General features: G+C 66.4%; 59 protein-coding genes, 2 tRNA genes and 1 pseudogene. 12 read left to right on the top strand and 50 right to left on the bottom strand.

Translation table 11 applies throughout. The annotated features are described in order from the left end of the window. The first annotated feature begins 94 nt into the window (after window positions 1-94). Window positions 95-505 carry a hypothetical protein gene (locus H261_RS11560; protein ID WP_008617662.1) on the top strand — a complete coding sequence of 137 codons (411 nt, stop codon included), beginning with the start codon at window positions 95-97 and terminating at the stop codon, window positions 503-505. A 40-nt stretch (window positions 506-545) separates the two neighbouring features. Here the strand turns inward: H261_RS11560 and H261_RS11555 are convergent. From H261_RS11555 to gyrA, 5 genes are all read right to left on the bottom strand, one after another. Then, window positions 546-621, bottom strand: a tRNA-Lys gene (locus tag H261_RS11555). 60 nt (window positions 622-681) lie between these two features. After that, window positions 682-1,227: a peptidylprolyl isomerase gene (locus tag H261_RS11550; protein ID WP_008617661.1), complete on the bottom strand. Its 546-nt coding sequence runs from the start codon at window positions 1,225-1,227 to the stop codon at window positions 682-684. 4 nt (window positions 1,228-1,231) lie between these two features. Beyond that, window positions 1,232-1,708 carry a peptidylprolyl isomerase gene (locus tag H261_RS11545; RefSeq protein ID WP_008617652.1) on the bottom strand — a complete coding sequence of 159 codons (477 nt, stop codon included), beginning with the start codon at window positions 1,706-1,708 and terminating at the stop codon, window positions 1,232-1,234. Between the two features lie 11 nt (window positions 1,709-1,719). Continuing rightward, window positions 1,720-2,226 (bottom strand): pantetheine-phosphate adenylyltransferase, encoded by a 507-nt coding sequence (coaD, locus tag H261_RS11540; protein ID WP_008617651.1) that lies wholly within the window; start codon window positions 2,224-2,226, stop codon window positions 1,720-1,722. Next, window positions 2,219-4,897, bottom strand: coding sequence for a DNA gyrase subunit A (gene gyrA, locus H261_RS11535; RefSeq protein ID WP_008617641.1), 2,679 nt, complete (start codon window positions 4,895-4,897; stop codon window positions 2,219-2,221). Before gyrA ends, coaD begins: the two co-directional genes overlap by 8 nt. A gap of 173 nt (window positions 4,898-5,070) precedes the next feature. Between gyrA and H261_RS11530 the strand changes: the two genes are divergently transcribed. After that, a complete protein-coding gene (locus H261_RS11530) occupies window positions 5,071-5,481 on the top strand; it encodes a hypothetical protein (RefSeq protein ID WP_008617640.1) in 411 nt (136 codons plus the stop codon). A 68-nt stretch (window positions 5,482-5,549) separates the two neighbouring features. Continuing rightward, a complete protein-coding gene (gene ssb, locus H261_RS11525) occupies window positions 5,550-6,050 on the top strand; it encodes a single-stranded DNA-binding protein (RefSeq protein ID WP_008617639.1) in 501 nt (166 codons plus the stop codon). 118 nt (window positions 6,051-6,168) lie between these two features. On the opposite strand, the gene H261_RS11520 is transcribed toward ssb, so the two are convergent. Genes H261_RS11520 through H261_RS11510 form a run of 3 tightly spaced genes read right to left on the bottom strand, consistent with a single transcriptional unit; the run spans window position 6,169 to window position 11,490 of the window. Beyond that, complete coding sequence (locus H261_RS11520; protein ID WP_008617638.1) at window positions 6,169-7,575, bottom strand: HlyD family type I secretion periplasmic adaptor subunit; 1,407 nt, start codon at window positions 7,573-7,575, stop codon at window positions 6,169-6,171. Between the two features lies 1 nt (window position 7,576). After that, window positions 7,577-9,754, bottom strand: coding sequence for a peptidase domain-containing ABC transporter (locus H261_RS11515; protein ID WP_008617637.1), 2,178 nt, complete (start codon window positions 9,752-9,754; stop codon window positions 7,577-7,579). Then, window positions 9,751-11,490, bottom strand: a complete 1,740-nt coding sequence (locus tag H261_RS11510) for a peptidase domain-containing ABC transporter (protein WP_081608910.1) — start codon at window positions 11,488-11,490, stop codon at window positions 9,751-9,753. Before H261_RS11510 ends, H261_RS11515 begins: the two co-directional genes overlap by 4 nt. A gap of 154 nt (window positions 11,491-11,644) precedes the next feature. Between H261_RS11510 and H261_RS26510 the strand changes: the two are divergent. The 4 genes and pseudogenes from H261_RS26510 to H261_RS23875 form a co-directional block, all read left to right on the top strand. Continuing rightward, window positions 11,645-12,115, top strand: a pseudogene (locus tag H261_RS26510) (M20/M25/M40 family metallo-hydrolase); the annotation flags it as partial. 106 nt (window positions 12,116-12,221) lie between these two features. Continuing rightward, window positions 12,222-12,872, top strand: a complete 651-nt coding sequence (locus H261_RS26505) for a M20/M25/M40 family metallo-hydrolase (RefSeq protein WP_268743956.1) — start codon at window positions 12,222-12,224, stop codon at window positions 12,870-12,872. A 70-nt stretch (window positions 12,873-12,942) separates the two neighbouring features. Then, a complete protein-coding gene (locus tag H261_RS11500; RefSeq protein ID WP_008617635.1) occupies window positions 12,943-13,173 on the top strand; it encodes a ribbon-helix-helix domain-containing protein in 231 nt (76 codons plus the stop codon). Next, window positions 13,170-13,499, top strand: a complete 330-nt coding sequence (locus H261_RS23875; protein WP_008617633.1) for a type II toxin-antitoxin system RelE/ParE family toxin — start codon at window positions 13,170-13,172, stop codon at window positions 13,497-13,499. The genes H261_RS11500 and H261_RS23875 overlap by 4 nt, the downstream gene beginning before the upstream one ends. Window positions 13,500-13,543: 44 nt before the next feature. Here the strand turns inward: H261_RS23875 and H261_RS11495 are convergent, their stop codons facing one another. The 11 genes from H261_RS11495 to ccsA all read right to left on the bottom strand — a co-directional run bounded on the left by H261_RS11495 (window position 13,544) and on the right by ccsA (window position 26,231). Continuing rightward, the gene (locus H261_RS11495; protein ID WP_008617632.1) at window positions 13,544-14,302 is read right to left on the bottom strand and encodes an inositol monophosphatase family protein; all 759 of its coding nucleotides are present in this window, start codon (window positions 14,300-14,302) and stop codon (window positions 13,544-13,546) included. Next, window positions 14,302-15,609, bottom strand: coding sequence for a GTPase HflX (gene hflX, locus H261_RS11490; protein ID WP_008617631.1), 1,308 nt, complete (start codon window positions 15,607-15,609; stop codon window positions 14,302-14,304). The genes H261_RS11495 and hflX overlap by 1 nt, the downstream gene beginning before the upstream one ends. Further along, on the bottom strand, window positions 15,610-15,864 hold the full coding sequence (hfq, locus tag H261_RS11485; RefSeq protein WP_008617630.1) for an RNA chaperone Hfq: 255 nt from the start codon (window positions 15,862-15,864) through the stop codon (window positions 15,610-15,612). A 103-nt stretch (window positions 15,865-15,967) separates the two neighbouring features. Further along, complete coding sequence (locus H261_RS11480; RefSeq protein WP_008617629.1) at window positions 15,968-16,621, bottom strand: HAD family hydrolase; 654 nt, start codon at window positions 16,619-16,621, stop codon at window positions 15,968-15,970. Between the two features lie 141 nt (window positions 16,622-16,762). Then, window positions 16,763-18,139: a Trk system potassium transporter TrkA gene (gene trkA / locus H261_RS11475; RefSeq protein WP_008617628.1), complete on the bottom strand. Its 1,377-nt coding sequence runs from the start codon at window positions 18,137-18,139 to the stop codon at window positions 16,763-16,765. Then, window positions 18,136-19,527: a nitrogen assimilation response regulator NtrX gene (gene ntrX / locus H261_RS11470; RefSeq protein ID WP_008617627.1), complete on the bottom strand. Its 1,392-nt coding sequence runs from the start codon at window positions 19,525-19,527 to the stop codon at window positions 18,136-18,138. The genes trkA and ntrX overlap by 4 nt, the downstream gene beginning before the upstream one ends. Then, the gene (locus tag H261_RS11465) at window positions 19,517-21,751 is read right to left on the bottom strand and encodes a sensor histidine kinase NtrY-like (RefSeq protein WP_008617626.1); all 2,235 of its coding nucleotides are present in this window, start codon (window positions 21,749-21,751) and stop codon (window positions 19,517-19,519) included. Before H261_RS11465 ends, ntrX begins: the two co-directional genes overlap by 11 nt. Next, on the bottom strand, window positions 21,752-23,212 hold the full coding sequence (gene ntrC, locus H261_RS11460; RefSeq protein WP_040476294.1) for a nitrogen regulation protein NR(I): 1,461 nt from the start codon (window positions 23,210-23,212) through the stop codon (window positions 21,752-21,754). Window positions 23,213-23,217: 5 nt separating this feature from the next. Then, window positions 23,218-24,339 (bottom strand): two-component system sensor histidine kinase NtrB, encoded by a 1,122-nt coding sequence (locus H261_RS11455; RefSeq protein ID WP_008617623.1) that lies wholly within the window; start codon window positions 24,337-24,339, stop codon window positions 23,218-23,220. Then, window positions 24,339-25,346: a tRNA dihydrouridine synthase DusB gene (gene dusB / locus H261_RS11450; protein ID WP_008617622.1), complete on the bottom strand. Its 1,008-nt coding sequence runs from the start codon at window positions 25,344-25,346 to the stop codon at window positions 24,339-24,341. Before dusB ends, H261_RS11455 begins: the two co-directional genes overlap by 1 nt. Window positions 25,347-25,424: 78 nt before the next feature. Continuing rightward, window positions 25,425-26,231, bottom strand: a complete 807-nt coding sequence (gene ccsA, locus H261_RS11445; RefSeq protein WP_008617621.1) for a cytochrome c biogenesis protein CcsA — start codon at window positions 26,229-26,231, stop codon at window positions 25,425-25,427. A gap of 94 nt (window positions 26,232-26,325) precedes the next feature. Here ccsA and H261_RS11440 point away from each other — a divergent pair, with 94 nt between their 5' ends. Then, the gene (locus tag H261_RS11440; protein WP_008617620.1) at window positions 26,326-27,480 is read left to right on the top strand and encodes a bifunctional 2-C-methyl-D-erythritol 4-phosphate cytidylyltransferase/2-C-methyl-D-erythritol 2,4-cyclodiphosphate synthase; all 1,155 of its coding nucleotides are present in this window, start codon (window positions 26,326-26,328) and stop codon (window positions 27,478-27,480) included. Between the two features lie 149 nt (window positions 27,481-27,629). On the opposite strand, the gene cutA is transcribed toward H261_RS11440, so the two are convergent. Both cutA and H261_RS11430 read right to left on the bottom strand, forming a co-directional pair. After that, a complete protein-coding gene (gene cutA, locus H261_RS11435) occupies window positions 27,630-27,935 on the bottom strand; it encodes a divalent-cation tolerance protein CutA (RefSeq protein ID WP_008617612.1) in 306 nt (101 codons plus the stop codon). A 218-nt stretch (window positions 27,936-28,153) separates the two neighbouring features. After that, window positions 28,154-29,257, bottom strand: coding sequence for a hypothetical protein (locus tag H261_RS11430; protein ID WP_008617610.1), 1,104 nt, complete (start codon window positions 29,255-29,257; stop codon window positions 28,154-28,156). Window positions 29,258-29,412: 155 nt separating this feature from the next. Here H261_RS11430 and H261_RS11425 point away from each other — a divergent pair, with 155 nt between their 5' ends. Continuing rightward, window positions 29,413-30,402, top strand: coding sequence for a dihydroorotate dehydrogenase-like protein (locus tag H261_RS11425; protein WP_008617609.1), 990 nt, complete (start codon window positions 29,413-29,415; stop codon window positions 30,400-30,402). A 149-nt stretch (window positions 30,403-30,551) separates the two neighbouring features. Next, window positions 30,552-30,695: a hypothetical protein gene (locus H261_RS25785; RefSeq protein WP_008617608.1), complete on the top strand. Its 144-nt coding sequence runs from the start codon at window positions 30,552-30,554 to the stop codon at window positions 30,693-30,695. Here H261_RS25785 and H261_RS11420 read toward each other — a convergent pair whose 3' ends face one another. From H261_RS11420 to H261_RS11375, 10 genes are all read right to left on the bottom strand, one after another. After that, entirely contained in the window at window positions 30,696-33,080 is a 2,385-nt protein-coding gene (locus H261_RS11420; RefSeq protein ID WP_008617607.1) for a tetratricopeptide repeat protein, read from the bottom strand. Further along, window positions 33,077-33,946, bottom strand: a complete 870-nt coding sequence (locus tag H261_RS11415) for an FkbM family methyltransferase (RefSeq protein WP_008617606.1) — start codon at window positions 33,944-33,946, stop codon at window positions 33,077-33,079. Before H261_RS11415 ends, H261_RS11420 begins: the two co-directional genes overlap by 4 nt. 131 nt (window positions 33,947-34,077) lie before the next feature. Beyond that, window positions 34,078-34,154, bottom strand: a tRNA-Pro gene (locus H261_RS11410). A gap of 143 nt (window positions 34,155-34,297) precedes the next feature. Beyond that, complete coding sequence (locus H261_RS11405) at window positions 34,298-34,861, bottom strand: MerR family transcriptional regulator (protein ID WP_008617605.1); 564 nt, start codon at window positions 34,859-34,861, stop codon at window positions 34,298-34,300. Beyond that, window positions 34,858-35,178, bottom strand: a complete 321-nt coding sequence (locus H261_RS11400) for an integration host factor subunit alpha (protein ID WP_008617604.1) — start codon at window positions 35,176-35,178, stop codon at window positions 34,858-34,860. Before H261_RS11400 ends, H261_RS11405 begins: the two co-directional genes overlap by 4 nt. A gap of 115 nt (window positions 35,179-35,293) precedes the next feature. Beyond that, complete coding sequence (locus H261_RS11395; RefSeq protein ID WP_008617603.1) at window positions 35,294-36,268, bottom strand: beta-ketoacyl-ACP synthase III; 975 nt, start codon at window positions 36,266-36,268, stop codon at window positions 35,294-35,296. 13 nt (window positions 36,269-36,281) lie between these two features. Continuing rightward, a complete protein-coding gene (gene plsX, locus H261_RS11390) occupies window positions 36,282-37,337 on the bottom strand; it encodes a phosphate acyltransferase PlsX (protein ID WP_040476290.1) in 1,056 nt (351 codons plus the stop codon). Window positions 37,338-37,372: 35 nt separating this feature from the next. Further along, a complete protein-coding gene (rpmF, locus tag H261_RS11385) occupies window positions 37,373-37,555 on the bottom strand; it encodes a 50S ribosomal protein L32 (RefSeq protein WP_008617596.1) in 183 nt (60 codons plus the stop codon). Between the two features lie 85 nt (window positions 37,556-37,640). Continuing rightward, entirely contained in the window at window positions 37,641-38,186 is a 546-nt protein-coding gene (locus tag H261_RS11380; protein WP_008617595.1) for a YceD family protein, read from the bottom strand. Further along, entirely contained in the window at window positions 38,183-38,746 is a 564-nt protein-coding gene (locus H261_RS11375; protein WP_008617594.1) for a ubiquinol-cytochrome C chaperone family protein, read from the bottom strand. The genes H261_RS11380 and H261_RS11375 overlap by 4 nt, the downstream gene beginning before the upstream one ends. Window positions 38,747-38,884: 138 nt before the next feature. Between H261_RS11375 and H261_RS11370 the strand changes: the two genes are divergently transcribed. Then, a complete protein-coding gene (locus H261_RS11370; protein WP_008617593.1) occupies window positions 38,885-39,340 on the top strand; it encodes an outer membrane protein assembly factor BamE in 456 nt (151 codons plus the stop codon). Window positions 39,341-39,484: 144 nt separating this feature from the next. On the opposite strand, the gene H261_RS11365 is transcribed toward H261_RS11370, so the two are convergent. The 11 genes from H261_RS11365 to rpiB form a co-directional block, all read right to left on the bottom strand. Then, entirely contained in the window at window positions 39,485-41,566 is a 2,082-nt protein-coding gene (locus tag H261_RS11365; RefSeq protein ID WP_008617591.1) for a sodium-translocating pyrophosphatase, read from the bottom strand. Between the two features lie 279 nt (window positions 41,567-41,845). Beyond that, complete coding sequence (locus tag H261_RS11360; RefSeq protein WP_152426833.1) at window positions 41,846-42,307, bottom strand: flagellar basal body-associated protein FliL; 462 nt, start codon at window positions 42,305-42,307, stop codon at window positions 41,846-41,848. A 3-nt stretch (window positions 42,308-42,310) separates the two neighbouring features. Then, window positions 42,311-43,324 (bottom strand): thiamine-phosphate kinase, encoded by a 1,014-nt coding sequence (gene thiL, locus H261_RS11355; protein ID WP_008617588.1) that lies wholly within the window; start codon window positions 43,322-43,324, stop codon window positions 42,311-42,313. A gap of 63 nt (window positions 43,325-43,387) precedes the next feature. Further along, complete coding sequence (gene nusB / locus H261_RS11350) at window positions 43,388-43,855, bottom strand: transcription antitermination factor NusB (RefSeq protein WP_008617586.1); 468 nt, start codon at window positions 43,853-43,855, stop codon at window positions 43,388-43,390. After that, a complete protein-coding gene (gene ribH, locus H261_RS11345) occupies window positions 43,852-44,304 on the bottom strand; it encodes a 6,7-dimethyl-8-ribityllumazine synthase (RefSeq protein WP_008617585.1) in 453 nt (150 codons plus the stop codon). The genes nusB and ribH overlap by 4 nt, the downstream gene beginning before the upstream one ends. 134 nt (window positions 44,305-44,438) lie before the next feature. Beyond that, window positions 44,439-45,551, bottom strand: a complete 1,113-nt coding sequence (gene ribB, locus H261_RS11340; RefSeq protein WP_008617584.1) for a 3,4-dihydroxy-2-butanone-4-phosphate synthase — start codon at window positions 45,549-45,551, stop codon at window positions 44,439-44,441. A gap of 6 nt (window positions 45,552-45,557) precedes the next feature. Further along, window positions 45,558-46,151 carry a riboflavin synthase gene (locus tag H261_RS11335; protein WP_008617583.1) on the bottom strand — a complete coding sequence of 198 codons (594 nt, stop codon included), beginning with the start codon at window positions 46,149-46,151 and terminating at the stop codon, window positions 45,558-45,560. A gap of 17 nt (window positions 46,152-46,168) precedes the next feature. Further along, on the bottom strand, window positions 46,169-47,245 hold the full coding sequence (gene ribD / locus H261_RS11330) for a bifunctional diaminohydroxyphosphoribosylaminopyrimidine deaminase/5-amino-6-(5-phosphoribosylamino)uracil reductase RibD (RefSeq protein WP_008617582.1): 1,077 nt from the start codon (window positions 47,243-47,245) through the stop codon (window positions 46,169-46,171). Window positions 47,246-47,276: 31 nt separating this feature from the next. Beyond that, entirely contained in the window at window positions 47,277-47,738 is a 462-nt protein-coding gene (gene nrdR / locus H261_RS11325) for a transcriptional regulator NrdR (RefSeq protein ID WP_040476289.1), read from the bottom strand. A 69-nt stretch (window positions 47,739-47,807) separates the two neighbouring features. Further along, window positions 47,808-49,091: a serine hydroxymethyltransferase gene (gene glyA / locus H261_RS11320; RefSeq protein WP_008617580.1), complete on the bottom strand. Its 1,284-nt coding sequence runs from the start codon at window positions 49,089-49,091 to the stop codon at window positions 47,808-47,810. Window positions 49,092-49,137: 46 nt separating this feature from the next. Then, on the bottom strand, window positions 49,138-49,587 hold the full coding sequence (gene rpiB, locus H261_RS11315; protein ID WP_008617577.1) for a ribose 5-phosphate isomerase B: 450 nt from the start codon (window positions 49,585-49,587) through the stop codon (window positions 49,138-49,140). Window positions 49,588-49,927: 340 nt separating this feature from the next. On the opposite strand from rpiB, the gene H261_RS11310 reads away from it, so the two are divergent. After that, window positions 49,928-50,386 (top strand): MucR family transcriptional regulator, encoded by a 459-nt coding sequence (locus tag H261_RS11310; RefSeq protein ID WP_008617575.1) that lies wholly within the window; start codon window positions 49,928-49,930, stop codon window positions 50,384-50,386. Window positions 50,387-50,454: 68 nt separating this feature from the next. On the opposite strand, the gene H261_RS11305 is transcribed toward H261_RS11310, so the two are convergent. The 8 genes from H261_RS11305 to H261_RS23865 form a co-directional block, all read right to left on the bottom strand. Continuing rightward, a complete protein-coding gene (locus H261_RS11305) occupies window positions 50,455-50,886 on the bottom strand; it encodes a type II toxin-antitoxin system RatA family toxin (protein WP_008617566.1) in 432 nt (143 codons plus the stop codon). Between the two features lie 12 nt (window positions 50,887-50,898). Continuing rightward, entirely contained in the window at window positions 50,899-51,834 is a 936-nt protein-coding gene (gene lipA, locus H261_RS11300) for a lipoyl synthase (protein WP_008617563.1), read from the bottom strand. Between the two features lie 2 nt (window positions 51,835-51,836). Then, window positions 51,837-52,334, bottom strand: a complete 498-nt coding sequence (locus tag H261_RS11295; protein ID WP_081608909.1) for a pentapeptide repeat-containing protein — start codon at window positions 52,332-52,334, stop codon at window positions 51,837-51,839. Further along, complete coding sequence (locus H261_RS23870; RefSeq protein WP_200860252.1) at window positions 52,309-52,767, bottom strand: hypothetical protein; 459 nt, start codon at window positions 52,765-52,767, stop codon at window positions 52,309-52,311. Before H261_RS23870 ends, H261_RS11295 begins: the two co-directional genes overlap by 26 nt. Window positions 52,768-52,770: 3 nt before the next feature. Next, window positions 52,771-54,162, bottom strand: a complete 1,392-nt coding sequence (lpdA, locus tag H261_RS11290; protein ID WP_008617559.1) for a dihydrolipoyl dehydrogenase — start codon at window positions 54,160-54,162, stop codon at window positions 52,771-52,773. 13 nt (window positions 54,163-54,175) lie between these two features. After that, entirely contained in the window at window positions 54,176-54,643 is a 468-nt protein-coding gene (locus H261_RS11285; RefSeq protein ID WP_040476288.1) for a hypothetical protein, read from the bottom strand. A gap of 18 nt (window positions 54,644-54,661) precedes the next feature. Next, entirely contained in the window at window positions 54,662-55,240 is a 579-nt protein-coding gene (locus tag H261_RS11280; protein WP_008617556.1) for an apurinic/apyrimidinic endonuclease family protein, read from the bottom strand. 13 nt (window positions 55,241-55,253) lie between these two features. Further along, window positions 55,254-55,386, bottom strand: a 133-nt coding sequence (locus H261_RS23865; RefSeq protein WP_008617555.1) for a 2-oxo acid dehydrogenase subunit E2, incomplete at its 5' end; no start/stop codon positions are given.

The following is a 55,386-nucleotide window of genomic DNA, read 5'->3' as shown; positions in this document are numbered from 1 at the left end:
GGTTAATTCCCCTCCTCGCTTCTAAGCACTATCCACAATGCCGGATGCCGCCGAACCGGCGTACACTTGAGGTGAATATTCACGGGAGGACGAGGTGACCGACCTCAAGCCCATCTCGGCCGAAGCCCGGATGATCCTGGCCGAGTTGCACGCTCTCCGCGACGAGATGACCTCCATGCACCAGGAGGCCCGCGCCACCCTGGTGGCCATTCGCGAATTGTTCAACGAACTCCAGCGGGTGGAAACCGCCGAATCCAATATCGAGCATGAGCTGGAGGATGTGGCGCAAAGGCTGGGGGACGCCCTGGACGAACAGCGGATGTCGCTGACCTCCTGCTCCGTCTGCGGTTCGGACGTGGAGCGCCACACCGCCTTCGCCGACCGCCGCGCCATGGGCGAGCGCCGGACCGGCGCCGAGCGGCGCAACCTCGGCCACAGCGCCGCCGAGGGCCCGCCCGATCTGGGGCCGGCGAGCTTCGACTGGACGACCGGCCCCGAGACGTAGAAAAGCCCGCCGGCTGAAGGCCGGCGGGCTTTCGAGGTCTTGGTGGGTCCGCCGGGACTCGAACCCGGGACCTCTCGATTAAAAGTCGCTTGCTCTACCAACTGAGCTACGGACCCCGAAACGAAGGGCGCTCACCATAGGCAGATGAGCGCCGCGCGTCAACGCTGGGAAAATCTCTATTTCTTGACGTCGGCCAGCACCTGCATGCGGATCAGCTTGTCGGGCTTGGAGACCATGCCGTTATCCGACGGATCGCCGGCCTTGATGCGGTCGACGCTCTCCATGCCTTCGATCACCCGGCCGACGGCGGTGTAGCGGCCGTCCAGGCTGGGGGCCGAGCCGAACATGATGAAGAACTGGGAATCGGCGCTGTCGGGGCTGGCCGAACGGGCCATGCCGACCACGCCGCGCACGAAGGGCTCGCCGGTGAACTCGGCGCGCAGCTTGACGCCCGAGCCGCCGGTGCCGGTGCCGGTGGGATCACCGCCCTGGGCCATGAAGCCGGGAATGACGCGGTGGAACACCGTGCCGTCATAGAAGCCCTTGCGGACCAGTTCCTTGATGCGGGCCACATGCTTGGGAGCCAGGTCGGGGCGCAGTTCGATGACCACCTTGCCGGTGGGAACCTCCAGCACCAGGGTGTTCTCGGGGTCGGCGGCCAGGACCGGCTGGGCCACGGCCAGCACCAGGGCGGCAGCGGCGAAAAGCAGACGCTTCAGCATGGGTTCAATCCTCGGAATCGGCGGCGACGCGAAGGGTGACGATGCAATCGGGGTCGGTGACCGCGCCGGAGCGCGGCGCACCCTTCTTGATCTTGTCCACGAACTCCATGCCCTCGACCACCTGGCCCCAGATGGTGTACTGGCGGTCCAGGTAGGACTGGGTGTCGAAGCAGATGAAGAACTGGGAATCGGCGCTGTCGGGCGACTGGGCGCGGGCCATGGAGCAGGTGCCGCGCACATGCTTTCCGTCGTTGAATTCCGCCTTCAGCTTGGTGCCGGAACCGCCGGTGCCGGTGCCCTGCGGACAGCCGGTCTGGGCCATGAAGCCGTCGATCACCCGGTGGAACTTGACGCCGTCGTAGAACTTGGCGCGAACCAGCTCCTTGATGCGGGCCACATGGTTGGGGGCGAGGTCGGGGCGCAGTTCGATGACGACGCGACCGTCCTTCAGGTCGAGATAAAGGGTGTTCTCAAGGTCCACTTTGGTCTTCCTTAAGCCGGGAATCCGAATTTTTCGTCCAGCCGCGCCTTGACGCGGGGGCTGACGAACTGGGAGATATCGCCGCCCAGGCGGCCGATCTCCTTGACGAAGCGCGACGAGATGAATTGGCAGCGTTCCGAGGCCATCAGGAAGATGGTCTCGATATCGGCCGTCAGGCGGGCGTTCATGCCGGCCATCTGGAATTCGTACTCGAAGTCCGAGACGGCGCGCAGGCCGCGCACGATCAGGTTGGCGCCGCACTTGGCGGTGAAATCCACCAGCAGGGTGTCGAAGGGCCGCACCTCGATGCTGACCCCCACCGCCTGGGACAGCTCAGCCATTTCGGCCTCGGCCATCTCCACCCGTTCCGCCAGGGTGAACAGCGGCCCCTTGCCGGCGTTGACCGCCACCGCGACGATCAGGTGATCGACCATGCGGGTGGCGCGGGCCACGATATCCATGTGGCCGTTGGTGATCGGATCGAAGGTTCCGGGATAGAGACCGACGCGCTTAGGCATCCTCGCCTCCCGCCATATCCTCGGCTGCATCCCCGGCTCCCTCTTCGGCGTCGTCGCCATTGCTTCCGATATCGCACAGTCTGGCCGCCGACACCACCCGCTCGTTCTCGGCGGTGCGCAACAGGGTCACGCCCTGGGTCTTGCGGCCGGCGATGCGGATGTCGTCCACCGGCATGCGGATCAGCTTGCCGCCGTCGCTGACCAGCATGATGTCATCCTCGTGGTTGACGGGGAACGACGCCACCACGGTGCCGGTCTTGGCCGTCATGTCGAGATTGGCGATGCCGGAGCCGCCGCGCCCGGTGATGCGGTATTCGAAGGCCGAGGTGCGCTTGCCGAAGCCGTTTTCGGTGACGGTGAGCACGAACTGCTGCTCCGCGGCCATCCTGTCGGACAGTTCAGCCGGCAGATCGCCCTTGAGGAAGGCGTCGCGGGTCTCGGAATCGTAGTCGGTATGGCGCAGGATCGACATGGAGATGACCTCGTCGTCCCCGTCCAGCCGGATGCCGCGCACGCCGGTGGAATCACGGCTCTTGAACTCGCGCACGTCCTGCACCGGGAAACGGATGGCCTTGCCCAGATGGGTGGCCAGCAGCACGTCGTCGCTTTCGGCGGCGCAGGTCTGCACCGAGATCAGCCGCTCGCCCTCGCCCAGCTTCATGGCGATCTTGCCGTTGGCCCGCACCTCGGTGAAGGCGGACAGCGGATTGCGCCGCACGTCGCCCTTGGAGGTGACGAACATCACGTGCAAATCACCCCAGGTGCCCTCGTCCTCGGGCAGCGGCATGATGGTCGAGATGGTCTCGCCGTCGTCGAGCGGCAGCAGGTTGACCATGGCCTTGCCGCGCGCCTGGGGATTGCCCAGCGGCAGGCGGTAGACCTTCAGCTTGTAGGCGATGCCGGTGGACGAGAAGAACAGCACCGGCGTGTGGGTGTTGACCACGAAGACCTGGGAGAGGAAGTCCTCGTCCTTGATGTTCATGCCGGACCGGCCCTTGCCGCCGCGCTTCTGGGCGCGGTAGGCCGACAGCGGCACCCGCTTGATGTAGCCGGTGTTGGTCACCGTCACCACCATGTCCTCGCGGGCGATGAGGTCCTCGATATCGGCCTCGAACTCGTTTTCCTCGATGGTGGTACGTCGGGCCGTGGCGAACTGCTCGCGGATTTCCATCAGTTCGCCGCGCATCACCTCGAACAGGCGGGGACGCGACGACAGGATCAGCAGGAAGGCCTCGATCTGATGACCGATCTCGCGCAACTCGTCGCCGATCTTGTCGCGCTCCAACCCGGTCAGGCGGTGCAGGCGCAGATCCAGGATGGCCTTGGCCTGAACCTCGGACAGGCGGTAGCAGCCGTCCTCGATGGCGCGGCCGGGCTCGTCGATCAGCTGGATCAGCGGCGCCACGTCGCCCACCGGCCAGGCTCGCGTCATCAGCTTCTCGCGCGCCTCGCCCGGATCGGGAGCGGCGCGGATCAGGCGGATGACCTCGTCGATATTGGCCACGGCAATGGCCAGGCCGGCCAAGACGTGGGCGCGGTCGCGGGCCTTGCCCAACTCGAAGATGGTGCGGCGGGTGATCACCTCCTCGCGGAAGGCAATGAAGGCGACGATGATGTCGCGCAGGGTCATCATCTCGGGCCGGCCGCCGTTCAGCGCCAGCGAGTTGACGCCGAAGCTGGTCTGCAGCGGCGTGAAGCGGTAGAGCTGCGCCAGCACCACGTCGGCGATGGCGTCGCGCTTGATCTCGATCACCACCCGCACGCCATCGCGGTCGGATTCGTCGCGCAGGTCGGAGATACCCTCGAGCTTCTTGTCGCGCACCAGCTCGGCGATCTGCTCGAGCATGCGGGCCTTGTTCACCTGATAGGGAATCTCGGTGACGACGATGGCTTCGCGGTCCTTGCGCACTTCCTCGATATGGACGCGGCCGCGCATCACCACCGAGCCGCGCCCCGTGAGCTGGGCGGCGCGGATGCCCGAACGGCCGAGAATGGTGCCGCCCGTCGGGAAGTCGGGGCCGGGCACCAGTTCCATCAGCCGCTCGACCGTCACCTCGGGGTCGTCGATATAGGCGCAGCAGGCGTCGATCACCTCGCCCAGATTGTGGGGCGGGATGTTGGTGGCCATGCCCACCGCGATACCGCCGGCGCCGTTGACCAGCAGGTTGGGATAGCGGGCCGGCAACACCATGGGTTCATGGGTGGATTCGTCGTAATTGGCCTGGAAATTGACGGTTTCCTTGTCGATGTCCTCGAGCAGGGAATGGGCCGAACGGGCCAGGCGGGCCTCGGTATAGCGCATGGCCGCCGGCGGGTCGCCGTCCATGGAACCGAAATTGCCCTGCCCGTCCACCAGCGGCAGACGCATGGAGAAGGTCTGCGCCATGCGGACCATGGCGTCGTAAATGGCCGAATCGCCATGGGGGTGATACTTACCCATGACGTCGCCGACGATGCGGGCCGATTTGCGGAAGGGCTTGTTGAAGTGGTACCCCGCCTCGTGCATGGCGAACAGGATGCGGCGGTGGACCGGCTTCAGCCCGTCGCGGACGTCGGGAAGCGCGCGGCTCACGATCACGCTCATGGCGTAATCGAGATAGGAGCGCTTCATCTCGTCTTCGATGGTGACCGGGGTAATGTCGAATTGCGGCGACGCAGGAGGCGTGGTCAACGAAATATTCCCATCGGTTTCAAAAGAGAACCAGAATTTGGGGTGGACGCAGGTCCACGCGGGCGCACGCTACCAGATATCGTGAGTCCCGACAACCCGAGGGTATTGAAGTGAAGTCCGGGCCGGGCTCTGGCATACTGGCCGGTGGCGCTGCTTGCCTTCGGATGGAGAGCATGAAGCACGAAATCTCAGCGGCCCAGGTGGTTTCGGCCCGGGCCTCCGACACCGGCGACGCGGTCCGCTTGGTGCTGGCCGACGAATCGGGCGAGGAGCATGTGGTGATCCTGCCGCTGGATCAGCTGGCCCTGCTGTCGGCCTGGCTGGAACAGGCCGGACGGGTTCCCGCCGAGGAAGCCCCCCAACCGGTGGATGGCGCCTCCTCCTCCCTGCCCGCCCAGTCGGTGGAACGCTGGACCATCCAGCCCGAGGCCGACGACGAGCACATCCTGCTGGGCTTCAAGCTGGCCAAGGGAGCGGAAATGAGTCTGCGCATGCACCGCAGCGGCGTCGCCGCCTATGCCAAGGCGCTGACCTCCATGCTGGGCCGCCTGCTGCCCGCCCCGCCGAGCAAGGCCAAGCATTAGCCCTTTCTCGCACCGGCTCCATGCAATATGATCCGCGCCAACTTTTTCCTAAGGGAGCCACGAACGCCATGGCTGGCAGCGTCAACAAGGTCATTCTCGTCGGCAATCTGGGCCGCGACCCCGAGGTCCGGACCTCGCAGGACGGCTCGAAGATCGTCAACCTGAACATCGCCACCTCCGAGACCTGGAAGGATCGCGGCACCGGCGAGCGCAAGGAAAAGACCGAGTGGCACCGGGTGGTGATCTTTAATCCCAACCTCGCCGACGTGGCCGAGCGCTACCTGAAGAAGGGCTCCAGCGTCTATATCGAGGGCGCCCTGCAGACCCGCAAGTGGACCGACCAGTCCGGCCAGGAGAAGTACACCACCGAAATCGTCATCGGCCGCTTCAAGGGCGAACTGACCCTGCTGGGCGGCCGTGACGGCGGTGGTGGTGGCGGCGGCGGCGGTGGCGGCTATGACGACGGCGGCCCGCGTCAGGGCGGCGGCGGCGGCTCGCGCCAGGGCGGCGGCGGCGGCGGCCAGTCCTGGGAACCCCCGGCCGACCTGGACGACGAAATCCCCTTCTGAGACCCGAATCGTTCAAATGGAAACGGCACCGCCCACCAGCGGTGCCGTTTTTCGTTGGGCGGGCAGGATGCCCGCGCTCCGAAGGGTATCTTCCTTGGAGCGGGCCGTCCCGGCCGCATCAGCGCTCGTGGAACGATTGCTGGATCTGGGTGAAGATGGGCTTCAGCAGGTATTGCAGCAGGGTCTTGTCACCGGTGATGATTTCCGCCGTCACCGACATGCCGGGCTGGATGACGTAGCGTCCCGGCATGGCGCCGACGTAATTGTGCTTCAGGTCGATCACCCCCTTGAAGAACGGGTTACCCTTCTCGTCGGCGAAGCTCGACGCCGAGATCTTGGTCAGGGTGCCCTCGACCGCGCCGTAACGGGCGAAGTCGTAGGTGGTGACCTTGACCCGGACCGGCTGCCCGATCTTCAGATGGCCGACATCCTTGGTGGTGATCTTGGCGTCCACCTTCATCTCGGTTTCGACCGGCACCACCTCGCAGACATTGCCGCCGGCCTGGATGACCGCGCCGCGGTTCTTGACGGCCAGCCCCTTGACCAGCCCGCGCACCGGAGCGATCACCTCGAGCCGGGTCACCCTATCCTCCAGGCGGCCGATGCTTTCCTGCACCTGGGCCAGTTCGTTGACGGTGGTCCCCAGGTCGTCCATGGTGACCTTCTGCAGCGAGGATTTGTTGTCCATCAGGCGGTTCTCCACCTCGGACAGGGCCTCGCGCGCCGTCACCTCCTGGCCGATCAGGCGGGCCAGTTCGCCCTGGACCCGCGACAGTTCGCGCTTGGTGTCGAGATAGACCACCCGCGACACCAGGCCCTTGGCCACCAGTTCCTGGCGCATGTTCATTTCTTCCTGCAGCGGCACCAACTGCTCACGCAGGGATCTTTCCTGGGCTTCCAGCAGGCGCAGGTCGGAGCGCTTCTGCTCCATCTGCGACAGGATCACCGAGCGCGAGGTGTCGCGGGCCTGGGACTGGCTGTTGAAGATGGCCAGATTGTCGGAGATCAGCCGGTCGTAGCCCTGGGGCATGTGGGAGAAATCGGGCTGGCGCTCCTCGGCCAGGGCACGCAGGCGTTCGGCCTTGATCAGCAGGGTGGCCTCGCGCGCCCTGGTCTGCTCCAGATCGGAAATGGCCTGGGCCGGGTTGAGACGGATGATCGGAGCCCCCGCCTCCACCAGATCGCCGTCGCGGGCCAGGATATCCTGGACGATGCCACCTTCCAGGTGCTGTACCGCCTGGACCTGCCCCGAGGGGATGATCTGCCCCTCGGACGTGGCGATTTCCGGGATGTCGGTCAGCGCCGCCCAGATGACGAAGGCCGCCGTGGTGCTGCTGGCCAGCAGCATGGTGAAGCGGATCAGGCCGGACGTTCCCGATTCCTCCAGCACCAGGGCCTGGGCGAGGTGGCGCGACTGCCGGTTCGACAGCTTGACCACCGACTTTCCGGGGGCGGCCGCCTGCGGCACCTTGTCGGGCTGGGGGACGTTGACGAGGCTCTGGCCAGGATTTGAATTCGTGCTCATGTCAGATCAGATCCGGCGGTATGCGGGCCCGGACCTCTTCGGCCGGACCGGCGAGACGCAGATAGCCGCCATCGAACACCAGGATGCGGTCGGCGACCCGCAGATGGCTGGGACGATGGGTGACCATGAATATGGTGGATTGTCCGCGGAAATTCTCGATGGACTGCATGAAGGTGCGGTCGCCTTCGAAGTCCAGGCCATTGACCGGCTCGTCGAACAGCATGATCGGGCTGCGCTTGAGATAGCCGCGGGCCAGCGACAGCTTCTGGATGAAACTGGTGGGCAGGTGTTCCGCCGCCCCTTCGCCGACGCGGGTTTCGAGGCCACGCGGCAGGCTCATGATCTCTTCCCAGACGTCGGCCTGATCGCAGGCCCAGCGGATATCGGCGTCGGTGGCGGTGGGATGCGCCAGGCGGAGGTTCTGGGCCACCGTCCCGAAGAACAGGTTGCAGGTCTGCGGCGTGTAGGAAATCATGTGCCGCATCTCGATGGGATCGATCTGGCGGATATCGGTGGCGTCGATCTTCACCGCGCCGGCCTGGGGGGTGTAGAGGCCCAGCAGCACCTTGAGGATGGTCGATTTGCCCGAGCCGTTGCGGCCCGTCACGCACACCACCTCGCCCGGCTCCACCTCGAACGACACGCCGACCAGGGCGGGATCGGACTCGTTGCTATATCGCAATGAAACCCGGGAGAACACCACGCGGCCCTTGATGTTCTTGAGCGGCGCCACGATGGCCTTGGGATCGCGTTCGGGCTTGATGGCCATCAGGCCGTCGATCTGGCGGATCGAGCCCCTCACCTGCTCCACCCGCTGCAGCATGGTGAAGCCGGTCTGCAGCGGCGACAGCACCCGCCACACCAGCATCATGGCGGCGATCAGGCCGCCGATGGACAATATGCCGTCGATGACGCCCAGCACGCCGACCATGATGGTGGCGAGGCCCGACGAGATGATCAGGATGTTGGACCCGGTGCCAATGGCGACGGCGAACATGCCGTTCTTGAAACCGCCCATGGCGGCGCGGGCCGACATCTCGCGGTAGCGCTTGACCCAGGTATGCTCGGCGCCGGCCAGCTTGACGGCGCGCATCTTGCCCAGGGCCTCGACCAGGAATTCCTGCCGGCGCGAGCCGGCGCGCGATGCGATGCCGACATTCTTGCGCACGATGGGCATCACCGCCCAGCCGCCGATCAGGAACAGGAAGGTGCCGACCACCGGCACCAGGGCGATCACGCCGCCCAGCAGGGCGATGACGGTGAAATAGAAGATGGCGAAGGGCAGTTCCATGAACACCGTGGCCAGCGGCCCGGTGAAGAACTCGCGCACCGACTCGAAGTCCTTGATGCGGGCCACCTGGGCGCCGATGGTGGCGCGCTCGGTGAAGCCCGGCGGCAGGGCCAGGATGTGCTGGAAGATGTTGTTGCCCATGATGTTGTCGAGCCGGGCCCCGACGAAGGCCAGGATGCGGGCCCGAACCTCGCGCAGCATAGCGTCGGCGGCCAGCGCCATGGTCACCCCGATGGAGAGCGACACCAGCATGGAATAGGATTCGGCGCCGATCACCTTGTCGTAGACGCTCATCACGAACAGCGGCGTGCCCAGCGAGAAGACGTTGAGCACGAAGGTGACGAAGAAGGCCTGCCAGTACAGGGGGCGGAAACGCTCCAGCACGCTGCGGAACCAGCTGGCCGGCTTGGCGGCGCCGGCATCGCCGCCCAGATTGGTGAAGAAATACGCCGTGCCCTTGATGCCCTGGGTGTCCAATTTGACGGTGATGCCCTGGGCGCTGTCGAAGGCCTCGGCCTCGCCGTCGTCGGAGATCTTCTTGACCACCAGGGCGTGGCTCTCGTCGGGCAGGAACAGGCAGGGCAGCAGGCGAGAATCGATGATTTCCAGGTCGAGACGTTCGGGGCGGCTGGAATAGTTCAGCGTCGCCATGACGTTGCGCAGGCCGGTGAGGTCCAGGTCGTTGGCGAAATGCGGCAGGGATTCCGCCACGTGGCGCGGATCGCCCTTCCAGCCCAGGGATTTGAGCAGCGGCAACAGGCAGGCGGCCAGGTCCGAGGCGGCGGAAAAGCCGCCCAGGGCGTTCTGGGCCAGATGCTGCTCGTACTGCTCGATGGCCTGCTGGTTGGGCTTGCGCGACGAGGACAGGCTTGTGGCGGCGGCGGTCATGCCGGTCCCCCCTGGGGCAGCAGGCCGGCGGGGGCGGCCGGACGCTCCTCGCGCGGGGCCTTGGCGAGCAGCGTCCCGTCCTTCAGGTCGAACACCCGGTCGGCCAGCTTGACCAGCGAGGGGCGCGGGGTGACCAGGACCAGGGTCCGCTTGCCCTTGGCGCGTTCCAGCCAGACGCGCAGGAAGTTATCGCCGGTGGTGTCCACCGCCGTGTTGGCCTCGTCGAACAGCACGATGCGCGGATTGTTGACCAGGGCCCGCGCGATGGCGATGCGCTGCTTGATGCCGCGCGGCAGGGAATCATAGGCGCCGTCGCCCACCGCCGTGTCGTAGCCGAGAGCCATGGTCGCCACCACCTCGTCCAGGCCGAGCAGGGCAGCGGTTTCCACCGCCACGTCGTCGAATTCCTTGCGGAACATGGTGATGTTCTGAAGGATCGTGCCCTGGAACAGCACGCCCATCTGCGGCAGGAAGGCGATGTGGTCGCGCACGCTCTGCGGCTCGTACATGGTGATGGGCTGGCCGTCCACCAGCACTTCCCCCTGGGTCGGCTTGATGGCGCCCTGCATCAGGGTCAGCAGGGTGGTCTTGCCGCTGCCGTTGCCGCCCGAGATGGCGATGCACTCGCCCTCGCGGATGTTGATGGAGGTGTCGCGGATGATGATGGGCAGCTTCTCGCCGTAGCGGAAGCTGCAATCGCGCATTTCCAGCGCCCCCTTGGGAGTGGTCAGCTTGGGCAGGCCCTTCTTGGATTCCGGCCTCAGCTTGAACAGCTCGGTCAGGCGGTGGCGGGCCAGCATGAACGACTGGAAGCGGGTCCACACCCCCAGCGCCTTCTGGATGGGGGCCATGGCGCGGCCGGCCAGCATGGAGCACGCCGCCAGGCCGCCGGTGGTCATCTCGCCGTTCAACACCACCAGGGCGCCGAACATGGCGACGCAGATGGTGGTGGCCTGGGAGAAGAACGACGACACCCCCATGGCGGTGGAGGAGTTGAGCGCCACCTGATAGGCGCCCTCGGCGCAGGTCTCCTGCAGGCGCTCGTAGCGGCGCACCATCTGCGCCTCCATGGCGAAGGCCTTGACGCTGTGGATGCCGCCCAGCACCTCGATGATGAAGTTGAAGCGCCGGTCGTCGGCGGTCATGCGCTTTTGCAGCGCGCCGCGCAGTTTGCCGCCCAGGATGACGGCGGTCAGGCAGAACAGCACCAGCAGGGTAACGGGCACCAGCACCAGCCAGCCGCCCATCATGGCGACCAGGCTGAGATAGAGGATGGCGAAGGGAAGGTCGAGCAGGGTCAGCATGGCCTGCCCGGCATAGAACTCGCGCACCGTGGCCAGGGAGTTCATGCGCTCGAGATGGGCGCCGGAGCCTTCCTTCTCGAACTCGTCCACGCCGGCCATCACCAGATGGCTGAGCGCGGTGCAGCCGGCGTTGTGCTCGAACTTGGCGCCCACCCAGCCGGTGATCCACGAGCGGCAGAAATTCAGGGTGGATTCCAGCAGCAGGGCGCCCAGCACGGCGCCCATCAGGAACACCATGGTGCCCACCGACTTGTTGGGCAGAATGCGGTCGTAGACCTGCAGCAGCGCCATGGGCAGCGCCAAGCCGAGGATGTTGAGGAACAACGACGCCATGGCGAGGTCGAACAGATTGCTCTTCAGTGTGGAGAGCGAGGCAATGCTGAACGGGGGCGCGTCTGCGCCGTCCGGCTGCCCGGCCACGGGGTCACTCATGCGCAGACACCACGGGCTGCAAGCTCGCGCTCCCTCCCACCAACAAAACCAACCGCCCCCCGGCCCCGTCGGCAAGCGGGAGAATAGCGCCCCGCCTCCGTAATAACCACCGGATATTGGTTATAAGCCGGCGCAGGACACTGGTCTTCGGACCATGCCCCGCTCTATGATGGGAACAGCACGCAATGCCCCTTGCAGCGAGAACGGGTCCTTGAGCCACCATACCGAAACGCCTCTGCCGGCCAGCATCGAAACGATCGAGAGATTAATCGCGATCGACACTACAAGTTACAAGGCTAATTTACAGTTAATCGACCTGGCAGATAATTTGTTTTCTGGTCTTGGAGCTTCTGTACGCAGGACTTGGGATGAAACCCGAAACAAGGCGAATATCTTTGCTACAATTGGTCCCAGTGATATTCCCGGCATTGTCCTGTCCGGCCATACCGACGTGGTCCCGGTGGACGGCCAGGACTGGTCGACCGATCCGTTCCGTCTGACCCGGGCCGAGGGCAAGCTGTTCGGACGCGGCACCGCCGACATGAAGAGCTTCATCGCCGTCTGTCTGGCGCTGGCCCCGGAATTCGCCGCCGCGCCGTTGAAGATGCCCATTCATTTCGCCTTCTCCTACGACGAGGAGGTGGGCTGCGTCGGGGTCCGCCGGCTGATCGACGATCTGGCTCATCTGGCCGCCCCCCCCCCGCCTGTGCATCGTCGGAGAGCCCACCGACATGAAGGCGGTGATCGGCCACAAGGGCAAGAAAAGCGTGCGCTGCCATGTGGAGGGGCACGAATGCCACTCGGCCCTGAACCACCAGGGCGTCAACGCCGTGGAGATCGCCGCCGAAATGGTCACCCGACTGCGCGCCATGCAGCGCCGCATCCGGGAAACCGGCCCCTTCGATCCCGGCTATCAGCCGCCCTACACCACGGTGCACACCGGCACCATGCAGGGCGGCACGGCGCTCAACATCGTGCCAAAATCCTGTTCCTTCGAATTCGAGATCCGCAACCTCCCCGACCACGATCCCGAGGATCTGATGGCCGAGGTGCGGGGCTGGGCCCAGGACCTGGTGCCCGAGATGTTGGCGGTCAGCGAGGCCAGCGGCATCACGCTGGACGAGCACAACTCGACGCCGGGCTTGCGGATGGACGAGATGGATGCGGCGGTGCGGCTGGTCTGCGCCCTGTCGGGAGCCAACCAGACCAGCAAGGTGGCCTTCACCACCGAGGCCGGCCTGTTCCAGCAGGCCGGCATCCCGGCGGTGGTCTGCGGTCCCGGCAGCATCGCCCAGGCCCACCGGCCCGATGAGTTCATCACCCTCGAGCAGGTGGCCAAGTGCGAGGACTTCCTCCACCGCCTGCTGGCCCATATGTGCTGAGACGCGGACCTGCCGAAAAGGCGACCTTGCCAAATTTTGGCAAATTTCCTATTTTATCGGCATGGGTACGATGAATATCTCCCTTCCGGATGCGCTGAAATCCTTCGTCGACGAGCAGGTCTCCTCGCGGGGTTTTGGAACCAGCAGCGAATATGTGCGCGAGCTGATTCGCAAGGATCTCGATCGCCAGCATCTGCGCGCGCTGATGCTCCTGGGGGCGGAATCGGCACAGGCCCCGGAGGCGGATGAAGCCTATTTCAACGATCTGCGCAAGCGGGTGCGTGGCCGCGAGAAGACGTGACCGTCAAAACGGTTCTTCCGCGCCGGCAAGCCAACCGAGACATCGAAGAGGCCATCGAGCATTATCTTGGCGAGGCCAGTGAAACGGTCGCACTCGGATTCATCGATTCATTGGAACAAGCCTATCGGCACATTGCCCGCCACCCGGCCAGCGGATCGAGTCGCCATGCCCATGACCTGGATCTCCCCGGACTCAAGTCTTGGCCATTGAAGCGGTATCCGTATCTCGTCTTCTATGTCGAAAATACGAACCATATCGACGTCTGGCGCGTTCTTCATGCCGAACGCGACATTCCGACCTGGATACGGGGGCCAGACATCTCCTGAGCGTCCGGCCGCTTGGCCGCCTATCAGAGGGCACGTCAGGGGAGCTACTCGATCACCGCCTGAAGAGACTTCCAGCTTTCCGGCGAGGGTGCCAGCAGCAATCCCCCCTCTTCCGCCCGCGGACGGTAGGAGCGCCCGTCGGTCAGGGCGGCATGGCCGCCCGCTTCGGCGTGGATCAGCACGCCGGCCGCATGGTCCCAGGGCATCAGGCGATTGTAATGGGCGAAGTGCAGCCGCCCCGTTACCAGATCGATATAATCGTGGGCGGCGCTGCCCTTACGGCCCGTTCGGGCCACCAGGGCCGACAGGCGGCCCGAGCGCTTGACCGAGCCGGTCAGTTCGATCAGCGGCGCGGCGGGCAGGACGGAGAGGCGCTCGCCATCGGCCCAGGCGCCGCCCCCCAGTTCGGCGGTGACCATCCGCCCGCCCAGGGGATCGAAAATCCATCCCGCCACCGTCACGCCATCGCGCACCAGGGCGACGATCACGGCGAAGCGGGGATTGCCCTTGGCGAAATTGGCGGTGCCGTCCACCGGATCGATGATCCAGACGGCCCCCTCGCCCTCCAGGACCCGGAGCAAGGCGGGGTCGGCGGCCACCGCCTCCTCGCCCACCACGGCGGAACCGGGCAGCAGGTGGCGCAGCCGCCCGGTCATCACCCGTTCGGCTTCCGTATCGGCCTCGGTGACCAGTTCGCCCGGCCGCTTCTCGCGGATCTGGCCGGCGGTCAGATGCTGGAAGCGGGGCAGGATCTCCTCGGCCGCCGCCTCGCGGATGATAGAGGCCACCGTCTCGAAGTCCATCAGTGCCCCCTGCCCCCGGCCTTGCGCTGCTGAAAACGTTTGACGTCGGCGGGATCGAGCTTGACCCGCATGAAGGCCTGCGCCTCGTCGTCGCGCCGCGCCACCACCTCGCCGTGGCTGTACAGCCAGGCGATGGAGGCGCCGTCGGAAAGCGGCAACGCCACGTCGATGGTCTCGCGCGCCGCGCCCAGCCGGCGGTCCAGCTCGGCCAGCAACTCGTCCACTCCCTCGCCGGTCACCGCCGACAGGGCCATGGCGCCATCGCGCCGCTTTGCCTGGTTGAGCACTTCCATCCGGCCATGCCCGTCCAGCAAATCGATCTTGTTCAAGGCCTCGACCAGTCCGCGGTCCACCACCTCGGCCAGCCCGAGCTCCCGCAGCACGGTGTCCACATCGGCGGCCTGGGCCTCGGTGTCGGGATGGGAGACGTCGCGCACATGCACCACCACGTCGGCCTCCAGCACCTCTTCCAGGGTGGCGCGGAAGGCGGCGACCAGTTCGTGCGGCAGGTCGGAGATAAAGCCCACGGTGTCCGACAGGATGATCTTGCGCCCCGACGGCAGCACCAGGGTGCGCATGGTGGGGTCCAGCGTGGCGAACAGCATATCCTTGGCCATCACCTCGGCCCGGGTCAGCTGGTTGAACAGCGTCGACTTGCCGGCATTGGTGTAGCCCACCAGGGCGACGATGGGGTACGGCACCTTGCGCCGCGCCTTGCGGTGCAGGTCGCGGGTCCGCTTGACGTCGTCCAACTCGCGCTCCAGCTTGATGATGCGGTCGCCGATCATGCGGCGGTCGGCCTCGATCTGGGTCTCGCCGGGGCCGCCCAGGAAGCCGAAGCCGCCCCGCTGGCGCTCCAGATGGGTCCACGAGCGCACCAGCCGCGAACGCTGGTAGCTGAGCGCCGCCAGTTCCACCTGCAGCGTGCCCTCGCGGGTCCGCGCCCGGGCGCCGAAAATCTCGAGAATCAGGCCGGTGCGGTCGATGACCTTGCAGCCCCAGGCCTTTTCCAGGTTGCGCTGCTGCACCGGCGACAGGTGGCCGTCGACCACCGCCAGGGCGATCTCGCGCTCTTCCACCAGTTCGGCCAGACGCTCCACCGCCCCCTTACCCATCAGGGTGGCGGGGCGCACCTTGGCGACGTTCACCGCCTCGGCGGCGACGATATCCAGGTCGATGGCCCCGGCCAGCCCTACGGCCTCGGCAAGGCGGGCTTCAGGCAGACGGCTGCCCTCCCCCCCCTTGAAGGCGGGGTGGACAACCAGGGCGCGGCTGGGCGCCGTTTTTGTGGAACCGGACTCTCCCACCTATTCTTCGCCGTTTTCCTTGATCGGAGGCTCGAACAGAGAGATGGGGGTAGACGGCATCACCGTCGAGATGGCGTGCTTGTACACCAGCTGGGTATGCCCATCACGGCGCAGCAACACCGAAAAGTTGTCGAACCAGGTGACGATGCCCTGGAGCTTGACCCCGTTGACCAGGAAGATGGTGACGGGAGTCTTGTTCTTGCGGATGTAGTTGAGGAACACATCCTGCACATTCTGGGATTTTTCGGCGGACATGATTGGAATCCGTTCTTATTGGCCGATTTTGATTATTGGAGTGCGGTTAGGCACCTACCCCGTTGAGCCCCTGTCGTTACCACCATTTCCGACAGATGGGAACCTATAGTTCTCGGACAAGATGGACGAGGTCCATGCAGGCCGGAAGAAACCGGGCCGGCGGATGGGCGAACTCACCTTTGGCAGGGGATTCGGGGCGCATGAGGATGGGGGTGCAACCCGAATTGACGGCGCAATGGGTGTCGATGGGCGAATCGCCCACGAACCACACGTCGCGCCCGGCGGCGATGCCGGTGCCCGCCAAGGCGAGGTGGACCGGTGCGGCGGCCGGCTTGTCGGCCTCGGCGTCGTCGGCCCCCACCAGACGGACGAAATGCCCGGCCCAGCCCATGATCTCGGCCTCCTTGCGCAGGAAACCGCCGCGCTTGTTGCTGACCACCGCCAGCAAGACCCCCTCGCCCTTCAGCGCGTCCAGCATCTCGCCCGCCCCCGGCAGCGGGTTGAGGTAGTCCAGATGAATGGCCTCGAAGCTGCGGGTGAAGACGTCGCGGGCCTCGGGCCAGCGTTCGCCGAACATGGCGGGAAAGGAATCGCGCATGGAGGCCGCCACCCGTTCGCGGGTCTCCGCCAGGCTCCATTCCGCCATGCCGAAATGGCGGAAGGTCATGTTGTAGGATTCGCGGATGCACACCCAGGACTCCACCAGGGTGTTGTCCCAATCGAAGATGATGGCGCGGGGGCGGATAAGGGCTGTCATGGTGGCACCGATTGAGATTGGGCCACGGATGAACACGGATGAACACAGATAAGAAAGTTCAGCCTCCCAGGCATAACCAGGGCATGGAACGCAGTATGAATATATCTGTGCTTATCTGTGTTCATCTGTGGCTAAAAGATCTTAAAAATATTCCAGCCGGACAGAGAACATCTTCTCCACCTTCTTCACCGCGTCGGCGGTGGCGAACAGGATGACTCGGTCACCGGGATGGATGACGGTGCTGCCGCGCGGGCTGACCACCTTGCCGTCGTGGACCACGGCGCCCAGCAGCACGCCGCCCGGCAGCTTGACGTCGCGCAGCGGCTTGCCCACCAGGGACGAGGTTTCCAGGGCATCGGCCTCGATCAGCTCGCCGAATCCCTCGTGCAGGGAGTGGACGGCGTGGATGCGGCCGCGGCGCACATGCTGAAGGATGTTGGAGACGGTGATGGCGCGGGGATTGATCGCCACGTCGATGCCCAGCGGCGCCACCAGCGCGTTGTAGGTGGTCTTGTTGATCAGCGCCATGGTGCGGCGGCAGCCGTAGCGCTTGGCCAGCAGGCCCGACAGGATGTTGGTCTCGTCGTCGTTGGTCACCGCCACCACCGCCTCGGCGGCGGCCACCGAGGCTTCTTCCAGGATTTCCGGGTCCAGCGCGTCGCCGTGGATGACCACGGTATGGCCGACCGCCTTGGCGACGAACTCGGCGCGCTCCTTGTTGGACTCGATGATCTTGATGGAGGTTCCGGGCCGGGCGGCCTCCAGCTGCTGGGCCAGGAACAGGCCGATATTGCCGCCGCCGAAGATGACGATGCGCCGGGCCTCCTGGTCCTCGCGCCCGAAGGCCGCGAGCGCCCGGTCCACATGGTCCGTATCGACGACGAAATAGACCTCGTCGCCCTCCATCATCTGATCCTCGGAGGTCGGCACGATGGCCTTGCCGTCGCGCACGATGCCGATGATGACGATGGCCAGATCGGGGAACAGCACGGTCAGCTGGCGCAAGGGCGTGTTGATCAGCGGGCAAAGGTCGGTGCAGCGCACCCCGATCAGGCGCACCTTGTCGCCCACCAGCGGGATGACGTCGATGGCGCCCGGCACCTGCAGCCGCTTGGTGATGGCGCGGGCCACCTCGATCTCCGGGCTGATGATCACGTCGATGGGCAGATGCTCGCGCGAGAACAGGTTGGCCCAGAGGGGGGCCAGATAGCTCTGGCTGCGCACCCGGGCGATCTTGGTCGGCACGTTGAACAGCGAGTGGGCCACCTGGCAGGCCACCATGTTGACCTCGTCGGCGGCGGTGACCGCGATGATCATGTCGGCGTCGCCGGCTCCCGCCTGTTCCAGCACCGCCGGATGGGAGGCGAAGCCCAGCACCACCTGGACGTCCAGGGTGTCGCTGACCTTGCGGATCAGCTCGGGCCGCTGGTCGATGATGGTGACGTCGTTGTTCTCGCCGGCCAGATAATGGGCGATGTTGAAGCCGACCTGACCGGCGCCGCAGACTATGACCTTCATTTCTTTTCGTCCGTGTTGACGCCGAGCAGCTTGAGCTTGCGGTGAAGGGCCGAACGTTCCATGCCGACGAAGGCGGCGGTGCGCGAGATGTTGCCGGAGAACCGGTTGACCTGGGCCAGCAGGTATTCCCGCTCGAACAGTTCCCGCGCCTCGCGCAGCGGCAGGGTCATGATCTCGCCGGATTTCTCCCAGCGCAGCACGGCCGGGGTGATGGCGCCGATCTCGCCGGGCAGCATGTCGGCGCGGATGGATTCCTTGGCGTCGCCCGGCGCCATGATCAGCAGCCAGTCCATGACGTTCCTGAGCTGGCGGACGTTGCCCGGCCAGTCATAGGCCTGCAGCGCCGCCATGGCGTCCTCGCCCACCACCCGGGGCTGCACCCCGGCGCCCGCCGCGGCCAGGGTCATGAAGTGCCGCGCCAGGGCGGGGATATCCTCGCGCCGGTCCCGGAGCGCCGGCATCTTCACCGGCACCACGTTGAGGCGGTAGAACAGATCCTCGCGGAAATGCCCGGCATTCATCTCCGATTGCAGGTCGCGATTGGTCGAGGCAATGACGCGGACGTCCACCTCGACCCTTTTTCCGCCGCCGACCCGCTCGAACATCTGGTCCTGCAGGACGCGGACGATCTTGCCCTGGGTTTCCAGCGGCATGTCGGCCACCTCGTCCAGCAGCAGGGTGCCGCCGTGGGCCTGCTCGAAGGTACCGATCTTGCGGGGCGTATCGGGACCGTCCAGGCCGTGCTCGGTGCCGAACAGCTCCATTTCCATGCGGTCGGGATGCATGGCGGCGCAATTGAGCACCACGAACGGCCCCTCGGCCCGGCGCGAGCGGGCGTGAATCTGCCGGGCCACCACTTCCTTGCCCGAACCGGCCGGGCCGGTGATCAGCACGCGGGAATTGGTCGGCCCCACCTTCTCCACCGCCTGGCGGACCTGCTGGATGCCGATGGCCCCGCCGACCAGTTCGCCGCCCGAGCCAGAACGCAGGCGCAGTTCCTCGTTCTCGCGGCGCAGGCGGGCCGCCTCGACGGCGCGCTCCACCACCAGCAGCAGCCGGTCGGCCTTGAACGGCTTCTCGATGAAATCGTAGGCGCCCTGCTTGATGGCCTGGACGGCGGTCTCGATATTGCCGTGGCCGGAGATCATCACCACCGGCACTTCCGGGTGGTCGCGCTTGATGGCGTCCAGCACTTCCAGCCCGTCCAGGCGCGAGCCCTGCAGCCAGATGTCCTGGATCACCAGATTGGGCCGCCGGGCACGGATCCCCTCCAGCGCCTCGTCCGCATTGGCGGCCTCGCGGGTGTTGTGCCCCTCGTCCTCGAGGATACCGGCGATCAAGGCCCGGATGTCGGCCTCGTCGTCGACGATCAGGATGTCATGCGCCATGGGTTGCCGTGGTGTCGCCGGTTGCCTGGGATTGCTGCTGCTCGGGGGCCGGGAAGACCAGCCCGATCCGTGCGCCCCCCCCAGGCGCATCCTCAAGATACAGATCACCGCCGTGGTCTTCCATGATCTTCTTGACGATGGCCAGCCCCAGGCCGGTGCCCTTGGTCCGGGTGGTGACGTAGGGCTCGGTCAGCCGTTCCCGGTTCTCGGTGGGCAGGCCCTTGCCGTTGTCCTCCACCGTGACCGCCAGCCGGTCCGGCAGGAATTCCAGGCTGAGCACGATGCGGCCGGGCGGCGCCTGCGGGTCGTCGCGGCCCTGGATGGCCTCCACGGCGTTCTTCAGCAGATTGGTCAACGCCTGGCCGATCAGACGGCCGTCACACTGCACCAGCACCTTGCCCTCGGGCAGCCGATGGACGAATTCCACGCCGGGATTGCCGGTCTTCTGCAGGAACACCGCCTGGCGGCAGATGTCGTTCAAGTCGTCGGCCCTGATCTGCGGCGCTGGCATGCGGGCGAAGGACGAGAACTCGTCGACCATGCGGCCGATGTCGCCCACCTGGCGGACAATGGTCTCCACCAGATTGACGTAAGTCTCAGGATCGCTGTGTATCTCCTTGAGATACTTGCGTTTCAGCCGCTCCGCCGACAGCTGGATCGGTGTCAGCGGGTTCTTGATCTCGTGGGCGATGCGCCGCGCCACGTCGGCCCAGGCGGCCTTGCGCTGGGCCGAGACCAGTTCGGTGATATCGTCGAAGGTCACCACATAGCCGATGATCTCGGATTCCAGGCGTTCAGCCGCCACCCGGACCAGCAGCATGCGAGAGCGGCCGCCGGGGGTGGACAGGCGCACCTCGCGCTGGACCAGCTTGTCGGGCCGGCGGACCGCCTCGTCCAGGGGCTCGGCCAGATCGGGAATGACGTCCCGGATGTCGTTGCCCACCTGCTCGTCGAGATTGACGCCGATCAGTTCCCCCGCCGAGCGGTTGGGCAGGTGGATACGGCCCAGGGCATCCAGGCCGATGACGCCGGAGGACACGCCGGCCAGCACCGTCTCGGTAAAGCGGCGGCGCTCGTCCAGCTCGCGATTGGCGTCGACCAGATCCTGGCGCTGGCTGGACAGCTGATGGGTCATGCGGTTGAAGGCGCGGCTGAGCACGCCGATCTCGTCGGCGGCGTCCTCGGCCACCCGGGCGTCGAGATCGCCCGAGCGCACCTTCTCGGCGGCGTCGATCAGCCGGCCGATGGGAGTGGCCAGCTTGACCGCCATGGACAGGCCGACCCAGATAGCGGTCAGCACCAGGAGCAGCGCCACCAGGGCGAAGATCAGCGAGAAGGCGCGCTCCAACCCCGACAGGCGGCCTTCCAGGCGTTCGTACTGGGCCACCGCCTCCGAGGTCTGGGCCATATAGCCGATCACCTTGGGATCGACGAAGCGGCCCACATACAAGAAGGTATCGCCGAACAGCCCCTGCAACTGGACCAGCGCCTTGACCCGGTCCTCGCCCGAGCCCGACAGCACCACCACGTCGCCGCCGCGGGCCTTGTCCAGCGCCCAGGCGGGAATCTGGTCGATGCTGGCCTCCACGGCGAAGATCAGCCCCGAGCGCGCCAGGATGTTGCCGCGGGTGTCGAAGACGATGGCCTCGGTCAGGCCGCGGATGGCCGCCTGGGTGCCGACGAACTGGCCGAAATGCTGGGGCGAGCGCAGCAGGATCAGCCCCTCGCGGTTGATGTCGTTGGCCATGGCCAGGGCATCGCCGCCGATGATGCGCTTATGCTCCTCGAGATAGGCGTGCGCCACCTCCAGCGAGGCCTGGAGTGCGGTGCGCACCCGGTCCGAGAACCAGCTTTCCACCCCATAGCGGAAGAAGGCGGTGGAGCCGACGCTCATCAGCACCGAAGGCGTCACCGCCACCAGGGCGAACAGCATGATGAAGCGCAGGTGCAGCCGGGAGCCCGAGGCGCCGCGCCGCCGCGCCTTCAGCACGTCGAGCACGCGATAGCCCACCACGCCGCCCAGCGCCGCCAGCAACACGCCGTCGGTGGCCAGCAGCGACAGCACGATGCGCGGATCGGGGCCGGTGGGACCGCCGCCGCCGCCGCCCATCACCCAGACGGTGGCGACGATGGCCGGAATGGAGGCGAAGGTCAGGCCATAGGCCAGACGGCGCGCCAGATCGACCCGGCGCGCCCAATGGCGTATGCGGCGGCCGAACGCCATCTATTTGAGGCCGCGGCTGATCTGGATATCCAGATCCTTGATCTTCTTCCTGAGCGTGTTGCGGTTGACGCCCAGCAGATGGGCGGCCTTGATCTGGTTGCCGCGCGTCGCCTCCAGCGCGATGGTCACCAGCGGACGCTCCACCTCGCGCAGCACCCGGTCATACACCCCCGCGGGCGGCAGGCCGTCGCCGTGATTGCCGAAATACTCGCGCAGGTGACGTTCCACCGTGGCCGACAGCCCCTCGCCCTCCACGCCGCCGCTGATGGAATCGGCGTGGGGCGTGCCGCCCACCAGTTCCTGCTCGATGACCTCGATGCCGATCACTTCCTGGGAATAGAGCGCGGCGAGGCGGCGGACCAGATTCTCCAGTTCGCGCACGTTGCCCGGCCAGCGATGCTTGCGCAGCCGGTCCATGGCCTGGCCGTCGATGGTCTTGGAAGGCAGGCCTTCCGACCCGGCCTGGGCCAGGAAGTGACGGATCAGCTCGGGGATGTCCTCGGACCGCTCGCGCAGGGGCGGCAGGCGGATGGGCACCACGTTGAGGCGGTAGAACAGATCCTCGCGGAACAGGCCCTGGCGGATCAGCTGGGTCAGGTCGCGGTGGGTGGCAGCGACGATGCGCACATTGGCGCGGATGGGGGTGCGGCCCCCCACCGTGGTGTACTCGCCCTCCTGCAGCACGCGCAGCAGGCGGGTCTGGGCCTCGGGCGGCATGTCGCCGATCTCGTCGAGGAACAGGGTGCCGCCCTCGGCCTGCTCGAAGCGGCCGGCGGCCCGCTGGGTGGCGCCGGTGAAGGCGCCCTTCTCGTGGCCGAACAGTTCGCTCTCGATCAGCTCGCGCGGGATGGCCGCCATGTTGATGGCCACGAAGGGGCCGTTGCGGCGCTTGCCGTAATCATGCAGCGCGCGGGCCACCAGTTCCTTGCCGGTGCCCGATTCGCCGGTGATCATCACCGAGAGATCGGTGCTCATCAGCCGCGCCAGGGTGCGGTAGATTTCCTGCATGGCCGGCGAGCGGCCGATGAGGGGCAGCTTCTCCTCGTCCTCGGCCCCCGCCGCCTCGGCGGGAACCGCCCGGGGGGTGGACAGGGCGCGGCCGACCACGTTGACCAGTTCCTTCAGGTCGAAGGGCTTGGGCAGGTATTCGAAGGCGCCGCGCTGGGTGGCCTTGACGGCGGTCAGCAGGGTGTTCTGGGCGCTCATGACGATGATGCGCAGCTCGGGACGAATCTTCTTGATGCGCGGCAGCAGGTCCAGCCCGCTCTCGTCGGGCATCACCACGTCGGTGATCACCAGATCGCCCTCGCCTTCCGACACCCAGCGCCACAGGGTCGAGGCGTTGCCGGTGGTCCGCACCTCGTAGCCGGCGCGGCCCAGGGCCTGGGACAGCACGGTGCGGATGCCGCGGTCGTCGTCGGCCACCAGGATGGTGGCGGTGGTGGTGGTGGTCGTGGTCATGGTGCTCACTTGCCGTCCCCGTCCTGGACCATGGGCAACATCACCCGGAAGATGGTCCGCCTTGGCACGCTGTCGAACTCGATCACGCCGCCGTGGTCGCCGATGATCTTGGCCACCAGGGCCAGACCCAGCCCGCTGCCCGACGTCTTGGTGGTGACGAAGGCGTCGAACAGGTTGGGCTTCAGATCCTCGGGGATGCCGGGGCCGTTATCCTGGATGCTGACCACCAGCGGCAGGTGGCGTCGGGTCTCGCTGCCCGGCAGGGCCAGGCGGATGCCGTGCTGGTAGCCGGTGGACACGACGATCTCGCCACCCTCCTCCGGCACCGCCTCGGCGGCGTTCTTCACCAGATTGAGGAACACCTGCACCAACTGGTCGCGGTCGCCCAGCACCGGCGGCAGCGACGGGTCGTAATTCTCGATGATCCGCACCGAGCGGGCGAATCCGGCCTCGGCGATACGCCGCACATGCTCCAGCACCCGGTGGATGTTGACCGCGCCCCGCTCCACGGTGGGATTGTCGGAAAACGCCTCCATGCGGTCGACCAGGGCGACGATGCGGTCGGCCTCGTCGCAGATCAGCCGGGTCAGGATACGGTCGTCCTCACCGGCGTTCTGCTCCAGCAACTGGGCGGCGCCGCGGATGCCCGACAGCGGGTTCTTGACCTCGTGGGCCAGGATGGCCGCCATGGCGGTCACCGAGCGCGCCGCGTTGCGGCTGGTCAGCTGGGCGCCGATCTTCAGCGCGATGGACTGCTCGTGCAGGCTGATCACCACGGAACCGGCCTTCTCGATGAGGGGCGAGACCTGGACGGTGACTGTGCGGTGCCCGGTACGGGGCGTATCCAGGGTCACGCCGTGCTCGGCCACCGAGATGTTGCCGTCGCGCGCCTGGGCGACCAGCGACAGGACCGGGGAATCGGGCGGCAGGAAATCGGTGGCGGCATGGCCGATCAGATAGGCGGCGCCGCAGGCGAACAACTGCTCGGCGGCGCCGTTGGCGTAGCGGATGCGGTTGTCGCCGTCCAGGGCCAGCACGGCGGCCCCCAGGGAACCCAGGACGATGGCCGGATCGAAGGCCGAGGAATCGGGATCGCGCCGGAGCGTGGTGGCGAGGGGAGCGGGCATCAGGCGGCGGCCTTTTCCAGCAAAGGCGCGTAGAACGCGGCGATGGCCGCCCGCATGACCGCCGGGTCGCTGGTGCGGTTGATCTCGGCGCGGAACTCGGCCGAGCCGGGCAGGCCCTTGGAATACCAGCCCACATGCTTGCGGGCGATGCGCACGCCCGGTTCGGTACCGTAATGGGACAGCATGGCGTCCAGATGGCCGAGGATGATTTCCATCTGCTCGGCCAGGGTCGGGTCGGGGCGGCGCTCGCCCGAGCTGAGGAAATGGGCCACCTGCCCCGGCAGCCACGGCCGTCCATAGGTGCCGCGCCCGATCATCACCCCGTCGGCCCCCGACAGTTCCAGCATGCTGAGCGCGTCGTCGATGCTTTCCACGTCGCCGTTGCCGATCACCGGAATGGACACGGCGCGCTTGACCTCGCCGATGAAGGCCCAGTCGGCCTGTCCGGTATACATCTGGTTGCGGGTGCGGCCATGCACGGTGACCATGCGGATGCCGCATTCCTCGGCGACCCGGGCCAGGCTGGGGGCGTTGCGGCTGGTCATGTCCCAGCCGGTGCGCATCTTCAGCGTCACCGGGATGTCCACCGCCTCGACCACGGCGCTCATGATGCGGGCCGCCAGATTCTCGTTGCGCATCAGGGCCGAGCCGGCCTCGCCCTTCAAGGCCACCTTCTTGACCGGGCAGCCCATGTTGATGTCGATGATGGCGGCGCCCAGGTCCTGGTTCAGCTTGGCGGCCTCGGCCATCACCTTGGGCTCGCAGCCGGCCAGCTGCACCGACATGGGGAATTCCTCGGCGGTATGCTGGGCCATCTGCATGGTCTGGCGGTTCTGGCGGATCATCGCCTGGCTGGCGATCATCTCGGACACCACCAGCCCGGCGCCCAGGCGCTTGACCAGCCGGCGGTTGGGCATGTCGGTGACGCCGGCCATGGGGGCCAGGATGACCGGGTTATCCAGGGTCACCGATCCGATGGAAACGGTCTTGCGCGTGATCTGTGCCATGGCTGCGTATTTATTATGCAGACGCGACACAATGCAACGGCAAAAGCTGCCTGGAAAAAAAGCAGACCCTCCACCAGCCTAATGGCTTACCAGGACCTGGGTCACGAACTTGACGCCGGGATAGGCCAGGGTGAGCAGCAGATAGGCCAGCAGCACCACGCGGGCCGCCACCCGGCCGCGCACGCCGCACACCCGGTGGCCGACCAGCAGCAGGCCGATCAGTGCGAAGGCCAGCAGCGACAGCAGGGCCTTGTGGGAAAAGGTCAGCACCGTCCCGGTCTCGAAATACTGGGTGGCCATGCCGGTGGCCAGGCCCAGGCCCAGCACCGCCTCCGAGGCCAGCAGCAGGCGGCCGGCCAGGGTTTCGCCGTCGGCGACGCTGGGCAGCATGCGGGTGAGCGTGGTGGGCGCCTTGCGCTTCAGGGCGCGCTCCTGCAGGAAGGTGGCCAGCGAAGCCACCGCCGCCAGGGTCAGCAGAGCATAGGTCAGCACCGAAACGATGATGTGCAGGTCCAGCCAGGCGGCGGGTACCGCCCCGCCGCCGAGCGGCAGCGGCGCCTCGACCCACTGGACCAGCGAGGCCAGCAGGCCCAGCGCCGCCAGGAACGGCATCAGCAGCGGCGCCAGGCGCCAGCCCTGCGCCGAGGCATGGGCCACAAGGGCGAACAGCGTGGCGGTGGCGGCGATGGACACCCACAGGGCGGCGGACAGGCTGGTCTGCCAGTGCCCCCCCAGCAGGGAAACCGCCGCCAGCGCCGGTCCGGCCACCGCCAGGGCTAGGCACAGGCGGAACCGGGCGCTCCGCCCCTCGCCGGCGCGAAGGGCCACCAGCGCGGCGGGCAGCAGCGCCACGAGGGCGGCGATATTGAGAACCAGGGACGACATGGGCGGACTATATCATCCTTTGCGGCGGCGCAAAGGGGTGACAGCGCCTGTCCTCTCGCATAGTCTGTCGCCCCTATTTTCCAGGAGAGCGACGATGGCCAAGACGGTTGTGCTGGTGGTGGCGGCGGGGCGCGGACGGCGGTTCGGCGGCGACCTGCCCAAGCAATACCACGACCTGGCCGGACGCATGGTGCTGCGCCACACCCTGGCGGCCTTCGCCACCAATCCCGAGATCGGCGCGGTGCGCGCCGTCATCCATCCCGACGACCGCCAGCTCTACGACATGGCCGCCGCCGGCCTGAACCTGCTGGAGCCGGTCCATGGCGGCGAGACCCGCCAGGACAGCGTGCGGCTCGGCCTGGACAGCCTGAAGGACCTCGCCCCCGCCAAGGTGCTGATCCACGACGGGGCGCGGCCCTTCATCGACCACGGCACCATCGGCCGGGTGATCCGCGCCCTCGACCGCCATCCCGGCGCCCTGCCCGCGGTGCCGGTGGCCGACACCCTGAAGAAGGGCAAGGACGGCTTCGTCGCCGACACGGTGGACCGCTCGAACCTGTTTCGCGCCCAGACGCCCCAGGGCTTCCGCTACGCCGACATCGTCGCCGCCCATCACGCGGTGATCGGCCTCGAGCTGACCGACGACGCCGCCGTGGCGGAAAAGGCCGGGCTGGCGGTCGAGTTGGTGGCCGGCGCCGAGGACAACGTCAAGCTCACCACCGCCGCCGACCTGGAACGGGCGCGCCACCTGTTCGAGGGAGCCGGAGAGGTGCGCAGCGCCTCGGGCTACGACGTCCACCGCTTCGACCCGGCCAAGAAGACGGTCTGGCTGTGCGGAATCGAGATTCCCCATGAATCCGGCCTCGAGGGCCATTCCGACGCCGACGTGGCCCTGCACGCGCTGACCGACGCGGTGCTGGGGGCCATTTCCGCCGGCGACATCGGCCACCACTTTCCGCCCACCGACGCCCGGTGGAAGGGCGCCGCCTCGGACCAGTTCCTGGCCCATGCCGGCTCGCTGGTCGCCGCCAAGGGCGGCCGCATCGTCAACGTGGACGTCACCGTCATCTGCGAGCGCCCCAAGGTCGGGCCGCATAGGGCGGCCATGGCGGCGCGCGTGGCGGACATCCTGGGGATTTCCCAGGATAGGGTCAGCGTCAAGGCCACCACCACCGAAGGCCTGGGCTTCACCGGCCGCCAGGAAGGCATCGCCGCCCAGGCCATGGCCTCGGTCTGGCTGCCGCGGTAGCTCATACCAAATCCCAATGAGCCGAACTCATCGGGATTTGGTCAGGCCCAAGGGGCCGCGCGGCTTTTGCCGCGGAAGGCAAGGGTTTCGGAGAAACCCGCCCGCCGCTGAGGGCGCCGCTGATCGGTTTCGATCAGCGGGACATGGTATCAGCCGCCCGTCTCTGTCCTGATCCAGTCGAAATAGGCGGGATTACCCTTGTCGATGGGCAGGGCCACCACGCAGGGGCAGGCATAGGCGTGCAGTTCACGCACCCGGGCGACCGTCTTGTCCACCAGTTCCGCCCGGGTCTTGCAGATCAGCACCGCCTCGGGCCCCTCGCAGACCCTGCCCTCCCACCAATAGACCGAGGTGGCGCCGTCCAGCACGTTGGCGCAGGCCACCAGCCGCTCGCCTACCAGGGCGCGGGCCAGGACCAGGGCCGCCTCGCGGTCGGAGGCGGTGATATAAATCATGTTTATCGTCAAATGCTTATCCCCCTATTCCTCAGAAAAGCGGGGCGCGCCCTTTGGCCAACCGGGCGCGCCCCACGAGTCTGTGCAGGTCATCCCGGAAGAGGAGATCGAACCGGGAGCCCTCACGGTCCGGTACCACGGCACCGCCAACCGATGTCACGCATATATGAATTGCGTAAACGGATTTCGATACCCCGTCGTGACAAATCCGCCTCCAATCAACTGCTTTCGCAGGTGCCGACCTCGGCCAGCAGCAGGCGGTCGATGAATTCCGCCGCCTCCTCGTTGCCCATTGCCTGGGCAACATCCTGAGATGGCAGAGAAAACAACGTCCGCAGTTGAGATTCCAGGTCGCCCAGCATCTCCTCGACGGTAACCGCCAGCGCCCTGGTATGGGCCATCAGCCAAAGGTCCATGGCCGGCGATTCCGGCCAGTCGGGCCGGGCCACGTACAGGACCGGAACCCCGGACAATCCGGCCTCGGTGAAGGTGCCGTAGCCCGGCTTGGTGACGATGACGTCCACCGAGGCGACCAGGTCGGCGAACGGCAGCCCCAATTCCCGCCAGGACAGGATATCGTCGCGCTCCGGGGGGCAGTCCTGGGCGCTCGCCCAGGTCCAGCCCTCCAGGCGCGGCCAGCGCGCCATGGAAAGGTCGTGGTCGATGCCGCCGAACGCCACCAGCCCGAGCCGGGCCGCAGCCGGGCCCGGCAATTCATCCCGGCGGTTCCGCCCGCGCCGCGCCACGGTGCCGATATCGACCACGTTGCCGATGCTGGGCATCTCCATGGCCGGGGTGGCGCGCAGGAAGGCCCGGGCCGAATCATAGGCGTCGCGCATCTCCGCCCAGATGGCGGCGGCCTCGGGCCGGTCGCCCAGGTAATGGCGGTACATGTCGGCCCAGTTCAGCGAGCTGAGCGCCACCGCCGGAATGCCGGCCCGGGCGGCGGCGGCCAGGGTCGCATAGGGGACGTTGGCCACCACCGCGTCGGGGCGGGCGTCGCGCAGCCGCGCCGCCTCGCCCTCCACCAGCCCGATGAAATCGGCGTGCAGGCGGCGGTAGCCCTCGGCCGAGGCGTCGAGATCCACATTGGTGGCCGACAGCATCTTCAGCCCGAAATCGGGAATCTCCGGCACATGGACGAAGTCGGAGCCATAGCGCTCATCGAGGAAGCTCCGGGGCAGAGCGGTCTGGATGGTGAGACGCAACTCGGGCCGTCGGCGGCGCAAGGCCTGGATGACCGGCGCGGTCATGGCGGCATGGCCATAGCCATGGGGGGACAAGGCCAGCCAGAGATGTTTCGAAGCGGACGGATGGAGCATGACTTGCCGGAAACCTGGAAGATCGGGGCGCCGCGCACCATATCCGTTTCCGGCTTGCCGCGCGAGCCCGGCCGGGTCTACCCTTTCTCTCGCGCAACATTCGCCCGTGAACGCCAAAACAGATTGCTCGGAACAGATTGTAAGGACGCCCCGCCATGAATCTCGCCACCCGCTATCTCGGCCTCGACCTGAAGAATCCCCTGGTGGTCTCGGCCTCGCCGCTGGCGCTGGACCTCGGCAATTCACGCCGGCTGGAGGATTGCGGCGCGGCGGCCATCGTGCTGCCCTCCATCTTCCAGGAAGACATCGAGAACGAGATCGACGAGATCGAGCGTCTGGTCTGCGAGGGCAATTCCGAGGCGTTCTCGTACTTCCCCGCCAATATCAGCGCCAATGCCGGGCCGAAGAACTATCTCGAGCTGATCCGCCGCACCCGGGACGCCCTGGAGATTCCGGTGATCGCCAGCCTGAACGGCACCACGCGTACCGGCTGGACCGATTACGCCACTCAGATCGAGCAGGCCGGCGCCAACGCCATCGAACTGAACGTCTATCTGCTGCCCACCGATATCGAACTGACCGGCACCGAGGTCGAGGCCCGCTATCTCGCCATCCTGGATGCGGTGAAGGAGACGGTGTCCATTCCGGTTTCCATGAAGCTCAGCCCCTATTTCAGCTCGGTGGGCAACATGGTGAAAAGCCTGGATCAGGCCGGGGTGGACGGCGTGGTGCTGTTCAACCGCTTCTACCAGCCCGACATCGACCTGGAGGAGCTGAAGCTGGTCCGCGACCTCAAGCTCAGCCACAAGGGCGAAATCCGCCTGCCCCTGTTGTGGATCGCCACCCTGGCCGGCAAGATCAAGGCGTCCATCGCCGCCAGTTCCGGCGTCCAGACCGCCGCCGAGGTGGTGAAGTACCTGTTCGTCGGCGCCGACGTGGTGATGACCACCTCGGCCCTGATGCGCCACGGAATCGACTACATGAAGACCCTGCACGACGGCCTGATCGCCGAATTGAAGGAGCGCGAGGCGGATTCCGTCGCCGACATCCGCGGCCGCATGAGCCGCGGCGCCACCAGCGACCTGGCCGCCTTTGACCGGGTCAACTATATCCGCATCCTGCGGGGCGGCGCCTACAACGCCTGATTTTCCCGATCGAGCCTGGGCAAGGCCCGGCCGCTTCGGCCGGGCCTTTTGCATGGCGCCCATCCGGAATCAGAACAATTCAAAGCCTTGAATGTGACGTTGGTCAATTATATAAAGCGCATATACATGACTGACCAACGGAGCCTTCCATGACCGCCCAAGCCGCCTGCAAGACCGAGTGCCGCGTTCCCCGCCTCCTGGGCTATGCCGCCATCGTGGTTGCCGGTGCGGTGATCGGCTCCACCCTGTTCGGCTGGTCGATCATCGCCCTGACCACCATCCTGCGCGACTGATCAGACGGCGAAGGATTCCGGAGGCTTCCCGGCCACCCGGCGCTGCCACATCCGGGTGAACGCCGTCTCGATATCGCGGGTGAAGCGGGCGTTGTCGAACAGCGCCGACGCGGATTTCGCCTCGGCCAGCCGCCGCCGGAGCCCGGCCCGGCGTTCGGAATCCCGCGCCAGGGCCAGCACCAGTTCCTCGTATTGCGCAGGCGTGCGGGTGACCAGTTCCGGCAGGCCGGCGGCCTTGAGCACGCTGGCCGCCACCCGCCCGGGAAAGGTCCGGCCGAGACAGGTCACCACCGGCACCCCCATCCACAGCGCGTCGGCGGCGGAACCGTGGGCGTTGTAGGGCAAGGTGTCGAGGTAGAGATCGGCCAGGCGGTGCCGCGCCAGATACGCGCCGATGCCGACGCGGGGGGCGAAGACCAGCCGGCCGGGATCGATGCCGCAGGCCTTGGCCTCGCGGCACAGATTGGCCCTGGCGGAGCCGTCGAGCAGCCACAACACGCTCCCCGGCACCTGCGCCAGAACCCGCATCCAGACGTCGAACAGGGGCGGATTGATCTTGTAGGCGTTGTGAAACGCGCAGAGGATCACCCCGTCCTCGGGCAGGCCGCAGGCCCCTCTTGCCGGCGTCCCGGGAACCGCCGCCCGGTCGGGATCGGACGGCAGGTAGCAGTTGGGGAGATGGACGATCCGTTCGGTGACCGAGGCTTGCTCCGCCATGGGCAGGATGGTGGGATCGGCCAGGATGTAATCGGCGAAATCGCCCCCCAGGGTTCCGGCATAGCCCAGGTAATTGACCTGGATGGGGGCCGGGCGCGCCGCCAGGATGTCCGTCCGGCTGTGCAACGTATAACCGGTCAGGTCCACCAGGATGTCGATGCCGTCCCGGCGAATGCGCGACACGGCATCGGCGTGGGTCAGGGACCGCAGATCGACGAAGCGGTCGACGCCCTGCTCCAGCCGCCGCCGCGTGGGGCTCCCGTCGTCGGGACCGTAGGAATAGGCGAAGACCTCGAAGCGTTGGCGATCGTGGCGCTCGAACAGGTTGGCGACCAGATAGCCCACCGGATGGTCCCGGAAATCGGCGGACAGATAGCCGAGGCGAATGCGTCCCGCGTCGCCACCATCGGCGACGGCCGGCAAGGCGGGGGACCGTTTCGCCCTGGCCGCGATGTCCGCCGCCCACAGCCGGGCGCAGGCCAACTGCTCGGCCTGGGTCGAGGACAGGGACAGGAAGACGAAGGGATCGACCCCACCGGCCCCGGCGCGGACCAGGGAAAGACATTTCTCCTCGTCCCGGTCCAGCCCCTCCCAGTCGCACAATTGCTTGCGCACATGCGCCAGTTCGCTGTGTGCCTCGGCATCCTCGGGCTTGAGAGCGATGGCGTCGCGGCACGAAGCCAGCGCCTCCTGGTGGCGCCCCATGTCGTACAGGACCTTGCTGCGGTTGAGATGGGCGTGGGCGTTGCCCGGCTCCAGCGCGATGGCCCGGTCATAGGCCGCCACCGCCTCGGCATAGTTCTTCTGTTTCCTGAGGATCACCCCCCGGTTCAGATGGGCCGAGGCGTGGCCGGGATCCAGGGCGACGACCTGACCGTACACGGCGCAGGCCTCGTCGAGCCGCCCCATGTCGTGCAGGGCCCGTCCCAGATTGTAATGAAAGACCGGGTGCCGGGGATCGAGGCGGACCGCCCGCTCGAAGGCCTGGACGGCCTCGTCCAGGCGCCCCAGATTGGCCAGGGCGATGCCCAGGTCGGCCTCCACCTCGGGATGATTCGGGTCGAGGACCAGGGCCTTCTTCCAGGCTTCGGCCGCCTCGGCCCAACGGCCGGCGGCAAACAGGGCGCCGCCCAGGTTGCCATGCGCTTTGGCCAGGCCGGGCGCCAGCCGCGCCGCCCTGGCGAAGGCGTCGACAGCCTCATCCAGGCGGCCGGCGGCACGGTACGCCAGGCCGAGATTGCAGCAGGCCTCGGCATCGTGCGGCGCCAAGGCCAGGCCGTCGCGGAAATGGCCGATGGACTCGGCCAACCGCCCTTGCGCCGAGGTCACCAGACCGAGTCCGAAACGGTGTTCGGCCTGATCGGGCTCGCATTCCCGCAGCCGCAGGAACTCCCGCTCCGCCTCGGGCAGGCGGCCGGCCGCCTGCAGCACCAGGGCGAAATTGCGGCCGATCCGGCCGTCATCGGGGGCCAACCGCGCCGCACGCTCCAGATGGCCGAGGGACTCGCCAAGCCGCCCCGTCTGGGCCAGCAGGACGCCGAAAGCATAGAGCGCCTCCGCATGATCGGGGTCGGCGGCGAGAACGGCGCGGTAAAGCGGCTCGGCGGCGGCGATGTTGCCGCCCCGGTGCTCGGCCTGGGCCCGGGACAGGGTGTCCGCCCCGGTCACGGATTGCTCCCCGCCCCGGCGGCGACGGCCCCACCGCCCAGATAGCGCTGCACATAGCTGGTGTTCTCGCGGCGGTCATGGGTCAGCAAGGCCCGCAACGCCACGTCGAAGGAACGGTAGACATCGTGCATGACCAGGGCCAGCTTCAGCAATTGCGCCGAATCCAGCAATTCGAACCGGGTGAAGTCGCGCACGAACACCGCGTCGCCGTCCACCACCTGGGACAATCCCTTGTAGGGATCGTTGTCGATCAGCATCGGTTTGATGACCCGGGTCCGCAGTGGCCAGAAACGGTGAAACACGAAGCCGAGGGCCCGCAGATGCATCTCGACCTCGGAAAACAGCGGCTGTCCCTCGTAAAGCGGCAAGAACTCCACCTCGGTCTGAATCACCAGACACTCGGCCAGACGCCGCGGCGCATTCTTGAAAACCGTCAGTTCGCCGCCCTGAATGTCGATCTTGAGATAGTCCAGGCGCCTGATCTGCTCCACGTCGTCCAGGCGGACCGTATCCACCTCCATTTTCCTGACGACCCGCGCCCAATCGCTGAAACCGTGGAAGTACTGGAAAAACGTCCGGTTCGGAGTCAGCAGCGAGGTCATGCCCTCGGCCTGGCACAGGTTGAGCGTATGGCGTCCGCCGTCGCCCACCGCGTAAGGCAGGTAGGTCTCGGACGGCCCCTTGGCCCGGTTCAGCCGGGCCAGCGCGCCGGGATTGGGCTCGAAGCCGACCAGACGGGCCGCCCCGCATTGCAGCAACCCCTTGTAGGGCGGATCGCCGTCGATGGGATTGGCGCCGATATCCACGATATCGACGCTCAGATCAAGGCCGAGAATTGCGGTGAGCGATGGCGGCGACGCGGACATCTGGATGGGGCCCCCTGCTGAATGGCGGCCCAAGGCTAGCCTGCCTCAGACACGGTTTCAAGGTCAGGTCCGGGCCCCGATTGGAAAGCGAAACGGCCCGGCTCATGATCCGAGCCGGGCCGTTGAATTTTTGGTCGGAGCGACAGGATTCGAACCTGCGACCCCCAGTCCCCCAGACTGATGCGCTACCGGGCTGCGCTACGCTCCGACCGTGGTGGGCGAGCCCACCGAAACCTTTGTTCCCAGGCGGAGAACCGCTCCGGGAGGGGGAAAAACCGGCGGGGTGTGCCGGGAGAGGGGCGCACTATAGTCAGGCGGCCCGGCCAACGCAACCCAGTTCTTCAGGGAAAATCACCGGGCCCGCAACAAGGCCCGCAACTGCTCCAACTCGGCCAGGATGTCTTCCAGTTCGTGGCGCAGATTGGGGCCGAGCCCCCCCGCCGGCACCGGAAGATCGCCGCCGCCGGCGGTGATGGCCCGCACCACGGCGTGGCGGGCTTCGTCCTCCTCGACGACCAGATCCTCGTCCCCGTCGTCCTCGGGATCGTCATGATCCTCGCCGGGATGGTCGAGGTCCAGGGACAGTTCCGGCTCGGCGGCGCGGGCCGGCGCCGGGGCGGCGTGGGCATCCTTGGCCCCGCCCTCCTTCAGCAACTTCTGCACGCCCTTGATGGTGTAGCCTTCGCTGTAGAGCAGGTCGCGGATACGCCGCAGCAGCGCCACGTCGTCGGGACGGTAATAGCGCCGGCCGCCGCCGCGCTTCAACGGCTTGACCTGGGGAAACTTGCCCTCCCAGAAGCGGAGGACGTGCTGGGGAACGTCGAGGTCGTCGGCGACCTCGCTGATGGTCCGGAACGCCGCCTCGGACTTGCCGTTGCGCCGGCCCGCCATCTCTTCCCCGTCGTCGCCGGTCATTTGCCCCCGCTGCGCTTGGCGGTCATACCGTCGTTGATCTTCTTCTTCAGGAGCTGCGAGGGACGGAACACCAGCACGCGGCGCGGCGTGATGGGCACTTCCTCGCCGGTCTTGGGATTGCGGCCGATGCGCTGCCCCTTGGAGCGGACCGAGAAACTGCCGAACGAGGAAATCTTCACCGCGTCGCCCGTGGCCAGCGCGCCGGCAATCTCGTCCAGGACGGCCTCCAACAGATCGGCGGACTCGTTGCGCGACAGCCCGACCTCCTGATAGACGGCCTCGCTCAGTTGCGCCCGCGTAATGGTCTTCTCAGTCATGACGCCCCAGCCGAAAAAGGAATCCGAAAAGCTGGTGCGACCCTAGACCTTTACGATAAACCCGTCAATATCAGAGGGATGGAGGATGGCGTTCAACAGCCATGCAAGAGTATAGCTACATCCGCACCAGGGCGGAACCCCAGGTGAATCCGCCACCCATGGCTTCAAGCAGCACCAGTTGACCCGGCTTGATGCGGCCGTCGCCCACCGCCTCGGTGAGCGCCAGGGGAATGGAGGCCGCCGAGGTATTGGCGTGCTTTTCCACGGTCATCACCATCTTGGCCAGCGGGAAACCCAGCTTCTTGGCGGTGCCTTCGATGATGCGGCGGTTGGCCTGGTGCGGCACCACCCAGTCGATGTCCGAGGCCTTGAGGTCGTTGGCCGACAGGGCCTCGCCCACCACCGAGGCCAGATTGATCACCGCATGGCGGAACACCTCACGGCCTTCCATGTGCACATGGCCCACCGTCTGGGTGCTGGACGGGCCGCCGTCCACATAGAGCAGGTCGTAATGGCTGCCGTCCGAGTGGAGATGGGTCGACAGGATGCCGCGGTCATTGCTGCCGCCCTTGCCGCGGTTGGCGCGCAGCACCACGGCGCCGGCGCCGTCACCGAACAGAACGCAGGTGGCGCGGTCGTTCCAGTCGAGGATGCGCGAGAAGGTCTCGGCACCGATCACCAGGGCGGTCTGCACCTGCCCGGTCTTGATGAAGTTGTCGGCCACCGACAAGGCATAGACGAAGCCCGAGCACACCGCCTGGATATCGAAAGCGGCACCATGCTTCATGCCGATACGCTGCTGCACCTTGGTGGCGGTGGCGGGAAAGGTGTTGTCCGGGGTGGCGGTGGCCAGGATGATCAAATCCACGGCGGAACCGGAGATGCCGGCGGATTCCAGCGCCCGCAGGGCGGCATGGGTGGCCAGATCAGAGGTGGTCTCGCCCTCGGCGGCGATGTGGCGCTGGCGGATGCCCGAGCGCTCGACGATCCACTCGTCCGAGGTGTCCACCTGGGCGGCCAGTTCGGCGTTGGTGACCAGCCGGGACGGAAGATAGGAGCCGCAGCCGACGATCTGGGAGCGCACGATCATGATCTGTCCCTTGTCACCGGGTTCCGGCGGCCAGTTGCGAGGGGGAAACCTCGGCCGGCTTCAGCCGGTCGAATTCCTTGCGGATGCGGTCGTTATAGCCGTGGCTGACCAGTTCGACGGCAACACCGACCGCATTGGCGAAGCCGAAGGCGTCGGTGCCGCCGTGGCTCTTCACCGCGATGCCGTTGAGACCGAGGAACATGGCGCCGTTGTAGCGGCGGGGATCGGTCCGCACCTTGACCTTGTTGATGGCGTGGCGGGCGAACAGATAACCGAACTTGGCGAGAAGCGAGCTCTGGAACCCTTCCTTGAGGAAGGTCGAATACAGCTTGACGGTGCCTTCGGCGGTCTTCAGCGCGATGTTGCCGGTGAACCCGTCGGTCACCACCACGTCGACAGTGCCGCCGCAGATGTCGTTGCCCTCGACGAAGCCGTAGAAGCTGATGGGCAGATGGGAATCGCGCAGCGCGGCCGCCGCGGCCTTGACAGCGTCGTTGCCCTTCATGTCCTCGGAGCCGACGTTCAAGAGGCCGATGGACGGCTTTTCCAGGCCGAGCACGGCGCGGGCGTAGACCTCGCCCATCACCGCGAACTCCACCAGATTGTTGGAGTTGCAGTCGACGTTGGCGCCCAGGTCGAGCATCAGCGTCTCGCCCTTGACGGTGGGGAACATGCCGGCGATGGCCGGGCGGTCGATGCCCGGCAGCATGCGCAGCACGAACTTGGACACCGCCATCAGCGCGCCGGTATTGCCCGCCGAGACGATTCCCGCAGCCTCGCCCTTCTGGACGGCCTCGACGGCCAGCCACATGCTGGACTTGCGCCCGTTGCGCAGGACCTGGCTGGGCTTGGCGTCGTTGGACACCGCCTCGTCGGTATGATGGACGGTGCAGACGCCCTTGAGTTCGGGAAAACGCGCCAGCAAAGGCTCGATCTTGCCGGCATCCCCGAACATCAGATAGCGAACATGGGGGAGGCGTTCATGAGCCATGCGCACCCCTTCCACAACCATGTCGGGGGCGGCATCGCCCCCCATGGCGTCAATGGAAATGGTGACAGCACTGCTCACCGGCCCGCACTCCCCTGCCTAGCCAATGAAACGGCTTAGGCTTCCGCCTGGGCGACAACCTCACGGCCGTCATAGTGGCCGCACGAGCCGCAGACGTGGTGCGGCAGCTTCACTTCGCCGCAATTCGGGCACTCGGCGCCGGTCACGTTGACCAGGGCGTGGTGGGACCGACGCATGTCGCGGCGGGACTTGGAGGTCTTCTTCTTCGGAACGGCCATAGTATCTACTCGCTTCAACCCGGAATGGGAAAGGGTGGTTTATTAGCCAAAAAGGCGACGGGTCGCAAGGGGATGCTGACCCCCCTCACCTTTTTTGTTTCAGCGCGGCCAAAACGGCGAAGGGATTCGCCTTGGGTTCCGGCGCCTCCACCTTGGGTTCCGGCAGGGTGAACGCCGCCCCCTCGGCCCTGGGGAACGGATCGATGCCGAGCGCCAGATGCTCGACCATCACCGCTCCCAGGTCAATGGCGCCGTCGATGATCGGGTCGGGGGGATCGACCTCGTGAAAGTCGATCTCGATCTCGTCGCCTTCCTCCTCGGCCTCGTCCCCGGGCGGGCCGAAGGTCAGCGAGACCTCCTCGTCCACCACCGTCTCCACCGGGGCCAGGGTGACCACGCAAGACTGCGTCACCCGCGCCGTCAACCGGCCGTTGACACGGACCAACCCGGTCTTGCCCATGGGATTCAGCTGGAAATCAGCGGCCATTTCAGAGACTTCCCGTACGTTCAGCCAGCGGGCCACCACCTCGCGCTCGGCGGGGCTCGGCTCCACATGCAGGCGGCTGCCCCGGGCGGGAATCCTGTCCACCGCGATGGGGTGGGAGTACGGCACGGTCTCTTCGGTGGTCATGCGCCGCTCTCCAGGGCCTGAAACGTCACCTGCCCGGCCAGCAGTTCGCCGGCCGCCTGCCCGGCCAGATGGGCGGCCTGGGCCACGAGATAACCGGCCACACGCTGGACCGCCGCCGGGTCCAGTTCGCCCTCCACCGTGCCGTAGAGATTGCGGCGCAACGCCTCGGCCAACCCGGCGCCGTCCGCCGCGAGGCCGTCATCATAGGCGGCGGCGCGGCCGTAGAAGGCCCGGGCCATCTGCTTGACCCTCTTGCCCACCGACATATCGCTTACCCCCAGTTCCCGCAGGTTCTGGTCCATGTCGGCGAACATCAGGTCGAACAGGGCCTGGGCGACCTCGCGGGCCTGCTCGCCCCCCTCCTCCGCCGTCACCTGCCGCAGGCGGCGCATGACCAGGAAGGCATGCAGGACGATCAGGTCGAAACGGCCATCCAGGGTGTCCGGCACGGCGAAACGCAGATAGAAATCCGGCAGGCGGGCCTGATTGATCACCGTCACGTAGAGGTCGTGGGCGATCTGCTCGCGACGGCGGCGCTCGAAGAATTTGCGAAAAGGCATCTCAGGGTCCTGAAGCCCGCCCCCGAAGGGCGACGGCGTTGACAAGGCGGCGATGGGGGGTGCAATGTTCCCCCCACATTGGCCCCCCTCACATTGGCTATGGGGCCGCCTGTCGTCAATGCCTCGGCGTAATCACACATGAAAAAGACCTCTCTTCCTTGCCGCTCCCTTGCCGCAGCGGCCCTGATCGCCGCCACGGCGGCCTGTACGCCCATCGTCGAGGTTCGCGGCAACCTGCCGCCGCCCGAGCAGCTGGCCCAGGTCAAGCTCGGCGCCAGCACGCGCGAGGATGTCCAGGCCCTGCTGGGCACGCCGTCCAACATCACCCCGTTCGGCGAAGAGAGCTGGCATTACATCTCCGCCATCACCGAGCGCGAGGCGTTCTTCGAGCCGGTCATCAAGGAGCGCAAGGTGATCAGCGTGGTGTTCGACCGCGCCGGCACCGTGCGGGCCATCGACAATCGCGGCCTGGAGGACGGCAAGGACGTGGTGCCGGCCGGCCGCGAGACCCCTACCGCCGGCAAGGAACTGACCGTCCTGCAGCAGCTGATGGGCAATGTCGGCCGCTTCACCAAGCCGGCCGCCGGCAAGTAGACGCCGCCCTTCCCTTCACCGCCGCCCGAACAAAAAACCCCGGTCGTTTCCGACCGGGGTTTTCCGTTTGTCAGCCTGTTGCCGGCTGATTGTCCGTCCTAACGGTTCACCGGGCGGACGTTTCCGTCCGCCCGGATCGGACCATTAGTGACCGGCAACCATGGCCAGCAGCAGGATGGCGACGATATTGATGATCTTGATCATCGGGTTGACGGCGGGGCCGGCGGTGTCCTTGTAGGGATCGCCGACGGTGTCGCCGGTCACCGCCGCCTTGTGGGCGTCGGAACCCTTGCCACCATGATGGCCGTCCTCGATGTACTTCTTGGCATTATCCCAAGCGCCGCCGCCCGAGGTCATCGAGATGGCGACGAACAGGCCGGTGACGATGGTGCCCAGCAGCATGGCGCCCACGCAGGTGAAGGCGGCCTTCTGATCGGCAGCCATCAGGATGACGAAGTAGAGCACGATCGGCGACAGCACCGGCAGCATCGAGGGGATGATCATCTCCTTGATGGCGGCCTTGGTCAGCATGTCCACGGCGCGACCGTAGTCGGGCTTGGCGGTGCCTTCCATGATGCCGGGGATTTCCTTGAACTGGCGGCGGACTTCCACCACCACCGAACCGGCGGCGCGACCCACCGCCTGCATGCCCATGGCACCGAACAGGTAGGGCAGCAGACCGCCGAGGAACAGGCCGACCACCACATAGGGATCCTCGAGGCTGAACGTGATGTTCAGCTTGGGGAAGTAGTGCTTGAGGTCCTCGGTGTAGGCGGCGAACAGCACCAGCGAGGCCAGACCGGCCGAGCCGATGGCGTAGCCCTTGGTGACGGCCTTGGTGGTGTTGCCGACGGCGTCGAGAGCGTCGGTGGTCTTGCGGACCTCCTTGGGCAGCTCGGCCATCTCGGCGATGCCGCCGGCGTTGTCGGTCACCGGGCCGTAGGCGTCGAGGGCAACGATCATGCCGGCCAGGGCCAGCATGGTGGTCGCGGCCACCGAGATGCCGAACAGGCCGGCGATCTTGTACGACACGATGATGGCGACGGAGATCACGATCACCGGCAGGGCGCAGGCTTCCATGGAAACCGCCAGACCCTGGATCACGTTGGTGCCGTGGCCGGTGGTCGAGGCCTGGGCCACCGACTTGACCGGACGGTAATCGGTACCGGTGTAGTACTCGGTGATCCACACCAGCAGGCCGGTGACGACCAGACCGATGATGGCGCACATATAGAGGTCCATGCCGGTGATGGTCAGGGTGGCCGTCTTGAAGGTGGCGCCGAAGCCGCCCAGATAGACGTTGATGATGACGGCGACGAAGACCGCCGACAGCACGCCGGTCACGATGACGCCCTTGTACAGCGCCTTCATGATGTTGTTGGTGGCGTCGAGCTTCACGAAGAAGGTGCCGACGATGGAGGCGAAGATGCACACGCCGCAGATGATCAGCGGCAGCATCATCATCTGTTCCTGGGCGACGCCGGTGAAGAAGATCGAACCCAGCAGCATGGTACCCACGACGGTCACCGCATAGGTCTCGAACAGGTCGGCGGCCATGCCGGCGCAATCGCCGACGTTGTCGCCCACGTTGTCGGCGATCACGGCCGGGTTGCGGGGGTCATCCTCGGGGATACCCGCCTCGACCTTGCCCACCAGATCGGCGCCCACGTCGGCGCCCTTGGTGAAGATGCCGCCGCCCAGACGGGCGAAGATGGAGATCAGCGAGGCGCCGAACGACAGGGCCACCAGGGCCTCAAGCAGAGCACGCGGATCGATGCCGACATTCTTCAGGAGCATGTAGTAGCCGGCGACGCCGATCAGGCCGAGACCAACCACCAGCAGACCGGTGATGGCGCCCGACTTGAAGGCCACGTCCAGGGCCTGCTGCATGCCACCCGAACGGGCAGCCTCGGCGGTACGGACGTTGGCGCGAACGGAGACGTTCATGCCCACGTAGCCGGCGACGCCCGAAAGCACCGAGCCGATGACGAAGCCGACAGCCTGATAGATGCCCAGGCGGGCGGCCAGGATGATGGTGACGACGACGCCGACCATGGCGATGGTGGTGTACTGCCGGTTCAGGTAGGCGGCGGCGCCTTCCTGCACGGCAGCGGCAATTTCCTGCATCCGGGCGGTGCCGGCCGAGGTCGCCATCACCGACTTGATGGCGTAGACCCCGTACAGCAGCGCCAGAACGCCGCATGCGATCACGAAGAGGTAGGTCATGTGGTTCGAGTCCCCTGATGTATCTTCTTGGCGCCGACTCACCGCCAAATGCCCAGCCACATGGGCCGGGCGCGATGGGAACGACGGAAGCGTGGAGAAACTGCCAGAAGAACCTCCTTGATGCAATAAAATGCTCGCATCACGGCGATATTCTGGAATTATTGCGATGAAATTGGATCGCCTGGGGCAATTTCGACATCGCCCGTCCCTATTCACCGGGAGCCCCCGCACCTTCGGGCAGGGGGGAATCGCCTTTGGGACTAGCCGAAGGGGTAGAGGCTATTTCAGGTTGGGATTCTCGATCAGCACGTCCTTGACGTAGACTCCGCCCAGCGTCTTCTCGGCGCTGGCGGTCAGGCGGCGGCGGATGACGGGAACGTCCAGCGGCTGGCCCTCCTTCACCGCGATGCTGAGATAGGAGATCATCTCGGCCAGATAGGCGTTCTGCAGGCGCGGCAGATTCTTGGCGACGATTTCCTTGTTCTTGGGATCGACCTCCAGGCGGACGATCATCTCGGCCTGCTTCTTGACCTCGCGGTCCTGGATCACCGGTACGATCAGCAGGCCGAAATCCACATAGCTGGGCGGCGGCGGCGGGGGGGGAGCCGCCGGTTCCTTACCGATCATGGGCGCGGTGATGCCCAGCTTGGCCAGCGGATCGATGCCCCAGAAATACAGGCCGCCGATGACCGCGCCGATCAGCATCAGCAACGCCACCACCATGAAGATCAACCGGACCAAACGCTATTCCCCCTGTTGCGGGTCGCCGAAATGGCGCCACCCCCCCTGCCCCACATCCACGTCCCGCCCATCGGGGCCGGTCACCGCGACCTTGCCCGTCTCGCCCGGCGCCACCGAGCCGATGGCGGTCAGGGCCACGCCGAGTTCGGCGGACAGGCGGGTGAGACTTTCCTCCGCCCCGGGCGGCGCGGTGAACAACACCTCGTAATCATCGCCTCCCGCCAGCACCGAGGCAAGCAGGGACTGGTCGTGGCCCAAGGCGGCGGCGGCGGCCGGCGACAGCGGCACCCTGGCCGCCGCGATGCGTGCCGCCAGGCCCGAGGCCCGGCACAGGTGGCCGAGATCCTGGACCAACCCGTCGGAGACGTCCATGGCACCATGGGCCAAGCCCACCAGCCGGGGTCCCAGGCCCACCCGGGGCTGGGGCAGACGGTAGCGCCCGGCGAGAAACTCCAGATGGGCGGCGGCAAGGCCGGGCAATTGCCCGCGGATGGCCTTCAGGCCCAGGGCGCCGTCGCCGATACCGCCCGACACCCAGATGGTGTCGCCCGCCCTGGCCCCGGACCGTTTCAGCCCCCGCCCCGCCGCCACCCGTCCCAGGGCCGTCAGGGTCAGGGTCAGCGGCCCCGGCGTGGACACCGTGTCGCCGCCGATCAGATGGACGGCGAATTCCCGCACATCCTCGGCCAGCCCGGCCCCGAAGGCGCGCAGCCAGTCCTGGCCCACCCCCACGGGGAAAGCGGCGGACAGCAGCAGCAGCCGGGGCTCGGCCCCCTTGGCGGCCAGATCGGAGAGATTGACCCGGATCAGCTTGCGCGCCACCAGATCGGGCGGGTCGTCGGGCAGGAAATGCACGCCGGCCACCATGGAATCCATGGTGGCGACGGTGTCATAGCCGGGCTCGGCGGGAATGAAGGCGGCGTCGTCGGTGAGCCCCAAGGCTCCGGGAAAACCGGCGGCGAGCGGAGCGAACAACTCGGCGATCAGGCCGAACTCGTCGGGCGCTCCGCCGCTCACCGTAGACCTCGCTCTCGGTAGGGGCGTTCCGCCCCGCGACGGATGAAGCCCTTCGGCTTCATCCTAGGCTCCCTTGCCCATCTCGCCGCCGCGAAGGGTCTGGGCGAGACGGTCGAGCACCGCGTTGACCAGCCCCGGTTCGGGACCGGAATAAAAGGCATGGGCCACGTCGACCCACTCGGAGATGCAGACCCGGGCCGGTGTCTGCGGCCGCGCCGACAATTCCCAGGCGCCGGCCCGGATGATGGCGCGCAGCACCGCCTCCAGGCGGTCGACGGTCCAGTCGGAAGACAACGCCCGGCCCACATGGCCGTCGATTTCGTCCACCTGGGCGGCGACGCCGCGCACCACTTGATTGAGCAGCGAGGAATCGGGATCGGCCATGCGTCCCTTGGGTTCGGCGGCGCGGCGGTCCTTGGCGTCCTGCAGCGCCCGTTCGGTATCGGTCCCGGTCATCTCCATCTGGTAGAGGACCTGGACGGCGGCCAGCCGGGCGGCACTGCGCTTGGCAACCGATGGGTTGACGGTCATGACGAGAGCCCCAGCTCGCGCTTGACCGCCATCATGCGCAGACAGGCCCGCGCCGCCTGGCCGCCCAGGTTCTTGCGCGCCGGATCGGAGCGGGCCAGGGCCTGGGCCTCGTTATGCACGGTCAGCACGCCGTTGCCCAGCGCCAGGTCGTAGGCCATGGACAAATCGGCGATGCCCCGCATGCACTCGGTGCCCACATGGTGGTAATGGTCGGACTCGCCCCTGATGGCGCAGCCCAGGGTGACATAGCCGTCGTAGCGGGCCTTGTCGTTGCCCTGCTCGGCGGCGGTCAGCACCAGTTTCAGGGCGGCCGGCAGTTCGAAGATGCCCGGCACCACCAGCAGGTCGTGGGCCACGCCCGCCTTGTCGAATTCGGCACGCGCCCCGGCCAGCAGGCCGTCGGCGATATGGTCGTAGAAGCGGGCCTCGATGATGAGAACCTTCGCCATGGACTTGTCTCCTTAACACAGCCCTCAGGCGCCGGGCGCTTCGCTTGGCTTTCGCGGCATGAGCCACGGCGCCCCTTGGGCTTGCCTCCTCGTTCCGGCCCACACAAAACGGGGCCGGCCTTCGTCGGTACTGTTCAGCCGACCGGAATCGGCCGCTGTTCCACCACCTTCATGCCATAGCCTTCAAGGCCGACGATGGAGCGCTTGGTGTTGGACAGCAGAATCATTTCATGCACCCCGAGATCCAGCAGGATCTGGGCGCCGACGCCGTAATCACGCAAGGCCGGGGCCGGCGGACGCCGCTCCAGATGGGCGCGGACCATGTCGGACAGGCTGGTGGGGCGCGGCTCGCGGATCAGCACGATGACCCCCGAGCCATGCTCGGCGATCATTTCCATAGCAGAATGAAGCTCGCCGGCCTTGCCCGAGCCCTGGTCGCCCAGCACGTCGTCCAGCACGTTGACGGCATGGACGCGGACCATCACCTGCCCTTCGGCGCCGAGGTCGCCCTTGACCAGGGCGATGTGCTCGGCATAGGCCACGGTGTTGGTGTAGACCATCATGGTCCAGTCGCCGCCCCACTTGGAGTGGAACGGCGTCTCGACCTCGCGCGCCACGATCTTGTCGTTGCGGCGGCGATAGGCGATCAGGTCGGCGATGGTGGCGATCTTCAGTCCATGATGCTGGGCGAATTTCACCAGGTCCGGCATGCGGGCCATGGTGCCGTCGTCGTTCATGATCTCGCAGATCACCCCGGACGGGTTGAGCCCGGCCAGGCGCGAAATGTCCACCGCCGCCTCGGTATGGCCGGCGCGTACCAGCACCCCGCCGTCGCGGGCCATCAGCGGAAAGACGTGCCCCGGCGTGACGATGTCGTAGCGGGTCTTGTCGGTATCGATGGCCACCGCCACCGTCTTCGCCCGGTCGGCGGCGGAGATGCCGGTGGTGACGCCTTCCCGCGCCTCGATGGAGACGGTAAAGGCGGTCTCCATGCGGGTGCCGTTGTCGGCGCTCATGGGCTTGAGGCCCAGATGCTCGCACCGCCCCCGGGTCAGGGACAGGCAGATCAGCCCACGGCCGAAGCGGGCCATGAAGTTGATGGCGTCGGCATTGGCATGCTCGGCGGGAATGACCAGATCGCCTTCGTTCTCGCGGTCCTCGTCGTCCACCAGGATGAACATGCGGCCCTGGCGGGCTTCCTCGATGATGTCCTCGATGGACGACAGGTACTGGTGATATTCGGACACGAAGCGCTATTCCCTCTGCAAGAGGCGCGCAACATAGCGTGCCAGCATGTCGATTTCCATATTCACCTCGTCGCCGGGGCGATAGGTGCCGAAGGTGGTCACCGACTGGGTGTGGGGAATGACGTTGATCCCGAACCGCCTTCCGTCAACCTCATTGACGGTAAGCGACACGCCGTCCAGCGCCACCGAGCCCTTGGGGGCGACGAAGCAGGCCAGATCGGCCGGCGTCTCGAAGGTGAAACGCAGCGATTCGTTCTCGGGCCGGATATCCACCACCCTGGCGACCCCGTCCACATGGCCGGAGACGATGTGGCCGCCCAGTTCGTCGCCCACCTTCAGCGCCCGCTCCAGGTTGACCTTGGAGCCTTCGCGCCACGAGCCCAGGGTGGTCTTGGACAGGGTCTCTGCCGAGGCCTCCACCGCATGCCAGTCCGGCCCCACCTCGATGATGGTCAGGCAGACGCCGTTATGGGCGATGGACGCCCCGATGGCGATGGTGCCGGTGTCGTACGCGCTGGCGATCTCGAAGCGGGCTTCCCGCCCCTCGCCGCGGACGATTCGGCGCACCTCGCCGAGATCGGTGACGATGCCGGTGAACATGGAGTCAACCTCGCTCTTTAAAGACGAATATAGGTTTCCATCACGTCGTCGCCTACGGGGCGGATCTCGACGCGTTCGAAATGCGGGGTCTGGACCAGATGGTCGATACCGAACGACACGGCGGCGGGCAGGCCGTCGCCGCCCATCAGGCGGGGCGCGCGGAACCATACCAGCCGGTCCACCAGACCGGCCCGCAGCAGGGCGGCGGACAGATGGGCGCCGCCCTCCACCAGGACGCGGGTCACCCCGCTTTCGCCCAGGGCCTGCAGCGCCAGTTCCAGGTCGATGGCGCCGTCGGGTCCGGCCGAGACCTCGACCACGTCCACACCGGCATCCTCGTAGGCCTCGCGGCGATTGTCGTCGCAGCCTTCCAGGGTCAGCAACCAGGTGGGGACGTCATTGGCGGTAGCGACCAGCCGGCTGGTCAGCGGCAGCCGCAGCCGCCCGTCCACCACCACCCGCACCGGCGAGCGCTCCACCAGCCCGGGCAGGCGGCAGGTCAGGTCGGGGTCGTCATGCAGCGCGGTGCCGCTGCCCACCATGATGGCGTCGCTCTCGGCGCGCAGCAGATGGGAGCTGGCGCGGGCCTGCTCGCCGGTGATCCAGCGGCTTTCGCCGGTATGGGTGGCGATGCGGCCGTCCAGCGTGGTGGCCAGCTTGAGGGTGACCAGCGGCCGTCCGGTGGTGATGCGCAGGAAGAAACCGGCGTTCAGCTCGGCGGCCTCGGCGCTCAGCACGCCCTCGGTCACCGGAATGCCCGCCACCCGCAGGCGGTCGATGCCCCGGCCCGCCACGCGCGGGTCGGGGTCCTGCACCGCCACCACCACGCGGGACACCCCGGCGGCGACCAGGGCGTCGGCGCAGGGCGCGGTCTTGCCGTGATGGGCGCAGGGCTCCAGGGTGACGTAGACGGTGGCGCCTTGGGCGCCGGCGCCAGCCATGGCCAGCGCCTCGGTCTCGGCATGGGGACGGCCGCCGGGCTGGGTCCAGCCCCGCCCGACCACCCGGCCGTCACGCACGATGACGCAACCCACGGCGGGGTTGGGCCACACGGTGCCCAGGCCACGCCGGGCCAGCGCCAGGGCGGCCCGCATGTGGCCGAGATCGCTCTCGGCCTGGCTGCGATCAGTCGTGGCGGCTGACAACCATCTTCCCCAGGAAATCCTCGAAGTCCTTGGCTTCGCGGAAGTTGCGGTACACCGAGGCGTAACGGACATAGGCGACCTTGTCGAGGTCCATCAGCACCTCCATCACCAGCTCGCCGATGAACTTGGACGGCACCTCGTTCTCGCCCATGCTTTCCAGGCGGCGATGGATACCGTTGACGATGCGCTCGATCTGTTCATCGTCCACCGGGCGCTTGCGCAGAGAAATCCGCAGCGACTTCAGGACCTTGTCGCGATCGAAGGGCGAGCGCGAGCCGTCCTTCTTGATCACCACCAGATCGCGAATCTGCACCCGCTCGAAGGTGGTGAAGCGCGAACCGCATTCCGGGCACGAACGCCGCCGCCGGATGGCCGAGTTATCCTCGGTGGGCCGCGAATCCTTCACCTGGGTATCGTCGTGACCGCAAAACGGACACCGCATGGTCTTTCCCCCCGGGAAACCGGCGGGGGCTTCCCCTGCCCCCGCTCCTGTTCTTGGTCGATGGGCGCCTTACTGATAGATCGGGAAGCGCCGGCACAGTTCGGCCACCTCGGCACGGGCACGGGCCTCGGCCGCCGAGTTGTCCTCAGGGTAAGCGGCCAGACCGTCGAGCACGTCGCCGATCAGTTCGCCCACCTTCTTGAATTCCTCGACGCCGAAGCCGCGCGTGGTCGCCGCCGGAGTGCCCAGACGCACGCCCGAGGTGATGGTCGGCTTCTCGGGGTCGAAGGGAATGCCGTTCTTGTTGCAGGTCATGCCGGCATGCTCCAGGCTGGCCTCGGCGGCCTTGCCGGTCAGCTTCTTGGGCCGCAGGTCCACCAGCATCAGGTGCGAATCGGTGCCGCCCGACACGATGTCCAGGCCGCGCCGCACCAGGGTGTCGGCCAGGGCGCGGGCGTTGTCCACCACCTGACGCGCGTAGAGCTTGAACTCGGGGCGCAGCGCCTCGCCGAAGGCCACCGCCTTGCCGGCGATGACATGCATCAGCGGGCCGCCCTGGATGCCCGGGAAGATGGCCGAGTTGATCTTCTTGCCGATATCGGCGTCATTGGACAGGATCATGCCGCCGCGCGGGCCGCGCAGGGTCTTGTGGGTGGTGGTGGTCACCACATGGGCATGGGGCAGCGGATTGGGATACACACCGCCGGCCACCAGCCCGGCGAAGTGCGCCATGTCCACCATGAAGAACGCCCCGACCTCGTCGGCGATCTTGCGGAAACGGGCGAAGTCGATGGTGCGCGGATAGGCCGAACCGCCGGCGATGATCAGCTTCGGCTTGTGGGTGCGGGCCAGTTCCTCCACCTCGGCGAAGTCGATCTGGGAATCCTGCTTGCGCACGCCGTACTGCACGGCCTTGAACCACTTGCCCGACTGGTTGGGCGCCGCGCCGTGGGTCAGGTGACCGCCGGCCGCCAGGCTCATGCCCATGATGGTGTCGCCGGGCTGCAACAGGGCCATGAAGACGCCCTGGTTGGCCTGGGAGCCCGAGCTGGGCTGGACGTTGGCGTAGGTGCAGCCGAAAATCTGGCAGGCGCGCGCGATGGCCAGGCTTTCGGCGATATCGACGAACTCGCAACCACCATAGTAGCGCTTGCCGGGATAGCCCTCGGCGTACTTGTTGGTCATCACCGAGCCCTGGGCCTCGAGCACGGCGCGCGAGACGATGTTCTCGGAGGCGATCAGCTCGATCTGGTCCTGCTGGCGCTTCAGCTCCTGGGTGATGGCCGCGAAGATCTCGGGATCACGCTCGGAAAGCGGGGTGCGGAAAAAGGTGTCGGTGGGTGCGCTGGACATCGGATCTCTTTCTGGCAGGCGGGTCGTGACGATATGGACTCAGGGCTCAGGCTTGGCCGTCGCCGGACAGCTTGGAGACGCGCCGCGCGTGGCGGCCGCCCTCGAATTCGGTCTCGATAAAAATCTTCAGGCAGTCGCGCGCCACCTCGGGACCGGTGGTACGCCCGCCCATCACCAGGACGTTGGCGTCGTTGTGCTGGCGGCACATGCGCGCCCCGAAGGCATCGTGCACCAGGGCGGCACGCACATGCTCGAAGCGGTTGGCGGCGATGGAGATGCCGATTCCGGTGCCGCACAGCAGCACGCCGCGCTCGGCCTTGCCGCCCTTCAGCGCCTCGGCCAGCTTCACCGCGAAATCGGGATAGTCCACCGAGTCCGGCCCATCGGTGCCCAGGTCGAGCACCGACCAGCCCAAGGCGGCCAGATCCTTGACCAGCAGTTCCTTCATCTCGATGCCGCCGTGATCGCAGGCAATGGCAATGGTTTTCGCGCTCATCAACACCCTACCCCGGCGATCCTTGTTCGAATGGGCTAGATACCATATGTCGGACCAGCTTGCCAATGCGCCACAAGCTTATGGGGCATGTCCGATCACGACACAGGGCCGCCGCCGCGACTTTCCAAAAAGCATCACGAACAGGCGCCCCCTGCAATAGAAGCATGGCCGTTCATACAGACCATCGGGGTAATCCCCCATCCATCCGGATAATGATTATTGCACTTCACACCAACTCCAAGAACTCATTATTCACACGGTTCAATTTCCAATTGACACTGAAGTTCCGCCATGCATTCATTGATTCAATTATGCCAACAAACCGTGGTCGGATAGCCAGATGAGCGACATCAACTCGGACAAAACCAATCGTGACGACCTGCTGCGCATGGCCGTCGATGTAGTCGCCGCCTATGTGGGAAAGAACCCGGTTCCGGCGGGACAATTGCCGGAACTGATCAATACGGTCTACGGGTCGCTTTCATCCCTTGAGGGCGGCCAGCCGGAAGCAAAGTCCGAGGCTCCGAAGCCGGCCATCGCCGTCAAGAAGTCGGTGACTCCCGACTACATCATCTGTCTCGAGGATGGCAAGAAGTTGAAGATGCTGAAGCGGCATCTGCGCACCACCTACAACATGACCCCGGACGAATACCGGGTGAAGTGGGGCCTGCCCCCCGACTATCCCATGGTCGCCCCCAACTACGCCGCCCAGCGTTCGGACTTCGCCAAGAAGATCGGGCTGGGCCGCAAGGCCGGCGAAACCACCGACAAGCAGCCCACCCGGCGCGGCCGCCGCTGAAGGCTGCGGCCGACCAAGTCACGGCGCGGTGCCCCAAGGCATCGCGCCGTTCTTGATTCCGCCCTCGCTTACGGCCCGTAAAGCTGCCGGGCGCGCTTTTCAAAGGCCGAGACCATAAGCTTGACCGCCTCGTTGAACAGGGCGCCGATCATGGTCTGCAGCAGCTTGGAGCGGAATTCGAAATCCACGTAGAAGTCGATCTCGGTCCCGTTGGGATGGGGCTTGAAGTTCCAGTGGTTGTTGAGGTGCTTGAACGGCCCCTCGGTATAGGTGACGTCGACACGGTCGGGGCGGGTCAGGGTCACCTTGGAGGTGAAGCGCTCGCGCACCATCTTGAAGCCGATCACCAGATCGGCGAAGAACACGTCGCCGTCGCGCGAACGGATGCGCGACGCCACGCACCACGGCAGGAATTCAGGGTAGCGAGCCACATCGGCCACCAGTTCGAACAATTGCTCGGGGGTATAGGGCAGGACGCGCTGCTCGGCGTGGGTCGGCATAATGGTCCCTGATTACCCCTGGCGGCGCAGGCGTTCGGCCTTCAGCGCCTCGAAATCGCGGTCGGCGTGGTGGCTGGAGCGGGTGAGCGGCGTCGCCGCCACCATGAGAAAGCCCTTGGCACGGGCCTGGGCGCGGTAATCCTCGAACTCGTCGGGGGTGACGAAGCGCGACACCGCCACATGCTTCAAGGTCGGCTGGAGATACTGGCCGATGGTGATGAAATCCACCCCGGCCGAGCGCATGTCGTCCATGACCTGCAGCACCTCGGCCCGCTCCTCGCCCAATCCCACCATGATGCCCGATTTGGTGAATATGGTCGGATCGGCGGCCTTGGCCCGCTGCAGCACGCGCAGCGATTCGAAATAGCGCGCGCCGGGCCGGATGCCGGGATAGAGACGCGGCACGGTTTCCAGATTGTGGTTGAACACGTCGGGCCGCGCGCCGGCGATGTGCTCCACCCCGTCGCCCTTGTCGCGGAAGTCAGGGGTCAGCACCTCGATGGTGCATTCGGGCGAGGTCCTGCGGATGGCCTCGATGCAGGCGACGAACTGGAAAGCGCCGCCATCGGTCAGGTCATCCCTGTCAACCGAGGTGATGACGACGTGCTTCAGTCCCATGGCCTTGACCGATTCGGCCAGATGCTCGGGCTCGGCCGGATCGGTGGCCCCCCTGGGATTGCCGGTCTTGACGTTGCAGAAGGCGCAGGCCCGCGTGCAGGTGTCACCCAGGATCATGAAGGTGGCGTGCTTGTGCTTCCAGCATTCGCCGATATTGGGGCAGGCCGCCTCCTCGCACACCGTGTGCAGGTTCTTTTCCCGCATCAGGCGGCGCACCTCGGCCGCCTCTTCCGAGGTGGGGGCCTTGACCCTGATCCAGTCGGGCTTGCGCGGAGAGATGTTGTCCGGCTTGCGGGCTTTCTCGGGATGGCGCAGGGGCTGCGTGTTCATGCTCATTTCAAATAGACCGGCAACACGGTCGTCTCATCGGTGATGGCAGACTCAATCTGGTCTCGGGTCAGGTTCAGGGCTCCGGTCAGATCCGCTCCGCGCAAGTCGGCCCCACTTAGGTCGGCATTGTTGATTATGGCCCCTCTCAAGTCAGCCCCTTCAAGGGTGGCGCAGGAAAGATCCGCGTTATTCATCACAGCCCCTGCCAGAATTGCACCCTTCAAGCAGGCACCATGCATGTTCGCATTGTTCAGCACGGATCGCAGGAAACGTGCTTCCGTAAGGTCAGCGTCAGTCAAGCGAGCATGGTTGAGAACGGCGCCTTCGAAATTTGCACCGATCAACACCGCCTGCCTGAGATCGGCAGCATTCAAAACGCTGCCAGAAAAATCGGACCCCGCTAGGTTTGTCTTCATAAACCGGGCATTATTGAGGCCTGCCTTGCTCCAGTCGGATCGAGGAAGAAAGGCCCCTTCAAGATTCAAGGCTGGATGAGCCATTTTCAGCACCTCGTTTTTCTCTCGCTATGACAAGCAGCAGCTCAGCGATTGCCCGAACATCCGTAGGAACCTCTCCATTTTCCGGTGTCGCGCGATCTCGGACAAAGGCCGATAATGTTTCCGTAACCGGGGTAGCATATATCTTGAAGGCTTGATCCTCGCAGATTGCCTGAAGCGTATAGATCGCGCCCAGGCGAACCTCCAGCTTGTCGTCTCCGAGTTGACCAACGGCTCTATTGAATAGTTCGGTAATGTGATCGCGGCGTGCAAGCTCATTTTGTTCAAGCGCGGCACGCGCCTGCATATTGGCGGCGCGGCTTCGCATCCCGGCGATCCACAGTCCGATAATTCCCGCAATCACAATCCCAAAGTTCCGGGCAATCTCGCTCCAGAGATAGAGGTCGCCCGAAAATTGTGGGTTTGATGGCTGCATTGGCTAGAAATGCACCGCCCGGCCATAGGCGTCAAGCACCGACTCGTGCATCATTTCCGAGAGCGTCGGATGGGCGAAGACGGTGTGCATCAGCTCGGCCTCGGTGGTTTCCAGGGTCTTGGCGACCACGTAGCCCTGGATCATCTCGGTGACCTCGGCGCCGATCATGTGGGCGCCCAGCAATTCGCCGGTCTTGGCGTCGAACACCGTCTTGATCATGCCCTCGGTCTCGCCGAGCGCGATGGCCTTGCCGTTGGCCGCGAAGGGGAAGCGGCCGACCTTGACCGCATAGCCCTTCTCCTTGGCCTTGGCCTCGGACAGCCCCACCGACGCCACCTGCGGATGGCAGTAGGTGCATCCCGGAATCTTCATCATCTCCAACGGATGGACATCGGGCAGGCCCTTGATCTTCTCGACACAGATCATCGCCTCGTGGCTGGCCTTGTGGGCCAGCCAGGGCGCGCCGGCGATGTCGCCGATGGCGTAGAGACCGGGCTCGGCCGTCCGGCAGTATTCGTCGGTGATGACGTGGGTGCGCTCCACCTTGGCCTTGGTGGCCTCCAGGCCGATATTCTCCACGTTGCCGACGATGCCGATGGCGGTGATGATCCGGTCGACGGTGACCTCGTGGGTCTTGCCGCCCGCCTCGATGGTGACGGTGACGTCGGCGGCGTTCTTCTTACACCCCTTGATGTTGGCGCCCACCAGGATCTTCATGCCCTGCTTCTCGAAGCTCTTGCTCGCCATGGCGCTGATCTCGGCATCCTCCACCGGCAGGACGCGGTCCATGGCCTCGGCCACGGTGACCTGGGCGCCCAGGGTGTTGAAGAAGCTGGCGAACTCGATACCGATGGCGCCCGAGCCGATGACCAGCAGGCGCTTGGGGAACGTGTCGGGGACCAGGGCTTCCTTGTAGGTCCAGATGAACTTGCCGTCGGGCTCGAAGCCGGGAAGGATGCGGGCCCTGGCACCCGTCGCCAGGATGATGTGAGGGGCGGAGATCACCCCACCCTTGCCCTCGATGGCCACCTTGCCGCCGCCGGCCAGCTTGGCGGTGCCCTCGATCACCGTGACCTTGTTCTTCTTCAGCAGATGCTTGACGCCGCCCTGCAACTGGGCCGAGACGCCCCGCGAGCGGGCCACGATCTTGGCCAGGTCGAAGGAGGCGCCGGGGGCCGACAGGCCGTAGGATTCCGCATGGCTCATGTTGCGGTAGACTTCCGCCGAGCGCAGCAGGGCCTTGGTCGGGATGCACCCCCAGTTGAGGCAGATGCCGCCCAGGTGCTCGCGCTCCACCAGGGCAGTCTTCATCCCCAGCTGGGCGGCGCGGATGGCGGCGACATAGCCGCCGGGGCCACCGCCGATGACGATGATGTCGAAGCTGTTCTCGGCCATCTTTCTCTCCAAATTATTCCGGCGAGCCGGGGAAGATCATGTTCAGGCGGCCTTCGATTTCCATGTCGTAGGCCTCGGCCAGGCGCCAGACATGCACTCCCAGCAATTCGCGGAAGGCTCCCAGCAACTGGTAGAAGACGAAGGTGGGCATCTGGTAGCGGCGCCCGGTGCGGCGGTCCCAGGACTCGGCCTCGGAAATATATTTGCGGCAGGCGGCGCGCATGGCGGCCAGCAGATCCTCGGCCGGCGTGCCGGGCGGCAGCAACTCGGCGGTCTCGCCGATCAGGCGCCTGGCGTCGACCACGGCGCGGTAGCAGCGCTCCTGCTCTTCCGGCAGGACGCCGCGATTGCAGAAGGCGGGGTTGTTCTCGATCATGGCGACCAGACCGGCCAGGGCCGAGCGCTCGGCGACGCTGCCCGTGGGAAACGGCGTCACCGGCATGCCCGGTGGCCGGGGCATTTCCCTTACTCTCAGACCCATCTCACTCCCTCCCGGTTTTTATTGTCCGGCCAAAGGCCGCCAGGCTTGTTCCGTATGGAAACTCAGATCGTGCTCGGCCACGTAATGGTCGAGGAAGGCGTCGAAGGCGCCGAACTCCAGTTCGATGAAGTTCTCCAGGGCCTTGGCCTTGTCGCGGTACAGCCCCATCAGGTCGAAGCGCCACCCGCCTTGTGCCCGCAGGGCGGTGACCAGGGTGCCCTGGTCCTCGCCGTCGAACAGGCAATGCAGGGTCAGGCGATCCGGCCCATGCTCCCCGGCCACCTCGCCCAGTTCCCAGGCGTCCATCATGACGTCGAGATAGGGAAAGGCGGTGAAGGCGAGCACGAAGGCCGCCCCCGCCCCGGCCCCGCCCAGGTCGGCGGGTTCGGGCATGCCGCGATAGCGCACCACCCAGAAGCGGGTGAGCATGTCCACCGCCTCCAGGGCGTCGCGGCCGGCGGTGGCGAACAGCTTGAGAAGCCGCTCGCCCCAGGCCAGGGATTCGCCGGCCAGCCGTCCCGCGATGACGGGAAAGCGTTCATCGCGGAAATCGGCCTTCAGGCTGGCGAAGGCGGCGTGCACGGCCTCGCGGCTCATGACGCGTCCCTCCCTACAGCAACATGGCGAACGGGTCTTCGATCAGCGTCTTGAAGGCGGCCAGGAACTCGGCCCCCACCGCGCCGTCGACCACCCGGTGATCCACCGACAGGGTGCAGGTCATCACCGTGGCGATCCCTAAGGCA

Origin of the sequence: Paramagnetospirillum caucaseum (assembly GCF_000342045.1) — a bacterium.
In the GTDB taxonomy this organism is placed as follows: Bacteria; Pseudomonadota; Alphaproteobacteria; order Rhodospirillales; family Magnetospirillaceae; genus Phaeospirillum; species Phaeospirillum caucaseum.
The sequence above is the reverse complement of the archived record's forward strand: the minus strand, read 5'-3'. Positions and strand labels throughout refer to the sequence as shown.

What these genes read in the sequence shown, in the direction of transcription:
- H261_RS11550 (WP_008617661.1), bottom strand. Translation starts at nt 1,227, where the DNA reads ATGCTGAAGCGTCTGCTTTTCGCCGCTGCCGCCCTGGTGCTGGCCGTG.
- coaD (WP_008617651.1), bottom strand. Translation starts at nt 2,226, where the DNA reads ATGCCTAAGCGCGTCGGTCTCTATCCCGGAACCTTCGATCCGATCACC.
- H261_RS11530 (WP_008617640.1), top strand. Translation starts at nt 5,071, where the DNA reads ATGAAGCACGAAATCTCAGCGGCCCAGGTGGTTTCGGCCCGGGCCTCC.
- ssb (WP_008617639.1), top strand. Translation starts at nt 5,550, where the DNA reads ATGGCTGGCAGCGTCAACAAGGTCATTCTCGTCGGCAATCTGGGCCGC.
- H261_RS11520 (WP_008617638.1), bottom strand. Translation starts at nt 7,575, where the DNA reads ATGAGCACGAATTCAAATCCTGGCCAGAGCCTCGTCAACGTCCCCCAG.
- H261_RS11515 (WP_008617637.1), bottom strand. Translation starts at nt 9,754, where the DNA reads ATGACCGCCGCCGCCACAAGCCTGTCCTCGTCGCGCAAGCCCAACCAG.
- H261_RS11510 (WP_081608910.1), bottom strand. Translation starts at nt 11,490, where the DNA reads ATGAGTGACCCCGTGGCCGGGCAGCCGGACGGCGCAGACGCGCCCCCG.
- H261_RS26505 (WP_268743956.1), top strand. Translation starts at nt 12,222, where the DNA reads ATGAAGGCGGTGATCGGCCACAAGGGCAAGAAAAGCGTGCGCTGCCAT.
- H261_RS11500 (WP_008617635.1), top strand. Translation starts at nt 12,943, where the DNA reads ATGAATATCTCCCTTCCGGATGCGCTGAAATCCTTCGTCGACGAGCAG.
- H261_RS11495 (WP_008617632.1), bottom strand. Translation starts at nt 14,302, where the DNA reads ATGGACTTCGAGACGGTGGCCTCTATCATCCGCGAGGCGGCGGCCGAG.
- hfq (WP_008617630.1), bottom strand. Translation starts at nt 15,864, where the DNA reads ATGTCCGCCGAAAAATCCCAGAATGTGCAGGATGTGTTCCTCAACTAC.
- H261_RS11480 (WP_008617629.1), bottom strand. Translation starts at nt 16,621, where the DNA reads ATGACAGCCCTTATCCGCCCCCGCGCCATCATCTTCGATTGGGACAAC.
- trkA (WP_008617628.1), bottom strand. Translation starts at nt 18,139, where the DNA reads ATGAAGGTCATAGTCTGCGGCGCCGGTCAGGTCGGCTTCAACATCGCC.
- ntrX (WP_008617627.1), bottom strand. Translation starts at nt 19,527, where the DNA reads ATGGCGCATGACATCCTGATCGTCGACGACGAGGCCGACATCCGGGCC.
- H261_RS11465 (WP_008617626.1), bottom strand. Translation starts at nt 21,751, where the DNA reads ATGGCGTTCGGCCGCCGCATACGCCATTGGGCGCGCCGGGTCGATCTG.
- ntrC (WP_040476294.1), bottom strand. Translation starts at nt 23,212, where the DNA reads ATGACCACGACCACCACCACCACCGCCACCATCCTGGTGGCCGACGAC.
- H261_RS11455 (WP_008617623.1), bottom strand. Translation starts at nt 24,339, where the DNA reads ATGCCCGCTCCCCTCGCCACCACGCTCCGGCGCGATCCCGATTCCTCG.
- dusB (WP_008617622.1), bottom strand. Translation starts at nt 25,346, where the DNA reads ATGGCACAGATCACGCGCAAGACCGTTTCCATCGGATCGGTGACCCTG.
- ccsA (WP_008617621.1), bottom strand. Translation starts at nt 26,231, where the DNA reads ATGTCGTCCCTGGTTCTCAATATCGCCGCCCTCGTGGCGCTGCTGCCC.
- H261_RS11440 (WP_008617620.1), top strand. Translation starts at nt 26,326, where the DNA reads ATGGCCAAGACGGTTGTGCTGGTGGTGGCGGCGGGGCGCGGACGGCGG.
- cutA (WP_008617612.1), bottom strand. Translation starts at nt 27,935, where the DNA reads ATGATTTATATCACCGCCTCCGACCGCGAGGCGGCCCTGGTCCTGGCC.
- H261_RS11430 (WP_008617610.1), bottom strand. Translation starts at nt 29,257, where the DNA reads ATGCTCCATCCGTCCGCTTCGAAACATCTCTGGCTGGCCTTGTCCCCC.
- H261_RS11425 (WP_008617609.1), top strand. Translation starts at nt 29,413, where the DNA reads ATGAATCTCGCCACCCGCTATCTCGGCCTCGACCTGAAGAATCCCCTG.
- H261_RS25785 (WP_008617608.1), top strand. Translation starts at nt 30,552, where the DNA reads ATGACCGCCCAAGCCGCCTGCAAGACCGAGTGCCGCGTTCCCCGCCTC.
- H261_RS11415 (WP_008617606.1), bottom strand. Translation starts at nt 33,946, where the DNA reads ATGTCCGCGTCGCCGCCATCGCTCACCGCAATTCTCGGCCTTGATCTG.
- H261_RS11405 (WP_008617605.1), bottom strand. Translation starts at nt 34,861, where the DNA reads ATGACCGGCGACGACGGGGAAGAGATGGCGGGCCGGCGCAACGGCAAG.
- H261_RS11400 (WP_008617604.1), bottom strand. Translation starts at nt 35,178, where the DNA reads ATGACTGAGAAGACCATTACGCGGGCGCAACTGAGCGAGGCCGTCTAT.
- H261_RS11395 (WP_008617603.1), bottom strand. Translation starts at nt 36,268, where the DNA reads ATGATCGTGCGCTCCCAGATCGTCGGCTGCGGCTCCTATCTTCCGTCC.
- rpmF (WP_008617596.1), bottom strand. Translation starts at nt 37,555, where the DNA reads ATGGCCGTTCCGAAGAAGAAGACCTCCAAGTCCCGCCGCGACATGCGT.
- H261_RS11380 (WP_008617595.1), bottom strand. Translation starts at nt 38,186, where the DNA reads ATGACCACCGAAGAGACCGTGCCGTACTCCCACCCCATCGCGGTGGAC.
- H261_RS11375 (WP_008617594.1), bottom strand. Translation starts at nt 38,746, where the DNA reads ATGCCTTTTCGCAAATTCTTCGAGCGCCGCCGTCGCGAGCAGATCGCC.
- H261_RS11370 (WP_008617593.1), top strand. Translation starts at nt 38,885, where the DNA reads ATGAAAAAGACCTCTCTTCCTTGCCGCTCCCTTGCCGCAGCGGCCCTG.
- H261_RS11365 (WP_008617591.1), bottom strand. Translation starts at nt 41,566, where the DNA reads ATGACCTACCTCTTCGTGATCGCATGCGGCGTTCTGGCGCTGCTGTAC.
- nusB (WP_008617586.1), bottom strand. Translation starts at nt 43,855, where the DNA reads ATGACCGTCAACCCATCGGTTGCCAAGCGCAGTGCCGCCCGGCTGGCC.
- ribH (WP_008617585.1), bottom strand. Translation starts at nt 44,304, where the DNA reads ATGGCGAAGGTTCTCATCATCGAGGCCCGCTTCTACGACCATATCGCC.
- H261_RS11335 (WP_008617583.1), bottom strand. Translation starts at nt 46,151, where the DNA reads ATGTTCACCGGCATCGTCACCGATCTCGGCGAGGTGCGCCGAATCGTC.
- ribD (WP_008617582.1), bottom strand. Translation starts at nt 47,245, where the DNA reads ATGCGGGCCGCCCTGGCGCTGGCCCGGCGTGGCCTGGGCACCGTGTGG.
- nrdR (WP_040476289.1), bottom strand. Translation starts at nt 47,738, where the DNA reads ATGCGGTGTCCGTTTTGCGGTCACGACGATACCCAGGTGAAGGATTCG.
- glyA (WP_008617580.1), bottom strand. Translation starts at nt 49,091, where the DNA reads ATGTCCAGCGCACCCACCGACACCTTTTTCCGCACCCCGCTTTCCGAG.
- rpiB (WP_008617577.1), bottom strand. Translation starts at nt 49,587, where the DNA reads ATGAGCGCGAAAACCATTGCCATTGCCTGCGATCACGGCGGCATCGAG.
- H261_RS11310 (WP_008617575.1), top strand. Translation starts at nt 49,928, where the DNA reads ATGAGCGACATCAACTCGGACAAAACCAATCGTGACGACCTGCTGCGC.
- H261_RS11305 (WP_008617566.1), bottom strand. Translation starts at nt 50,886, where the DNA reads ATGCCGACCCACGCCGAGCAGCGCGTCCTGCCCTATACCCCCGAGCAA.
- lipA (WP_008617563.1), bottom strand. Translation starts at nt 51,834, where the DNA reads ATGAACACGCAGCCCCTGCGCCATCCCGAGAAAGCCCGCAAGCCGGAC.
- H261_RS11295 (WP_081608909.1), bottom strand. Translation starts at nt 52,334, where the DNA reads ATGGCTCATCCAGCCTTGAATCTTGAAGGGGCCTTTCTTCCTCGATCC.
- H261_RS23870 (WP_200860252.1), bottom strand. Translation starts at nt 52,767, where the DNA reads ATGCAGCCATCAAACCCACAATTTTCGGGCGACCTCTATCTCTGGAGC.
- lpdA (WP_008617559.1), bottom strand. Translation starts at nt 54,162, where the DNA reads ATGGCCGAGAACAGCTTCGACATCATCGTCATCGGCGGTGGCCCCGGC.
- H261_RS11285 (WP_040476288.1), bottom strand. Translation starts at nt 54,643, where the DNA reads ATGGGTCTGAGAGTAAGGGAAATGCCCCGGCCACCGGGCATGCCGGTG.
- H261_RS11280 (WP_008617556.1), bottom strand. Translation starts at nt 55,240, where the DNA reads ATGAGCCGCGAGGCCGTGCACGCCGCCTTCGCCAGCCTGAAGGCCGAT.